Below are 56,836 nucleotides of genomic sequence, written 5' to 3'. Positions count from 1 at the left end.
CCGGGGTCAGTTCGTGGCGCCGGAGCGCCGGGACGTCCCCCAGGTGCAGCGCCTCGACCAGGGCGTACACGGACGGCAGGCCGAAGTGGGCGGGGAGGGTGCGGGACAGGGCGGTGGGGGCGCCGCGGCCGTCCTCGGCCCGGGAGGCGTGCCACAGGGCCTCCTCGGACAGGCCCCAGCCGCCGCCCCAGTCGCCCGAGATCCTGCCCAGGGCGGGGAAGCGGGCCGTGCGCCCGTCGGGGCGCATCCCCACGCAGTTGATGCCCGCGCCGCAGACGACCGCCACACCCCGGGGTTCGGTCACACCGGCCCGCAGGATGGCGAAGGTGTCGTTGCGGACCGTCACCGTCGTGCCCCAGGCGCGCTCCCGCAGGGCCTCCGCCAGCCGGTCCTCCTCCACGGGGAAGTCGGCGTTGGCCAGGCACGCCGAGACGTGCGTGACCGAGGTGAGTCCGGCGGCGGCGAGGGCCCGCGCCACCGGTTCGGCGAGGGCGTCCATCGCCGGGCCGACGCCCACGGCCGGGGGACGGAAGCCGCCCCCGCGTGCCGTGGCGAGGACGTCCCCCTCCGCCGTGACGATCGCCACGTCCGTCTTGCTGTTGCCCGCGTCGATGGCGAGGACTCGTGCGGTCAGGCCCACGCGAGGTGCTCCCGGTTGTGTGCGATCAGCCGGTCGGTGAGCGTCTCGGCGTACGCGTACTGGCCGACGAGGGGATGGGAGAGCAGGGCGCGCAAGACGCGGTCCCGGCCGCCGCGCAGGGCGGCCTGGAGGGCCAGGTCCTCGTAGGCCGTGACGGCGGCCATCAGGCCCGCGCACAGCGGGTCCACGGGCCGGACGGGGAGGGGGGACGCGCCCTTGGTCCCCACCGCCGCCTGCACCTCGATCACGGCGTCGTCGGGGAGGAAGGGGAGCGTGCCCCGGTTGTAGGTGTTCACCACCTGGTACGGCGAGCCGCCGCCGCCCAGCAGGGCCGCCGCCAGGTCCACCGCGGCCTCCGAGTAGAAGGCGCCGCCCCGCCGGGCGAGCAGCTCCGGCTTCTGGTCCAGGGCCGGATCGGCGTACATGGCCAGCAACCGCTGCTCCATCGCCGCCACTTCGGCCGCGCGGGACGGCTTGGTCCCGAGTTCCCTCACGACCTCGTCGTGCGCGTAGTAGTAGCGCAGGTAGTAGGACGGGACCATGCCCAGGGTGTCCAGCAGGGGGCGGGGCAGGCGGAGGTCGGCCGCGATCGTGTCACCGTGTTCGCCCAGCAGTTCCGGCAGGACGTCCTCGCCCTCCGGGCCGCCGAGGCGTACGGCCGTCTCCCAGGTGAGGTGGTTCAGGCCCACGTGGTCCAGGTGGATCCCGGAGGGTTCGGTGGACAGCAGGGCCGCGAACTTGCGCTGGAGACCGATCGCCACGTTGCACAGGCCCACCGCCTTGTGGCCCGCCTGGAGCAGGGCGCGGGTCACGATGCCCACCGGGTTCGTGAAGTCGATGATCCAGGCGCCCGGGTTGGCGCGGCGCACGCGGTCCGCGATGTCCAGGACGACCGGGACCGTGCGCAGGGCCTTCGCCAGGCCGCCGGCACCGGTGGTCTCCTGGCCCACGCAGCCGCACTCCAGGGGCCACGTCTCGTCCTGCTCGCGGGCCGCCTGGCCGCCGACGCGCAGTTGGAGGAGAACCGCGTCCGCGCCGTCCACGGCCGCGTCGAGGTCACCGGTCGTGACGACGCGGCCCGGGTGGTCCTGACGGGCGAGGATGCGGCGGGCCAGACCGCCCACCAGGTCCAGGCGGTCCTGGGCGGGGTCCACCAGGACCAGTTCCTCGACGGGCAGGGTGTCGCGCAGGCGGGCGAAGCCGTCGACGAGTTCGGGGGTGTAGGTCGAGCCTCCGCCGACCACGGTGAGTTTCATGTCTGTCTAACCCTTTACTCCGGTGAGCGTGACACCCTCCACGAACGCCTTCTGGGCGAAGAAGAACACGAGGATCACGGGGGCCATGACCAGCACGGTGGCGGCCATGGTGAGGTTCCAGTCGGTGTGGTGGGCGCCCTTGAACGACTCCAGGCCGTAGGAGAGCGTCCAGGCGCCCGGGTTCTCCGAGGCGTAGATCTGGGGGCCGAAGTAGTCGTTCCACGCGTAGAAGAACTGGAAGAGTGCCACCGCGGCCACGCCCGGTTTCGCCATCGGGAGCACCACCTTCAGCAGGGCGCGCAGATCGCCGCAGCCGTCCACCCTGGCCGCGTCCACGTACTCGTCGGGGATCGTCGTCAGGAACTGGCGCAGCAGGAAGATCGAGAACGCGTCGCCGAACGCCATGGGGATGATCAGGGGCCACAGCGTGCCGGACAGGTCCAGCTGCTTCGCCCAGAACAGGTACATCGGGATGACGACCACCTGCGGCGGCAGCATCATCATCGAGATCACCAGCATCAGGGCCGTCCTGCGGCCGCGGAAGCGGAACTTGGCCAGGGCGTAGGCCACGGGGATCGAGGACACGACCGTGAGGACCGTGCCCAGGCCCGCGTAGATCAGGGTGTTCCTCCACCAGGTGAGGAAGCCGGGGGTGTCGAACACCCGGGCGTAGTTGTCCCATTGCCAGGTGTGCGGGATCAGGTCGCGGCTGAGCGCCTGGCTGTCGCTCATCAGGGAGGTGAGGAAGACGAAGACGAACGGGAGCGTGAAGAAGAGGGCCGCCGCGATGCCGAGGGAGTGGACCGCGATCCATTCCAGCAGGGCCCTGCGGTGGGCCGTGCGTTGCGCCGGCGACGGGGGCGTCCTCAGCTCCCGCGGCCTGTCGAGCACCTGCGTCATCGTTCACCTGCCTGGATCAGACCGCCCTTGCGGCGCATCAGGAGGGCCGTGAAGGCCATGGAGAGGGCGAAGAGGACCAGGGCGACCACACAGGCCGAGCCGTAGTCGAAGCGCTGGAAGCCCAGGTTGTAGACGAGTTGGGGGAGGGTGAGGGTCGACTTGTCGGGGTAGCCGGGCTCGAACTGCGTGCCCGCGCCCTGGATCACGCCCGAGGCGACCTTCCCGGCGATCAGGGGCTGGGTGTAGTACTGCATCGTCTGGATCACGCCGGTGACGACCGCGAACATGACGATCGGCGAGATGTTCGGGAGCGTCACGTAGCGGAAGCGCTGCCAGGGCCTCGCCCCGTCCAGTTCGGCCGCCTCGTACTGCTCCTTCGGCACGTCGAGCAGCGCCGCCATGAAGATGACCATCAGGTCGCCGATGCCCCACAGGGCCAGCAGGGTCAGGGCAGGCTTGGACCAGGCGGGGTCGTTGAACCAGCCGGGGGCGGGCAGGCCGGCCCTCTCCAGGATCGAGTCGACCGGGCCCGTGCCGGGGTTGAGGAGGAACGCGAAGGCCATCGTGGCCGCCACCGGCGGGGCCAGGTAGGGCAGGTAGAAGAGGGTGCGGAAGACGCCCTTGGCCGTCCTGACCTTGGTGATCAGCAGGCCCACGCCCAGTCCGAAGACGACCCGGAGCGTGACCATGACGACGACCAGCCACAGGGTGTTGCGCAGGGCGGGCCAGAACAGGGGGTAGTGCTCGAAGACGTACACCCAGTTCTTCGTGCCGCTCCACACGGGCGGCCTGAAGCCGTCATAGCGCATGAAGGAGAAGTAGACGGTGGAGAGCAGGGGGTAGGCGAAGAAGACCGTGAAGCCGATCAGCCAGGGGGAGAGGAAGGCGAGGGTGCGCAAAGCCGAGCGGCGGTGTTTCGCCCGTAGCGTGGAGGTGCTCATCGTGCTCGTCGCCTACTTCGCCTGTGCGATGTCCGTGTCGATCTGCCGGGCGGTTTCCCGGAGGCCCTTCTTCAGGTCGCTCGCCTTGCCGCTCTCGTAGTCGTAGCCGAACTGCTGGATCGTCGTGAGGTAGACACCGCCGTTGACGGAGGCGGGGGCCGTGGTGGAGTCCGGGTGCGCGGCGATCTGAAGGAACGTCTTGAAGCGGGGGTCGTACGTCAGCTTCGGGGACTTCAGGGCCGCCAGCGTCGAGGGCACGTTGTGGATGGCGTTGGAGAAGTCCACCACCGCGTCCGTGTCCGTGGTCATGTACTTCACCAGCTCCCAGGCCGCGTTCTGCTTCCCGCTGGTCGCGGCGATGCCGGCGATGGTGCCGGTGATGTAGCCCATGCCGTACCGGTCGGGCTGGTCGTCGGGGACGGGCAGCGGGGCCACGCCGATGTCGAACGTCGGCTTGGCGTCCAGGGCCATGCCCAGACGCCACTCGCCGTCGAGCTGCATGGCGACCTGGCCGGTGTGGAAGGGGTGTTCGGGGCCCCACTCGTCGCCGAGCCCGGAGCGGTACCTCTCCAGCTTGCGGTAGCCGCCGAGTGCGTCGACCAGCTTCTTCTGGACCGTGAAGGCCTTGGCGAACGCCGGGTCCTTGCCGACGTTCGAGGTGCCGTCCTGGTCGAAGTACGTCGGGGAGAACTGGCCGAGGTAGTGCTCGGTGGTGGTCTCCCAGCCGTGGTAGTTCGGCATGAAGCCGAGCTGCCGGTACGTGCCGCCCCGGGGGATCGTCAGCTTCTTCGCCACCCGTTCGAACTCCGACCAGGTCTTCGGAGGGGCGGTGATGCCGGCCTTCTTGAACGCCGTCTTGTTGTAGTAGAGGCCGTAGGCGTCCCCGAGGAGGGGGACCGCGCAGCGGTTGCCCTCGAACTGGGTGTACTCGTTCATGGCCTTCGGGAAGGTCCGCCGCGGGTCGATGCCCGACTTCTCGAAGAACGGGTTCAGATCCACCAGGGCGCCCGAGGAGCAGAACTTCCCGACGCTGTTGGTGGTGAACGACGAGATCACGTCCGGGGCCTTGGCGCCGCCGGCGCGCAGGGCCTGGTTGATCTTGTCGTCCGTCATGTTGCCGACGACCTCGACGTGGAGGTTGGGGTGCGCCTTCTCGAACCCCCTGACCAGGTCCTGGACGGCCTTCACCTCCGACGGCGCGCTCCAGGCGTGCCAGAAGGTGAGGGTCGTCTCCTTGGACGCGTCGTCATGCGCGCCGGTGTCCGGCCGGCCGGTGCAGGCGGTGGCGAGGAGGGCGAGGGAGGCGCAGGAGGCGAGCGCGATGGCTGTTCTGCTGGACATTCCGGGCATGGCGGAGCTCCCTGAGGACGGGGAAGAGAGGAGAGGGGAAAGGCGAGAGGGGGGTGGGTCAGCGGGAGGTGTCGAAGACCTCGTCGCGCGTCGTCGCGAGCGCGCTCTCCAAGGCGCCGCGCAGCACGGGGTGTTCGCGCACGTCGCCCATGACCAGACGCGGACGGGAGGCGGCCAGCTCCTCCAGTTCGGCCTGGACGAGGGCGCGCAGCGGCTCACCGCCCGAGGTGAGGGACGCGCCGCTCAGCACGACGAGCTCGGGGTCGAGGACCGAGACCAGGGAGGCCAGACCGGTGGCCAGGCGGGTCGCGTAGGTCTGGAGGAGACGCCGGTGGGCGTCGTCGCCGGTCTGTGCCGCCCTGGCCATCAGCCGGGCGGCGGCCTCGGCGTACGGGCCCGGCGGGATGTCCTCGATGCCGAGTTCGCGGGCCAGGCGCGGGACGGCCTGGGAGCCGGCCAGCTCCTGGTAACCGCCGCTGTTGGCCTTGGTGACCTGGCGGACCAGGGGCGTGCCCGGCACCGGCAGGAAGCCGACCTCGCCGGCGCCACCGGTCCAGCCGCGGTGCAGCCGGCCGCCGAGGACCAGGGCGGCCCCCAGGCCCTCCTGGTTCCACAGCAGCACGAAGTCCGCGTGGCCCCGGGCCGCCCCGAGGCGCTGCTCGGCGAGCGCGACCAGGTTGACGTCGTTCTCGTACTCGAACGGCATCGGCAGCGCGGCGGCGAGCTCGTCCAGCAGCGTGGGGGAGTGCCAGCCGGGGAGGTGGGAGGCGTAGCGCAGCCGGCCGGTGGTGGGGTCGAAGGCGCCCGGGGTGCCGATGACCAGGCGGTGGATGTCGTCCCGGGCGAGACCGGCCGCCTTGACCGCGCCGTCCAGTGCGTCGGTGACCTGCTGGACGACCGGGGTGCCGGTGCGCCTGCCGGGGGTGGGCAGCTCGTGGCGGCCGACCGTGCGGCCGGTGATGTCGGCGACCGCGGCGAGGATCCGCTCGGGGGTGACGTCGAGTCCGGCGGCGTGACCGGCCGCCGGGTTGACCGCGTAGAGCTGGGCGTTCGGGCCGGGGCGGCCCTCGGTGGTGCCGGTGGCCAGGACGAGCCCCGCCGCCTCCAGACGGGCCAGGAGCTGGGAGGCGGTCGGCTTGGACAGGCCGGTGAGCTTGCCGATCCGGGTGCGGGACAGCGGTCCGTGTTCCAGCAGCAGGTCCAGGGCGGCCCGGTCGTTCATGGCGCGCAGGACGCGCGGGGTGCCCGGCGTGCCGGCGGTTCCTGCCATGCGTGTCCACACCTGCCCTTCGGCTGCTCAGCTTCTCAGTGATCAGGCGGGGAAGTCCATCGGACGGCCGTCCCGCGGCCTCGGGCGACCACTGTTAGGAAAGTTTCCTATCGGTGGGAGGAACGTAGGCCCGGGGTCGGCCGGGCGTCAAGAGGGTGCGGCCTGCCGTCGTCCGGGCATGCGAAGAGGGCGGCGCCCGGCCGGACCGGGTGCCGCCCTCTTCCTCGGTGCGCTACTTCGTGGTGCTCGTCGGGGCGGGCGGTGTGAGCGGGGAGGCCGCGGCCGACTGCGGGGACGAGGCGTTCGCGTACGCCGACGGGGCGGCCATCCCCGCCGTCGGGTCGGCGGGCTGCTCCTCGGCCGGGGCCGTGGCGCCGCCGACGATGCGGATGTCCGCGGCGTCGAAGGCCCGCTTGATGCGCCAGCGCAGCTCGCGTTCCACGGTCAGGGACTTGCCGGGCATCGTCTTGGCCGTGATGCGCACGACCATGGAGTCCAGCAGCACGCTGTCCAGGCCGAGGACCTCGATCGGGCCCCACAGCAGCTCGTTCCAGGGCTCCTCGGCGCCCATCTTCTCGGCGACCTCGTCCAGGGTGGCCTTGACCTTGTCGAGATCCTCGCCGGCGTGGACGGTGACGTCGACGTTGGCCGTGGCCCAGCCCTGCGAGAGGTTGCCGATGCGCTTGACCTCGCCGTTGCGGACGTACCAGATCTCGCCGCCGTCACCGCGCAGCTTGGTCACGCGCAGGCCCACCTCGATCACCTCGCCCGAGGCGACACCCGCGTCGATCGTGTCGCCGACGCCGTACTGGTCCTCCAGGATCATGAAGACGCCGGAGAGGAAGTCGGTGACCAGGTTGCGGGCGCCGAAACCGATCGCCACACCGGCGACACCGGCCGAGGCCAGCAGCGGGGCGAGGTTGATGTTGAACGCGGAGAGGATCATCAGGGCCGCGGTGCCCACGATCAGGAAGCTCGCGACCGAGCGCAGCACCGAGCCGATCGCCTGGGAGCGCTGACGACGGCGCTCCAGGTTGACCAGGAGACCGCCCAGGGGCGTGCCGTCCACCGTCTGCTCGGTGCGGCTCATCCGGTCTATGAGCTTGGTGATCGCCCGGCGCACCGCGACGCGCAGCACCACGGCTATCACCACGATCAGCAGGACCTGGAGACCGATCGCGAGCCACGTCGACCAGTTCTGCTCGACCCAGCCGGCGGCGTTCGTCGCGCTCTCCTGGGCGTCCTCGAGCGAAGGCACTCTCGGGGCCTCGGTCACCGAGGGGGTCGGTGACGGTGAGGGGTCGGCGGCCATCAGGACGGCGTCCGCGAGGGACAAGGACACGGCAGGTACCTCCAGGTGCAGCGGTCTGCCCCGGCGAGGTGGTTCGGGGGTCAAGGTCACGACTGGGTCACCGAAGGGGCAGAACCACCACACTAACGGGGCATTGTGTGTGGTCCCTCGGGATGTGTGAAGGAGAGACCGTGCTCACCTGGGCTTGAACAGGCCATGATCCTGGGGATGAATGGGATGTGGTCGAAAACACTCCCAGCCCGTTACGGGGACATGGTGGCGCTTCCACCAGGCATGAGGGGAAACTGACTACGAATCGTCCCGGCGCGAGCCACGCGCCGCCGGCGTCCAAGGAGGCATCCGTGCCGCATGTCCTGGTCCTCAACGCGTCGTACGAGCCACTAGGCGTCGTACCGCTCCGCCGCGCGCTCGTCCTCGTCCTCGAGAACAAGGCCGTCTGCCTCGAGGAGTCCGGCGCCTATCTGCACAGCGCGACCGTCACAGTCCCCGCACCCAGCGTGGTCCGGCTCAAGCGTTTCGTGCGGGTTCCCTACCGGGGGCCCGTTCCTCTGACCCGCCGGGCGCTGTTCGCCCGCGACGGGGGCCGGTGCATGTACTGCGGTGGCGTCGCGACCAGCGTCGACCACGTCATCCCGCGCAGCCGCGGGGGCAAGCACGTCTGGGACAACGTGGTGGCGTCCTGCCGCCGCTGCAACCACGTGAAGGCCGACCGGCACCTCTTCGAGATCGGCTGGCGGCTGCGCCACAAACCCGCCCCGCCGTCCGGCCTGGCCTGGCGCATCATCGGGACCGGTCACCGGGACCCGCGCTGGCTGCCGTACTTGCAGCCGTACGGCGCGGAGGACGCCATGGCCCGGATCGACGGCATTTCCGCCTGACGACGATCCGGGCCTTCGTGTTGCCGCGCGCGGCCCGCCGACCGGCCCGGGGAACCCCCGTTCCCCCGGGCCGGCCCGCCGTGGGGTGGGCGCCTACGCGTACCGCAGCTCCCCCGGGCGCACAGATCGGCGCAGCAGCGGCAGCGCGGTGGCCGCGGCCAGCAGGCAGGCGGCGTAGACGGCGACAGGGACCAGGACGATCCCCCAGGGGACGGGCCGGCCGGCGAGCAGGGCGTACCACGTGCCGATGGCCGTCCCGCCCAGGCCGGCGAGCAGCACCGCGGGGGCCAGCGGCAGTGCCGTCTCCAGCAGCAGGGCCCGGCCGAGCACCGTATGCGGCACCCCGGCGGCGGCCTGTGCGGCGAGGCCCCTGCGGCGGGTGGCCAGGGACTCGGCGGTGCCGACGGCGAGGCCGGACAGTGTGATCGCGAAGGCGATCGCGACGGCGGCGCCGGTGAGGTCGAGACCGGTGAGGTAGTAGTCCGCGCGCTCGGAGAACTTCCGGGTGCGCACCACGTCGCCCAGGACCTCCCGGATGCCCATGAATCCGGTCCCGACGACCGTCACCAGCAGCACCGCCGCGTGCGTGCGGGCCGCCGTCCACGGGTCGTCCCGCAGCCGCTCCGCCGCGATCAGGACCGCCGCCGACCGGGCCCGGACCGACAGCAGCCGCCCCATGCCCTTGGCCGCGGCCCCGGAGAGCCACACCGAGCCCGCGCCGACCGCGAGGGACACACCCACCATCGTCAGCGGCAGCCCGATGCGCGGCCGGTTGGAAGCGGCGGAGGACGTGCCGATTACGGCGAGCAGTGTCACCACCCCGACCAGCAGCAGCCCCGCCAGGAACAGCAGCCCCGGCCCCCGTCCGGTGCGCGGTCCCATCCGGCGGACCCAGCCGAGCGGCGAGGCCACGACCCGGCGCAGCGCCAGCGCGCCCGCCACCCCGCCCAGCAGCGGTACGCCGACCGCGACGAGGGCGATCCCCGCCCAGGCCGGGACCGTCGGACGGTCCCACAGCCGCAGCAGGAACAGCACGGAGAAGACGGTGGCGACCGCCGAGCCCAGCAGACAGGCGAGCCCGCTCTCCAGCGCGGCGATCCGCCGCACCTGCCAGGGCGCCGCCCCGGCCAGTCGCAGCCCGGCCAGCCGCCGGTCGCGGTGCACCGCCCCGATGCGGGCGCACTGGCCGAGGAACCCGAGCACGGGCACGAGCAGGAGCATCAGGCCGGCGATCACCCCCGACCGCGTGCCGGGCTGGTTCAGCAGGCCCGCGGCCACGGGCACGTTGTACTGGCCGCGCAGCGACGCCAGGGCGACGGCGGCCAGCGCGAACCCGGTGGCGAGCGCCGCTCCCGCCGCCGTGAGGCTCACCCGCCACCACTCACCGCGGTCGGAGCCCCGGGTGAGGTCCCAGGCGAGGCGCAGATCGGCCTTCAGCGACGTCACGCCGTCACCCCCAGCGCCGCCACGGCACCGTCCCGCAGCTGGACCTCGCGGTCCGCGTACGCCGCCACCTGGGCGTCGTGCGTGATCAGCAGGACGGCCGTGCCCGCGTCGCGGGCGGTGTGGACGAGGGCCGTCATGACCTGCTCGCCGGCCAGGGAGTCCAGCGCGCCCGTCGGCTCGTCGGCGAAGACCACCCTCGGGCCGGTGACCAGGGCCCGGGCCAGCGCGGCGCGCTGCGCCTGGCCGCCGCTCAGCTCGCCAGGCCGCAGATCCTCCTGACCCCGCACCCCGAACCGCTCCAGCCACTCACCCGCCCGGGCCCGGGCTTCGGCCCGGCCGGTGCCCCCCAGCAGCAGGGGCAGGGCGACGTTGTCCAGGACCGTCAGCTCGGGGATGAGCTGCCCGAACTGGAACACCACGCCGAACTCGGTGCGCCGCAGCTCGCTCAGCCGCTTCTCGGGCAGGTCCTCCAGCCGCGCGCCGTCGTACGTCACCGAGCCGGAGTCGGGGCGGACGATGCCGGCCAGGCAGTGCAGCAGCGTCGACTTGCCGCTGCCGCTCGCGCCGGTCACGGCCAGGATCTCGCCGGCGTGCAGGGTGACCGAGGCACCGCGCAGGGCGGGGGTCCGGCCGTGCGCCTTGGTGAGACCACCGGCCGTGAGAAGGGGCACGGGTCTGCTCATGCTGCGTCGACCTCCGCGGTCAAAGTGGTGAGCCGGGCCGCCGTGGTGTTCATCCAGCGGAGGTCGGCGTCGAGGTGGTTGAGGGCGTAGTCCGCCGAGAGGACGGTCGCGAGGTCCGCCCCCTGGGCGGCCTTCACCGCCGTGAGCTCCCGCATCCGCTCCATGTGCGCGGCGCGCTGGGCGTCCAGGTATCCGGCCGGGTCGCCGCCCGAGAGGATCGCGACCACGACCTTGGCGAAGATCTCGTTCGCCACGAAGGGCGCGGGCGGCGCGATCTCCCCGGCCCAGCGGGCCAGTTCGCTCGTCCCGTCGTCCGTCGCCCGGTACGTCGTGCGCTCCGGGCCGCCGTCGGAGTCGGTGCCGTCGACCTCGGCGAGGCCGTCCCGCACGAGGCGCTGGAGGGTCGTGTAGACCTGCCCGTAGGCCAGCGGGCGGGCCTGCGGGAAGCGTTCGTCGTGGCGTCGCTTGAGGTCGTAGCCATGGCTCGGACCCGAGGCGAGCAGGCCCAGCAGGATGTGGCGGGTGCTCATGGCGATCATTATGCACTGAGTACATGTACTGAGTGAATAGTGAGGTGGAACCGGTTCGCCGCCGAGCCCTCGCAGGCCTCAGTCCGTGACCGCGTACGCCTCCACCGACCACAGCGAATACCCGTACGGGGTCGCCCGCCTGTCGCCCTGCACCCGTACGAAACGCACGTCCCGCTCGTCCACGCGGACGTCCTCCCGTCCGCCCCGGCTGTCGCGGACGGCGGCCGCGGTGCGCCAGCGGCGGCCGTCCGGGGAGACCTGGACGCGGTACGCCGAGGGGTGGGCGTCCTGCCAGTGCAGCGTGACCCGGCCCAGCCGCGCCGGGCGGGCGAGCTCGACCTGCCACCAGGCGCCGTCGTCGACGGGGGAGGACCAGCGGGTGCCCGGGTCGCCGTCGTTCGCCGCCGACGCGGGGAAGCCGGGCGTCTCGTCGCCCGAGGAACGGGCGGCGCCGGTGCGGGCCAGGTCGGGCCCGCCGGTGGGCGGGACGGCGCGGACGGTGAGCGTGCGGCCCGCTCCCGCGAACCCCAGCCGGACCTCGTACGACCGCATCGGGGTGCCGCGCTCCACGGTCACCTCGACCGGGACCTCCACCGTGGTGCCGCGCCGCACGGTCAGCTCCGCCCGCGGCACCCGGACCCGGACGCCCTCGGGCGCCTCGGCGGTGAGCCTGCCGCGGGCGTCCGCGGGGCGCAGCGAGCTCAGCCGGGCCGTCAGCCGCTCCGTGCGGCCGGTCTCGACGTCCGCGCGGTCGCGGGGCAGGCCGAGGGAGGTGGCGGGGGAGTCGGTGAACCAGGGGATGAGGTGGTGGACGCGGGAGGGCGCGGGGCCGGTGACGCGCAGCGCGTCGGCGTGCGCCGAGAGCCGCACCTCGCTCGCCCCGGACCGGTCGAGCCGGCCCACGTCCCGCCAGCCGCGCCCCGGCACGTGCACCTCGATGCCGCCCTCGGTGCCCGGCTCGGTCAGGGCCGTCACGGCGGTCAGCGTCCGGGGTCCCGCGAGGCGCAGCGTGCGGCCGTCGCCGGGGTTGCGGGGCGGCTCGTGCTGGATGCCCGACCAGGCCGCGTACGACTTCTGCGCCCGTTGCAGGAAGGGGTCCAGCACCTGAGTCCCGACCTCGACCGGCGCCGACTCCAGCCGGTCCCGCAGGGTGCCGAGCCTGCGGTACGCCGTCCAGGCAGCCGCCGTGTCCCCGGCGCGCTGCGCGTCCAGCATGGCGAGCGCGGTCGTACCCGCCTCGCCGTAGGAGGCCAACTGCTGTGCCCAGGGGGCGACCTCGGAGCCGACTCCGGTGCCGGCCAGCCGCCGGGGCAGCTCGCGCAGCACGGTGAACGCCTCGCGCAGCCGCCGCGCGGCGTCCCCGCCGGCGCCGGTGCCACCGGCCGTGCGGGACCGCCAGTACGCCTCGGCCAGCGGGCGCAGATACGCCGACTCCTCCTCGCCGAGCACCGACGACGCGTCGTTCCCGGCGAGCGCCGCCAGGGCCTGCTCGCGGCCGTGGTCCCCGTCCGCCAGATCGGCGATCGCGGCGCGCCAGGACTCTCCGGGGCGGTAGGAGCGCGGGTTCCAGGCGTAGTCGGCGGCGGTGAACAACGGGATGCGGGACGCCTCCGGCTGCTGCATCGCGTTGGCGAGCAGGGCGGCCGAGCCGGTCGCGACGGCCGGCTCCCGGCCCCGGTACGGTCCGAGGAAGATGCGACCGGGGTCGTAGTCGTTGACCGGGTAGTTGTCCATGGTGACCAGCGGATGCCGCAACGCCTCGCGCGCCTCGGCCAGTTCGCCGCCCGTGATGGTGCGGGGCACCACCCCGACGCCCGTCCACGCCACCTCGACGCCCGCCGCCAGGTCGCTCGCCAGGGCCCGCCGGTAGGCGGTGGCACCGTCCTCGTAGTACTCGGTCGGCATCAGGGACAGCGCCGCGGCGCCGGGGTGCCGCCGGGCGAGATGCCGGGCCACCGCGTTCGCCACCCGGGCCTGTGCCCGCGCCGCCGCCTCGGGGCCGGAGCCGAACCGGTCGGCGTCCGCCCCGCAGTGCCACTCGCTGTAGCTGACGTCCTGGAACTGGAGCTGGAACGCCCGGAAGCCCAGCGCCCACATCGCGTCCAGCTTGCGCGTCAGCGCCCGCACGTCGGCGTCCGACGCGAAGCACATCGCCTGGCCCGGGGCCACCGCCCAGCCGAGCGTGACGTGACGGCTCCGGGCCCGTTCGGCCAGTTCCCGGAACCCGGCCCGCTGCCGCGCCGGGTAGGGCTCACGCCAGCGGGCCTGCCGGTAGAGGTCGTCGCCGGGGGCGTACAGATAGCGGTTCTGCTTGGTACGCCCCATGAAGTCGAGCTGCGCCAGCCGCTGCCGGTGTGTCCAGGCGGTGCCGTAGAAACCCTCGGTGATGCCGCGCACGGCGGTGCCGGGCCAGTCACGGACGACGGCCGCCGCGATGGTGCTGTCGGGCCGGACGAACTGCCGCAGCGTCTGCACGGCGTGGAACAGCCCGTCCTCGCCGGTGCCGGTGAGGGAGACGCCGTCGCGGCCCACGGACAGCTCGTAGCCACCGGAGGGCAGGGCGTGGCGGTCGCCGCGGCGGACCGGCTCCGTGCGGGCCCGGACGATCAGCGCCCCCGGCCCGGCCGTGTCCGTGATCCGGCGGGCTCCGGCCTTCCGCAGCAGCGCGCGCAGGGCTTCCACGGCGTACGGATCCGCCTGCGGGCCGGTGATCAGGGCCACGTCGTCCGGCACCGGCACCGGGGCGCCGTTGGCGCGCAGCGACTGCGGGCGCGGCCAGACGGAGAGATCCGGTCCGGCGGTCTCCGGAGCCGCCGTCGCACTCGGGCCCGGGGCCGGCGGGACCGCCATCGCGGCGGGCGGGGCGACCAGGCTCCCCGCGACGACGGCGACCGCCAGGGCCGCGGCCCGCTTCCCACGCCGCAGTCCCACGGGCCCCTCCACATGTGTTCGACCGGCAGGACGAGCCCACCACCCGTCCGGTGAGCGTGTCAACGAGAGTGGCCGTTGTGGTGAAAATGCCGGAATCTGGACTGTGCGGAGGGGAGCGAATTGTGAGCAGGAGCACGATGTCCGGCCCGGGGCGTCTGCCTTCGCGTCGACTGGGTAGGGCTGCGATGACCCGTTGCACGCCGTTCCCGACAAGGAGGCCCCCGTGGCTGCGATGACTTTCCTTCCGCTCCCGGCCCCGTCCAAACCCGTGGCGGACCCGTCCGCCGACCTCGACGACCCCTCTTACGACGACCCGCAGTACTGCGTTTTCAGCTCCGAGAGCACCTGCACCGAACTGCCGCTGACCAGCGAGCCCCCGCTGCCCGACGCCGAGCCCCTCACCAGTGAGCCGCCGCTCGCCGAAGCCGCCCCCCTGACCAGCGAGCCCCCTGCCTTCGTCCCGGACTGCGCGAGGTTGTAGATGACCGCACCCCGGCCGGCCGACCCTCCTTCCGAGGACCTGTCCCGCCTCGCCGCCCTGCACGGCGTCGCGACCTCCTACAGTCCGTCCCCGGACCGCACGGTCGCGGCCTCGGGTGCCGCGGTCACCCTGACCCTGGCCGCTCTCGGCGTGGACGCGAGCACGCCCGGCGCCGTCCGCGCCGCGCTCGCGGCCCACGAGCGGGAACGCGCCGAACGGCTGCTGCCGCCGACCGTGGTCGGCTGGAGCGGCAGCCCCCCGGCCGCCCTGGCCGCGCTGCCCGAGGGGACCCGGCTGCGCATCGACACCGAACAGGGCGAGCGGCGCGCCTCGGCCGACGGTCTGCCGCCCGGCGTCCACCGGCTGACCGCCACCACCCCCGACGGCCGTACCGCCACCGCCCACCTGATCGTCGCCCCCACCCGTCTGCCCACCCCCGCCGGACGCTCCCACGGGCTGCTCGTCCAGCTCTACTCGCTGCTGTCCCGCCGCTCCTGGGGCATGGGCGACCTCGGTGACCTCGCCGAACTGGCCGGCTGGGCCGGGCGCTCGCTCGGCGCCGGGTTCGTCCAGGTCAACCCGCTGCACGCGGCCGTGCCGGGCGCCCCCACCGACCCCTCCCCCTACCGCCCCTCCTCGCGCCGCTTCCCCGACCCCGTGCACCTGCGCATCGAGGACGTCCCCGAGGCCGCCCGGGTCGAGGACCCCGACCGCCTGCGCGCCCTGCTGGCGCGATCCGCCCGGCTGCGCGAAGCGGTGCTGGACGAGGGCGCCCTGATCGACCGGGACGCCGTCTGGGAGCTCAAGCGCGAGGCGCTCGAACTGCTCTGCGACGTCCCCCTCGGCCCCGGCCGGCGCGCCGCCTACTGCGACTTCCTGGCCGAGCAGGGCCAGGCCCTGGAGGACCACGCCACCTGGTGCGCGCTGGCCGAGGTGCACGGCTCCGACTGGCACCGCTGGCCGACCGGCCTGCGCGACCCGCGCTCGGCCGAGACCGTCCGGGCCCGCAACGGCCTCATGGACCGGGTCGAGTTCTGGTCCCGGCTCGCCTGGCTCACCGACACCCAGCTGACCGCCGCGCAGCGCGCCGGGCGCGAGGCCGGGATGGCCGTCGGGATCGTGCACGACCTCGCGGTCGGCGTCCACCCCGGCGGCGCCGACGCCTGGGCACAGCAGGAGTACTTCGCCGCGGGGATGTCGGTGGGCGCCCCGCCGGACGCCTTCAACGCCCGCGGCCAGGACTGGGGCCTGCCGCCCTGGCGCCCCGACCGCCTGGCCGAGTCCGGCTACGCCCCGTTCCGCGAGCTGCTGCGCGCCCTGTTCCGCTACGCGGGCGCCCTGCGCATCGACCACGTCATGGGCCTGTTCCGCCTCTGGTGGGTCCCGCAGGGCCACCCGCCCACCGAGGGCACCTACGTCCGCTACGACGCCGAGGCCATGCTCGCCGTCCTCGTGCTGGAGGCCTCCCGGGCCGGGGCGCCGGTCATCGGCGAGGACCTCGGCACCGTCGAGCCCGGCGTGCGGGAGGCGCTGCGCGAGCGCGGGGTGCTCGGCACGTCCGTGCTGTGGTTCGAGCGCGACTGGGAGGGCGACGGCCGCCCCCTGCCCCCCGACAGCTGGCGCTCCGACTGCCTGGCCACGGCCACCACCCACGACCTGCCGTCCACGGCCGCCCGCCTCACCGGCGAGCACGTCGAGCTGCGCGACGGCCTGGGCCTGCTGACCCGCCCGCTGGAGGAGGAGCGCGCCGAGGCCGCCGCCGACACGGGGGAGTGGCTGGCCCTGCTGTCCCGGCTCGGCCTGCTGCACGGCACGGGCGGTGGCGGCGACACCTCCTCGGAGGAGGCCGAGATCCAGGCCGTCCACCGCTTCCTGCTGCGCACCCCGGCCCGCATGGTCGGCGTCTGGCTCCCGGACTGCGTGGGCGACCGGCGCCCGCAGAACCTGCCCGGGACGTGGGACCAGTACCCGAACTGGCGCCTGCCGATCGCGGACGCGCAGGGGCGGCCGGTGACCCTGGAGGACCTCGCCGCCTCGCCGCGGCTGCACGCCCTGATGGACGTGCTCAGGGAGGGCGGCGCATGAGGCGAGGGCCTCTTACGGCACCCCGGGCGCGCGTGCCCGGGCGGCGTTGGATACTTTGACACCGTGGACAAGAAGAACGCCCTGCGCGCCGGCGCCCTGGCAGCCGGTACGACGCTGATGATGCTGCTCATGTCGTCCCCCGCGAGCGCGCTCACCCGCGACGACGGTGACGACCCCGGCCCGGGCCTGAGCGTCATCGAGACGCTGGGCCTCTTTGTCGTGGCCCCCATCGTGCTCTACCTGGTCATCGCCGGACTGGTGATGATCGGCGACAAGACGCACAAGAAGAAGGACCCGACGAGCTCCAACATCACCACCAAGGCCGACGCGAAGAGCGAAGTCAAGGCCTGAGCAGCGTTTCCTCGTCGAGGGCGCCGTCGCGGACCACCGCGGCGGCGCCCTCGACGTGTCAGGGCCTGTCGGCCGCCGCCAGCAGGTCCCGCAGCAGATCCGCGAGCTGCCCGGCCCGCCGTGTCCCCAGGGCGGACAGCGCCTCGGTCTGCACCGAGAGTCCCGCCCCGACCGCCTCGTCGACCAGGCTGAGTCCCTCGTCGGTGAGCGTGACGTGCAGCCCGCGCCGGTCGTGCGGGTCGGGGGAGCGGCGCAGCAGCCCCGCGCGCTCCAGCTTGTCCAGGCGTCCCGTCATGCCGCCGGTGGTGAGCATGAGCGTCGCGGAGAGCTGTCGGGGCGAGAGCGTGTAGGGCTCGCCGGAGCGGCGCAGGGTCGCCAGGACGTCGAACTCCCCGCGGGAGATGCCGAACGCCGCGTACGCCCGCCCCACCCGCTCGCCGATCGCGTGGGAGAGCCGGTTGATCCGGCCGAAGACCTCCATGGCGGCGGTGTCCAGGTCGGGCCGGACCGTCGCCCACTGGCCGATGATCGCGTCGACGGGGTCCTTGTGCTGCTGCGGGCGTTCGCTCATGCCCCGAGTATCGGCCGCCGCTCGGTCACCCGCAAGAAAGTAGCTTGACTGAAAGTTGCTTAGCGGTAAGCTACTTTCTACCGACCTACTTGAAGGGTGTCCGCCATGGCCGCCTCCCGCGCCGCTCTCATCACCCTCACCGCCCTCGCGCCCGTCTCCTGGGGCACGACGTACGCGGTCACGACCGAGTTCCTGCCGCCCGACCGGCCCCTGTTCACCGCCCTGGTGCGCGCCCTGCCCGCCGGTCTGCTGCTGCTCGCCCTCGCCCGGGTGCTCCCGCGGGGCGCCTGGTGGTGGAAGGCGGCGGTCCTCGGCGCGCTGAACATCGGCGCCTTCTTCCCGCTGCTGTTCCTCGCCGCGTACCGGCTGCCCGGGGGTCTGGCGGCGGTCGTCGGCTCGGCCGGCCCGCTGTTCGTGGCGGGTCTGTCGGTGCTGCTGCTCGGACAGCGGCCGTCGGCGCGGACGCTGGTGACCGGGGCCGTGGCCGCGTTCGGGGTCAGCCTCGTCGTCCTGCGGGCGGCCGGGGCCCTGGACCTGCTCGGCCTGCTGGCCGCCGTCGCCTCCACGGCGTCGATGTCGACCGGCACCGTGCTCACCAAGCGGTGGGGCCGTCCCGAGGGCGCCGGACCGCTGGCGCTGACCGGCTGGCAGCTGACCGCGGGCGGTCTGCTCATCACGCCGCTCGCCTTCCTGGTCGAGGGCGCCCCGCCGGCGCTGGACGGCCCGGCGGTCGGCGGCTACCTCTACCTCGCCCTCGCGAACACGGCGGTCGCGTACTGGCTGTGGTTCCGCGGCATCGGCCGCATGACCGCCACCCAGGTCACCTTCCTCGGGCCGCTCTCGCCGCTGACCGCGGCCGTCGTCGGCTGGGCGGCGCTCGGGCAGGCGCTGACGCCGCTGCAACTGGTCGGCATGGGGCTGGCGTTCGGGGCGACGGTGGCGGGGCAGTTCGTCACCCGGCCGTCGCGGACGGTCGGCATCACCGGGAGGAACGTCCACACCGGGCCGATGGACGTGCGGGGCGGGGCGCTGCGGCGGTAGGGGTGGGCCTTTGGAATGATCGGTTCATGCGCGCCGCCCGGCTCCTCTCCCTCGTTCTCCTGCTGCAGAACCGGGGCAGGCTGACCGGCGACGAGCTCGCGGAGGAGCTGGGTGTCTCGACCCGGACCGTCTACCGGGACATCGACTCACTGAGCAGCGCGGGCATTCCGGTCTACGGGGACGCCGGGCACCGTGGCGGCTACCAGTTGCTCGGCGGCTACCGGACCCGGCTCACCGGACTGCACGCCGACGAGGCCGAGGCGTTGTCCCTGGCCGGGCTGCCCGGTGCGGCGGACGACCTGGGACTGGGCGAGGTGCTCGCGGCGGCACAGCTGAAACTGGCTGCGGCGCTCCCGACCCCCCTGCGGGACCGAGCCGACCGGATCCGAGAGCGCTTCCACCTCGACGCTCTCGGCTGGTACCGGGAACAAGACTCCCCACCCGCTCTCGTAGCGCTCGCCGATGCCGTGTGGAACCAGCGGCGAATCCGGGTGCGCTACCGCCGCTGGGCCGAGCCGCAGGAGGTCGAGCGCGCACTCGACCCCTACGGCCTGGTCCTCAAGGCGGGCGTTTGGTACCTCGTCGCAGCGGTGGACGGCGCGGTGCGGACCTATCGGGTGTCGTCGATCCTCCGCCTGACCGTCGGGGAGGACGGCTTCGAGCGCCCCGAGGGCTTCGACCTGGCCGCCCACTGGCAGGACTACCTCACCGCCTACGACGCCCGCAGACTGCGGCTTCAGGCCTCCCTTCGGCTCGCTCCGGCACTGCTCACCGCACTGCCGGACCGCTTGGACGCGGCACTCGTCCGCGCCGTCGAAGCCTCGGCAGGCCCGCCGGACGGCGACGGCTGGGTGACAGCGACGGTACCGCTGGAATCGGTCGGCCTGGCGGTGCCCCTACTGCTGTCACTGGGGCCGGACATCGAGGTGCTCGCCCCCGAGGAGCTACGCCGCAAGATCGCGGAGACGGCGGCGGCCGTGCTCGACCGGTACCGACCGGCGGACACATCAGACGGGGCGGGGGCCGGCGACCTCAGCAGCAGTCCGGCGGACAGGGTCGCCGACAGCGCAAGGGCGGCAAGGACCGCAAAGCCGTAGCGCGTGTCACAGTGGTCGGTGACCATCGCGACCAGGAACATCCCCCCGGCCGTGGCCGCCAGCCCGCCGCCATTCGCCAGCCCGAAGGCCCTGCCCACCGAGGCATCGTCTGCCGAGGCCATCAGCATGGTGCGGGAGGCGATCCGGGCCTGTCCGAAGAAGAACGCACCCAGTGGCACCCCGACGAGGTATCCGGCGATCCCGAACTGGCTCTGCAGCACCAGGCAGACATCGCAGAGCAGAAAGCCCACGACGGAGATGCGAAGGTCCGTACTGCGTCTGCCGACGATCCGGTAGGCACCGGCGGCCACCAGGAAACCGAGGCACCCGAGGCCGTCCACGACGCCGAACGTCCCTGCGCTCAAATGGAGTTCACCGATCACGGCGGTGGGCAGCAGAGCGTTGAAGACCGTGACGACCACGCTCCCCTGGGCGTAGAGCAGGATGAAGCGGCGCATCCGCAGCGGCCCACGCGCAGCCGCCCGGGCCGGAGCCTGCTCCCCGGCGACGGCGGCCGTCGGCACCCGGTCCGGGCAACGCCCCACCGCAGCGACGCAGAGCGCCGAGACCATGAAAGTTCCGGCGTTGAACACCAGCAGCGGTACGGCACCGAACGCCTGGACGCACAGCCCGCCGACCGTCGCCGAGAGCAGCATCCCTGCCTGGGTCGCCATCTCGTAGCGGGCGTTGAACCGCCGCAGCCTGTCCGCCGGAACCCGTTCCTTGATCAGCGCGGAGCTGGCCGGGAAGAACAGGGCACCCACCACGGCGAGGGCCAGATTGGCGCTGTAGATTCCGGATCCCGGGGCGCCACCGCAGGCCAGCCACAGCGGTAGCCCGAGGGCCAGCGCCGCGCTGGTGACATCGCAGCCGATCCACAGGGCTCGTCGGTCGAAGCGGTCGGCGAGCCGGCCGAAGAACGGCGACAGCAGCGCCTGTGGCCCGGCGACGGCGATGAACAGCCAGCCGACAGCCATCATGGTCCGCTGCTCCCTGATCATGAGCAGCGCCCCGACGATGAGCTGGACATTGTTGCCCAGAGCGGTGGCGAAAGCAGCGGGCACGAGCAGCCGCTCGGCGCGGCGGGAGTGGTGGCTGAGGATCATGGCACCACTGTCCAGAGGTTCGCTGACATCTTGTGTCAGTGAAGTTCTCGCGCCGCAAGGTCCCGTGGGGCGACGTCATCTGCACCGTGGTGCCGAAGTGTCCCGCCTGAGCCACAGTTGTCCGGTCGTGGCTTCGGATGCCTCTCCGAAGGGGCGTCCGGTGCACGTTCGCTGCGGATGAGGACAGACGAAGGGGCGTCCGGCACACACCGGACGCCCCTGCTGTGCGGAGGAGGGCCGCCGGGTTACTCCCCGGCCGCCGCCGCGTCCGCCCGCTGGGCCCGCAGGGCGCGCTCGACGCCCGCGCGGGACTCCGAGACCAGGCGGCGCAGGGCCGCGTTCGGACCGGCGGACGCCAGCCACGCGTCCGTCTTGTCCAGGGTCTCCCGCGAGACCTGGACCGTCGGGTAGAGGCCGACGGCGATCTGCTGGGCCATCTCGTGGGAGCGGGACTCCCAGATGTCCTTGACCACCTCGAAGTACCGGTCCGCGTACGGGGCCAGCACCTCGCGCTGGTCGGTCTGCACGAAGCCGCCGATGACGGCCTCCTGCACGGCGTTCGGCAGCTTGTCGGAGTCGATGACCGACGCCCACGCCTCCGCCTTGGCCTCCGGGGTCGGACGGGCCGCCCGGGCCGTGGCCGCGTGCCGCTCACCGGCGGCGGTGCGGTCCCGCTCGTACTCGCCCGCGATCTCCGCCTCGTCGAACCGGCCGACCGCCGCGAGCCGTTGGACGAACGCCCAGCGCAGCTCCGTGTCGACGACCAGGCCCTCGATGGTCTGCGAGCCGTCCAGCAGCGCGTCCAGCACGTCCAGCTGCTCCGGTGTGCGGGCCGTGGCCGCGAACGCGCGCGCCCACGCCAGCTGGTGGTCGCTGCCCGGGGCCGCCGCCCGCAGGTGCGCCAGCGTCGCGTCGGTCCAGCGGGCCAGCAGCGTCTCCCGGGCGGCCGGGTCGGCGTACAGGTCGATCGCCAGCTTCACCTGGCGGTGCAGCGACTGCACGACACCGATGTCCGACTCCTTGCCGATGCCGGACAGCACCAGCGACAGGTAGTCGCGGGCCGCGAGTTCGGCGTCGCGGGTCATGTCCCAGGCCGACGCCCAGCACAGGGCGCGCGGCAGCGAGGACTCGAAGTCGCCGAGGTGCTCCGTGACGAAGGCCAGCGACTGCTCGTCCAGGCGGACCTTCGCGTACGACAGGTCGTCGTCGTTGAGCAGGATCACGGCCGGGCGGCGCTGTCCCACCAGCTGGGGCACGGCCGTCAGCTCGCCGTCCACGTCCAGCTCGATCCGCTCCCGGCGGACCAGCTTGCCGCTCGCCTCGTCGAGCTCGTACAGGCCGACGGCGATGCGGTGCGGGCGCAGCGTCGGCTCGCCCTTGGCACCGGCGGGCAGGGCCGGGGCCTCCTGGCGGATGGCGAAGGAGGTGACGACCCCGTCGGCGTCCGTCTCGATCTCCGGGCGCAGCACGTTGATGCCGGCCGCCTGGAGCCACTTCTCCGACCAGGTCTTCAGGTCGCGGCCGGAGGTCTCCTCCAGCGCGCCCAGCAGGTCCGAGAGCCGCGTGTTGCCGAAGGCGTGGCGCTTGAAGTACGCCTGCACGCCCCGGAAGAACTCGTCCATGCCCACGTAGGCGACGAGCTGCTTCAGGACGCTGGCGCCCTTGGCGTACGTGATGCCGTCGAAGTTGACCAGGACGTCGTCCAGGTCCCGGATCTCGGCCATGATCGGGTGGGTGGACGGCAGCTGGTCCTGCCGGTACGCCCAGGTCTTCATGGAGTTGGCGAACGTGGTCCACGCGTGCGGCCAGCGCGACCCGGGCGCGTGCGCCTGGCAGGCGATGGAGGTATACGTGGCGAACGACTCGTTCAGCCACAGGTCGTTCCACCACTCCATGGTCACGAGGTCGCCGAACCACATGTGGGCCAGCTCGTGCAGGATGGTCTCCGCGCGCACCTCGTACGCCGCGTCCGTCACCTTCGAGCGGAACACGTACTGGTCGCGGATGGTCACCGCGCCCGCGTTCTCCATCGCGCCCGCGTTGAACTCCGGCACGAACAGCTGGTCGTACTTCTCGAACGGGTACGCGTAGTCGAACTTCTCCTGGAACCACTCGAAGCCCTGCCGGGTCACCTCGAAGATCGCGTCCGAGTCGAGGTACTCGGCGAGCGAGGGACGGCAGTAGATGCCCAGCGGCACGCTCTGCCCGTCCTTCTCGTACACGCTGTGCACCGAGTGGTACGGGCCGACGATCAGCGCCGTGATGTACGACGAGATACGCGGGGTCGGCTCGAAGGCCCAGACGTTGTCCTGGGGTTCCGGCGTGGGCGAGTTGGAGATGACCGTCCAGCCCTCGGGCGCCTTCACGGTGAACCGGAAGGTCGCCTTCAGATCCGGCTGCTCGAAGCTGGCGAACACCCGGCGGGCGTCCGGCACCTCGAACTGGGTGTAGAGGTAGGCCTGGTCGTCGACCGGGTCGACGAACCGGTGCAGGCCCTCACCGGTGTTGGTGTACGCGCAGTCGGCGACGACCCGCAGGATGTTGCGGCCGTGGAGCAGGCCGGGCAGCGCGATCCGGGAATCCGCGAAGACCTCGGCCGGGTCGAGGGAGTCCCCGTTCAGAGTCACCTCGTGCACGGCCGGCGCCACCAGGTCGATGAACGACTCCGCGCCGTTCTCGGCGCTCACGTCGAAGCGCACCGTGGTCACGGACCGGTAGGTGCCGCCCTCCTGCGCGCCGGAGAGATCGAGCTCGATCTCGTACGAGTCAACGGTGAGCAGCTGCGCCCGCTGCTGCGCCTCTTCGCGGGTCAGGTTTGTGCCAGGCACGCGGTCATCTCCTCGTTATGGGTGGGTTGCGCCATCTTTCCACGGCGGCTCGGCGTCGGGCGACGCCGCGGGCGTCTCCTAGGGATACCCCTCGGGAGGCGAGGGCGCGGGCGAATGCGCGGACCCCGGCCGACTCCCCGTCCCGGTGCCGTACCAGGCCGAGCGCCGACTCCGGCACGCCCTCGACCGGCCCGAACGCCACGTCCTCGCGCCGGTGGTACGCGGCCGTGACCAGTGGCGTCCCGGCTCCTCCGCCGGCGCTCTTCGCGGGGGTCTTCGACACGGCCGTCGCGCCGGGGGTGTTCACCGGCGGCCGGACGGCGGACGCGCCGGGGCCCACGGCGGTGCCGGCGGTGGGGCGGCACCGCCGGCCGGACCGAGGGCGGGAACGCGGCGTCCGGATCCCGCCGGTGACCCGGCGCCGCGCGCGCGAGGCTGAGGAGCATGACGACGACGCACACCGCACGCGCCATCCCCCCGCACGCCCTGAAGGAGCTGCGCTCGACGGACGACGCGGGCCGTCCAGCGGCTCCCTTCACCGACACCGAGGGCGGCGCGCCCCTGCGCTGCTGTCTGCGCCGCAGCGAGCCGGGCGAGCGCATCGCCCTGGTGTCCTACGCCCCGCTGCGCCGCTGGGCCGCACAGACGCACGCGACTCCGGGCGCCTACGACGAGGTGGGCCCCGTCTTCATCCACGCGGAGCCGTGCGCGGGCCGGGCCGCGGACGGCCTGCCCTTCACCGACGCCCACCGCACGGTCCGCCGCTACTCCGCGCGGGGCCACATCCTGGGCGGGCGGCTCGTCGAGGAACCGGACTCCTTCGACAAGGCCCTCCGGGAAGCGTTCGACGACCCGGCCGTGGCACTGGTCCACGTCCGGGCCGTCGAGTACGGCTGTTTCCTCTACGAGGTGCGCAGGGGGTCCGAGCAGGGCGGGGACTAGCCCTTCAGCTCCGCCGCCACCAGCTCCGCGATCTGGACCGCGTTCAGGGCCGCGCCCTTGCGGAGGTTGTCGTTGGAGACGAAGAAGGCCAGGCCGTTGTCCACCGTCTCGTCGCGGCGGATGCGGCCGACGAAGGACGGGTCCTTGCCGGCGGCCTGGAGGGGGGTCGGGATGTCGGAGAGCTCGACGCCCGGGGCGTCCTTGAGGAGCTCCGCGGCGCGCTCCGGGGAGATCGGACGCGCGAAACGGGCGTTGACCTGGAGGGAGTGGCCGGAGAAGACCGGGACGCGCACGCAGGTGCCGGAGACCTTCAGCTCGGGGATCTCCAGGATCTTGCGGGACTCGTTGCGGAGCTTCTGCTCCTCGTCGGTTTCGTTCAGCCCGTCGTCGACGATGCTGCCCGCGAGCGGCAGCACGTTGAAGGCGATGGGGCGCTTGTAGACGCCCGGCTCGGGGAAGTCGACCGCCTCACCGTCGTGGGTGAGCTTCTCGGCGTCGGCGACGACCTTCTGCGCCTGGCCGTGCAGCTCGGCCACGCCCGCCAGGCCGGATCCGGAGACCGCCTGATACGTGGCGACGACCAGGGCCTGAAGGCCAGCCTCGTCGTGCAGCGGACGCAGGACCGGCATCGCGGCCATGGTCGTGCAGTTCGGGTTCGCGATGATGCCCTTGGGGCGGTTCTTGATCGCGTGCGGGTTGACCTCGGAGACGACCAGGGGCACCTCGGGGTGCTTGCGCCACGCGGAGGAGTTGTCGATCACGACCGCGCCCTGCGAGGCGACCTTTTCGGCCAGCGCCTTGGACGTGGCGCCGCCCGCGGAGAACAGCACGATGTCCAGGCCGGTGTAGTCGGCGGTCGCCGCGTCCTCCACCGTCACGCCGTCCAGCTGGGTGCCCGCGGAACGGGCCGAGGCGAACAGGCGCAGTTCCGTGACCGGGAAGTTCCGCTCCGTGAGGATCCTGCGCATGACCGTGCCCACCTGTCCGGTGGCTCCGACGATTCCGACCCTCACGGTGACTCCCTCTCCTGCGTCTGTTCACATGCTCGTTGCTTGGCCGAGGCTTTTCCATCATGCGGCCGACCACGGCCCGCCTGTCCACTTCTTTCCCGGGTCTGCCCGGGAAGTGGGACGGACTGTCCCGACCCATGGTTGCGGACCTGCGGTGTCGACCCCGCTGAGCTGGAGGAATTCGTCCGGCGGGGGTCGTGCGCCGCAAGCTCGCCTGCCCATGCCGGTCCCGGCCACACGGAAGTGTGATGTACGCCTCTGCCGTCCCGGCGGAAGTCTCCGCACGGGCGGGCGAACGTTCCGGGCCGTGCCGGCGTCGTAGGAGAAACGACGTGAGGGGGGTGGCTTGTGCTGTTGCGCGGAAGGCCACGGCGCGGCCGGGAGGGGCACGCCGCGACCGGCGGCGACCCGGTGGGCGAGGTCGACCCGCTGGACCCGGCGCAGGAACGCCGGGTGCGGGCGGTGCTCGCCCTCGGCGGGGTGCCGCAGTCGGACCTGCCGGACGGGGTACAGCAGGTCCGGCTGCGGTTGCTGGAGCGGGCCGCCGACGGCCGGGAGGCACCGCGGGACGTCTCGGCGTGGGCGGCGGTCGTCGCCTCCAACCTGGCGATGGACTGGCACCGGGCCAAGCGCCGCCAGGAGCGGCTAGGGGAGCGGCTGGCCGCCCTGCGTCAGCCGGCCCATCCCTCCGGCGAGGACAGCAGTGTGCTGTCCGTCGCCGTCGCCCAGGGCCTGGACGAGCTGCCCGACGCCCAGCGGCAGGTCGTCGTCCTGCGCTTCTACGCCGACCTGCCGGTCCGGTCCATCGCCGAGCAGCTCGGCGTCCCGGAGGGCACGGTCAAGAGCCGGCTGCACACGGCGGTACGCACTCTGCGCGCCCGCCTGCACGAGGACGAGGTGGTGTGACGTGACCGCCGAGCACGACAGGGACACGCACGACAGGGACACGCACGACGGGGACACGCACGACGGGGCGGCGCTGCTGGCCGCGATCACCGGCGAGACGCCCCCGGACGAGGCCCTCGCGGACGACGCCTTCCTGGCCGAGTACCGCACCGCGACCGCCGACGTGGCGCTGCTGCGCGAGCAGCTGGGCCTCATCGGGCAGGCACTCGCCGAGCCCCCGGCGGCGCCGGCGCCCGCGCCCGGCACCGGTGGCGTGGCCGCCGTGACGCCGCTGTCCACGCGCCGTACCCGCCCCGGGCCCCTGGCCGTGGCCCTGAAGGGACTCGTCGCGGCCGCCGCGGCCGGTCTCGTCCTCGGGATGGGCTGGCTCGTCGTCCACAGCGACGGCATGAGTGCGGACGACCAGGGCGGTTCGTCCGCCGCCGACAGTTCCGCAGGGCAGCCGCAGGCCGAAGCGGGGGGCAAGCTCAGTCACGCCGGGTACCTCGCCTGCGCCCGGCTCGTGGTCGAGGGCACCGTCGCCGAGGTCGAGTCCGTCCCCGGCACCGGCCTGGACCGCGTCACCCTGGACGTGGACCGGTACTACAAGCCCGCGAAGGGCCAGGACCGGATCCACTTCCCCCTGGGCGGCGATGTGGAGCCGAAGCTGCGCGCGGGCGACCACGTCCTGATCGGCATCCCGCAGGGGCAGGCCGAGCCGGACGTGTGGACGACGGGGGAGAAGGAGATCGCCCGCGAACGGGCGTGGATCACGGAGGCGCTGCCCGCCTCGCGCACCCTCCCGTGCCGGTAGGAGACACAGCGAGGGCGGGCGCCCGTACGGACGCCCGCCCTCAGTGACCGTGAACCGCTACGGCAGAACCTTCTCGATCTTCACGCTGCCCGCGCCCGCGACCGTGCCGCGCGCGTTGACCAGCTGGACCTGGCCGAAGAACTCACGCCCCTCGGGAGCGGCCGCCGCGGCGGTGACGCTTCCCGAGACCGTGGCGGAGTCGCCCGTGCCGAGCTTCACCGGAGCCGATCCGTCGACGCTGACGCTGCCGAGGGAGGGGGAGAAGAACACGTCCCGGTAGTCGTACTCGGTGGTGCCGGCCGGCACCGAGTAGCCGACGACCTCGATCGAGTACGTCCCGGCGGCCGGGGAGGGGAGGGAGACCGACTCCTCCGAGTCGCCGTCGGCGGAGCTGCCGACCTGCGTGCCGGACGCGTCGTACACGGCGAGGTCCAGGTCGGCGGCGTTGTCGGAGACACCGCCGATGGCGACGTCCAGCGACTTGGCGCCCGCGGGCACCTCGACCGTCGTGGTCTGCGTCTCGCCCTGCTTGATGGAGGGGCGGGCCACCTTGGCCGAGCCCAGCGGGCCGCCCACCAGCTTGCCGTCCAGCGCGGCGAAACCGTTCGTCACCTTCCAGGAGGCGGCGGCCGGGGTGCCGACCTTCGCCTCGGGCACGGTCACGGTCTCCGGGTCGAACGCCGCGCCGAGCACGGCGACGTCCAGCTTGTACGGGTTGTCCAGCAGCGGCGACGTACGGCGCGACTCGACCTCGATCTCCCAGACGCCCGGCTGCGGGTCGGCGTAGGAACGCACGTCGGGACGGCACGTGTTGGCCGGGTTGTTGTAGTTCGGGTAGCAGTTGACCGTCGACGACGGGTCCGACGGCACGCCGTGCGGGTGGATGGAGATGAACCGGGTCTGGCTCTTGTCCTTCAGCCCGCTCATCGCGACCTCGAGGGCCTTGGCGCCCTCGGGGACCGTGACGAAGTAGTGCTGGGTGCTGTTGCGCTGCACCGAGTCCGACGCGGAGAAGGTGTACTTCAGCGGCGCGGAGACGACGACCGTGCTGAGGACCTGCTCGTCGATGCCCTCGGTCTTCGGGTCGTCGACCTCCAGGATCGCGCTCTTGATGCCCGCGGACTTCGGCGCGGCCTGGACCTTGACGGTCACCGGCTGGTTCAGCGGCAGCTTCACCTCGTCGGAGCCGACGATGCGGAACGTGCCGCCCGCGTTGTTCTCGAAGTGCAGCTCGTGCCGGATCGCCTTGTCGGCGCCGGACGTACGGGTCAGGGTGATCTCGTACGTCTTCTTCTGGCCGGCCTTCAGGCCGCCCTCACGGTCGTACAGGCCCGTGCCGAAGCCCGGGGTCTTCAGGAACTGGTCGATCGCGGTGTCGACCGGCGCCTTCACCGCGTACGTGTGGGCGGTGGCGTCGTCGCGGATCGCGTCCCAGGCGTCGGGGATGTTCATCAGGCCCACGCCCTCCTCGTACGCCTGCACACCCTTGATGTGGTCGGCGGTCGAGGTGAGTGCCGTGCGCAGGGTCGCCGGCGTGAGGTCGATCTTCTTCTGCTTGGCGGCCGAGACCAGCAGCGCCGCGGCGCCCGTGGCCTGCGGGGAGGCCATCGAGGTGCCCTGGAGCATCGAGTAGCCGGCCGGCAGGGAGTAGCCCGCCTCGGCGACCGGGGAGCCCGGCAGCCAGGTCTGCGTGGTGTTGATCGCCGCGCCCGGGGCGACCAGGGTCGGCGTGAAGCCGCCGTCCTCACGCGGGCCGCGCGAGGAGAACGGCATCATGGCGTACTTCTTCTCCACGACCGAGCCGTAGTTGGCGGCCCAGGTCTCCTTGGAGACGGACGCGCCGACCGAGATGACCTTGTCGGCCAGGGCCGGGTCGCCGATGGTGTTGGCGCCGGGGCCGGAGTTGCCCGCGGAGATCACCAGCTGGACGCCGTAGGTGTCGATGAGGCGCGTGTACAGCTCGGCGCGCGCGTTGTTGCCGTCGTTCAGCGCCGGCAGGCCGCCGATGGACATGTTGACGATGTCGACACCGCGCTTGGTGACGAGGTCGATCATGCCTTCGGTGAGCGCGACGTTGGTGCAGCCGCCCGACCAGGTGCAGGCGCGCGAGGAGACCAGCTTGGCGCCGGGGGCGGCGCCGTTCATCTTCCCGCCGAACAGGCCGTTGGCGGCGGTGATGCCGGCGACGTGCGTGCCGTGCTCGGACTCGATGACGCCGATGTTCACGAAGTCGGACTTCTTGCCGACCCAGGAGCCGCCCAGCGGGTCCATCGGGACGTCCTTGCGGATCTCCACGACGAACGGCTGGCGCTCGGCCACGTCGGTCTTCGGGTCGTCGGTGCCGAACCACCCGATCTGGTGGCCGTCCTTGTACGGCTTCATCGGCGTGTCGTCGCCGAAGTCGTTGTTGTTGTTCAGGTCGACCCGGACCGTGCCCGCCTTGGCGTCGTAGAGCACGCCCCAGACGTCGGTGGTGTCGCCGTCGCGGTTGGCGTCACCCTTGGCGTCGCCGCCCGCGGTGTACGACTCCTTGAAGAGGCTGACGGCGTAGGAGCCCGCCGGGGCCTTGTACGACTGGCCCTGGTAGGTGAAGGCCGGGCCGGACACGGCCGAGACCATCGGGCGCCAGGTGTTGTCGTTGTCGATGATCGGGTCGGTCGCCGTCACCCAGTCGACGATCTTCCGCTCACCGGTCGTGGTCTTCTGAAGCGCCGGGTGGCCGAGGTCCACGCCGGAGTCCAGGATGCCGATGGTGACACCGCGGCCGTCCGCCTTCGGGTGGTCCTCGACGAAGTCGACCGCGCCCGTCTCGAAGGACGGGTTGTACGGGTTCTCGGCCGGGGTGTTCTTCCCCGGACCCGGGTACGTCCCCTTCGCGGCCTGGGCACCCTTGGCGGTGTCCGCGCTCGGCGTCGGGTCGTCCAGCGGGATCTCCTCGCGCAGGTCGATGCCGTGCACGGAGGAGAGCTTGGCGGCGGCGGCGATCGCCCCGTCCGCCTTGGCCGTCGGGACGGTGGCGCGGACGTAGCCCAGCTTGTCGTCGGCCCGGCCCACCGAGCCGCCCTTGACCGCGTCCAGCTGCCCGGCGACCTGCTCGGTCTTCCCGGGCGCGGTGGCGATCATCATGGTGACGGTCTTGTCGCCGTCGGCCTTGGCCTCCGCGAGCAGCTCCGCGTCGTCCGAACCGAGCTTGGCGTGCGCGGACTTGACGCCCGGGTCGGCCGCGGCGTCCGTGCCGGGACCGTCGGCCGAGAAGGCCAGGGGGATGGGCCCGGCCGCGGAGAGCGCGGCGACGAGACCGGCGGCCACGGCGATGCGGGCCACGCGTCTCGGACCCGATATCTGATCGCGCGGGGTGGGAGGGGTCATCGGCATCCCTTGTAGGTAAAGGAACGAGCGGGAAGCGACCGGGGCCGATCGGTCCTGGTCGCAGATGGTCCGAACGGCAAGCCCGGACGATCGCACAGCCTTACGCAAGGGGATGTTCTTTGGGGAGGGTTGACCGAAACGAAATGGATGTATGGGGAAAACCCGCGATGCGATTTGTGGGCATCAGTCCTGAAGGTGACGAAGAAATCGGTTAACGTCCCCAAGTGCGACAGAAGTTGAGGGTGGCGGCCTACGCCATATGCGTCCGCGACGGACAGATCCTGCTCGCCCGCTCACCCGCCCGGGACGGCACGCCCGAGTGGGTCGTGCCGGGCGGCGGCATGGAACACGGCGAGGATCCCCACGACACCGTGGTGCGGGAGGTGGAGGAGGAGACCGGGTACCGCATCGAGGTGACCGGGCTGCTCGGCGTGGACTCCTTCCACCGCGTCTTCCGCGAGGGGCTGCGGCCCCCGGTCGACCATCACGGCGTCCGGTTCGTCTACGAGGGCCGGATCGTCGGCGGGGAACTGCGCAACGAGGTGAACGGCTCCACCGACCTCGCCGCCTGGCAGGACCTGGACGCGGTGCCCCGTCTCGTCCGGGTGCCGCTGGTCGACATCGCCCTGCGGTTGTGGCGCGAGCGCCCGGCCACCGGACGGCTGGCCGACGCCTCGCAGTAGGCCCGGTACCCCGGAAGATGAACACCGCGTGACCGGTTACGGGCCGGTCCCGGAGCAGGCGACGACGCGCAGGGTAGTCCAAGATCCACGTCCGGTGATCGGCGCTGCGCGTTGCCGCCTCGTTCACGCACAGGTCATCCCCACTGCCAACGATCCAGTACGAGCGGGAAGTTCGGGTCACGAACGCCCCGCGACCACTGCCGACGCGTTCGCACTCGGGGAGAGAAGCGCATGTCGCGCACACGCTCAGTCGCCGGCTCCGGCCAGGGCATCCACCGTCGTTCCGTCCTCGCCGCCACCGGCGCGGTCGCCCTCTCCGGGGGTGTCGGCTACGCCCTGCGGCCCAGCGACAGCCAGGCCGCCACCGTCAAGGAGAGCGCGGACGCCGCCGTGGCCGCCTCGTCGCGCCGGGCCCCGGCCGCGCCCCTGGCCCCGTACACCAGGGGCACCACCGTGGCGTCCGTCGCCGCCCCGCGCGGCGGCTCCGGCTACCGGCGCCTGGGTGACGGACCCGGCTGGAAGCGGGTCGTCCGTTCCGAGCTGGCCGCGCCCAAGTCCGGCCGGGCCGCCCGCCGCACCGCGCTCGCCGCCTTCGTGCAGCTCACCGACCTGCACATCATCGACGCCCAGCACCCGCTGCGCCTGGAGTACCTGCGCTCGGCGGACGTCCACGCCTGGCGGCCGCACGAGGCACTGACCGTCCAGGGCGCGATCGCGCTCGTGGAACGGATCAACGCCCTGCGCGGCGCCCCCGTCACCGGAGCCCCGCTGCACTTCGCCATGACCACCGGCGACAACACGGACAACAACGCCAAGTCCGAGCTGGAATGGTTCCTGAAGATCATGAGCGGCGGGCGCATCACGCCCAACACGGGTGACCCGCGCCGCTACGAGGGCGTCCAGAACAGCGGCCTCAAGCAGTACTGGCAGCCGGACGCCGCCGTCCGCGACACCGACAAGCTGGCCGGCTTCCCCCGCCTCGACGGCTTCCTGGAGGCGGCCATCCGCGAGGTGCGCAGCCCCGGCCTCAACCTGCCCTGGTACTCCACGGTCGGCAACCACGACTCGCTGCCGATGGGCTGCTACGCCTCGCACGGCGACTCGTACCTCAGCGAACTCGCCGTCGGCGGCAAGAAGCTGATGAACGTCACCGCGGCCGAGGCCCGGGAGCTCCAGACGCAGATCAAGAAGGCCCGGGACCCGCGGGGCGTCGCCTACCACGACTTCCTGAAGTCCCACGCCCGCGGCATGCGTTCCGTCACCCCCGACGAACGGCGCGCGCCCTTCACCCCGGCCGAGTACCTCAAGGCGCACCTGGACCCGGCCTACCGCGGCGTCGGCCCGGCCGGGCACGGCTACTCCTCCGCCAACCTGGACACGGGCACCCAGTACTACGCCTTCCGCATCTCCGACGACGTCATCGGCATCAGCCTGGACACCACCGACTCCGGCGGCCACTACGAGGGCTCCATCGGCACGGCCCAGCTGAAGTGGCTCGACAAGACACTGCGGGACAACAAGGACTCCTACGCGGTGATCTTCAGCCACCACACCAGCAAGACGATGACCAACCTGCGCCGCGACCCGGCCCGCCCGGACGAGCGGCGCCACAACGGCCAGGAGGTGCTCGCCCTGCTCGGCAGCCACCCCAGGGTGCTCGCCTGGGTGAACGGCCACATCCACAAGAACGTCATCACACCGCACTCCGCGCCCGATGGCCGCTCCTTCTGGGAGATCTCCACCGCCTCCCACGTCGACTTCCCGCAGCTGGCCCGGGTCATCGAGCTGACCGACAACAAGGACGGCACGATCTCCCTGTTCACGACGCTGGTGGAGTCCTCCGCCCCGCACCGCACCGACTTCTCCGACCTCTCCCAGACCGGCCTCGCGGCCCTCTACCGCGAGCTGTCCCTCAACGCCCCCGGCGCGAGCACGACCCTGGGCGGCGACCCCGAGGACCGCAACACCGAGCTGGTGCTCAAGAAGGGCTGACGCGCGCTTTCTCGAGGGCGTGCGCCATGGCTCCGGCACGAGGAGGGGCCGCCGTCGTCCCGGTGGCCCCTCCTCTCCCCTCCTGGCGCTGCCCCGGTCCGTCACTACCGGGGCAGCACCACGACGTACGCGGCCGGTTCGCGGTCGGCCGAGGCCATCAGGGCCGTGCGGATCACCGTCGCCTGCTGCTCCGGGGAGTCGCGCAGCTTCCTCGGCGTGATGTGGACGACGGTGATGCCGAGCCGCTCCAGGTGCTCGCGCTTGCGGGCGTACTCCGACCACAGGGCGTCGTCGTCCTGCCGGGGCGCCCGGGTGTCGAGTTCCAGCGCGACCGCCTGGTCGGGCCAGTACGCGTCGAGGCCGCCGAGGTAGGGGCCGCCGGGCAGCCGCAGGTCGACGTTCCAGACCGGGTCGGGCAGACCGTACTCGGCGACCATCCGGTACAGACGGTTCTCGGCGATCGCCCGGCCCTCGGCGAGCAGGGAGTCCACCGCGTCCACCACGTGCGGGCGGCTCAGCAGCCGTGCCTGGTTCAGTTCCCGGACCACCGCCGCCGGGTCGCAGTGTCCGCCCCGGACCGCCTCGGTGAGCAGCCGGCGGACGATGCCGGCGTCCGCGAGTTCGGCCACCGCGTCGGCCAGCGCGCGGGCGACCGGCGCCACCGGCACCCCCGTGACCTGCTCGGGATCGGGCATGACGGGCGTGCGGACGATACGCGCGCAGCCCGTGGAGCGCAGCCGCCGCAACCGCGGCACCAGGACGTCGATGGCGTCCAGGGACGGCAGCGGGGGAGTGGAGGAGAAGCCGTGCAGCGTCAGCGCCGCCAGGCCCGTGATCATCACCTCGGGGTAGGCGGCGGCGTGCGGCCGGCCCGCGCCGGGCTGGGCGGGCACCCCGGTGCCGCGCTCCCGCGCCGCGAACATCAGCACCGCGTGCAACCGCTCCTCGCTGGTCGGCGGGCCCGGGTGGAGCAGGACGACGCCGGGGAGGAGCTGCTGCCAGGGGCCACCCGCACGGCACTGCTCGTTCGTCTCGGCCGTGGAGACGCCGTGCGCGCGCAGCTGTGCCGTCGTCATCACACGGGGGCGGCCACCGCCGGACAGGTGCAGCGGGCGGGGGGAGAGCGGGGTGTTGTGGGTCATGACCCGCAATTTCCCGCGTCCCGGCCCCCTTTGAACCGCTGTTACAGGGCCGTCGACAAATACGGACAACCCAGCACTAAAGGACGGATGTTCGGATGCCGAAAGCCCCTGGTCCGTTCGGGTGCGGGCCCGAGGTTACGGCTGACGGGGCATTCATCTCGTAACGAAGGAGGAACGCCCCGATCTCAGGCCAAAGCTACTGGTCAGCGGCCTCGTCGCACGCCTGTCCACGCAACGCCCGTGCCAGATCGTCCCGCGATTCCAGGACCAGCCGCCGCAACGCCGGAGCCGCCTGCTCGTGGGCGGCCAGCCAGGCGTCCGTGGCGTCCAGCGTCTCCTGGGACTGCTGGAGGAAGGGGAACAGGCCCTGCACCACGTGCATCCCGATCTGGATCGACCGCTCGGCCCACACCCGCTCGATCGCCGCGAAGTACTTCCCGGCGTACGGCGCGATCAGCTCGCGCTGCGAGTCCTGCGAGAAGCCCGCGATGGTCGCCTCCACCATGGCGTTGGACAGCGCGTCCGACTCCACGACCTGCGCCCACGCCTGCGCCTTGACCGCCGCGGACGGGCGGGCGGCCAGACAGCGCACGTGGTGGCGCTTGCCCGAGGCCGTGTCGTCCCGCGCCAGCTCCTCGGCCAGCACCTTCTCGTCCACGGCCCCGTGCGCGGCCAGCGGCTCCAGGAACGCCCAGCGCAGCTCCTGGTCCAGGTCGAGGCCCTCGACCGTCGCCGTGCCCGCGAGCAGGTCCCGCAGCAGCTCGAAGTCGGCCTCGGAGGTGGCCGTCCGGGCGAAGAACCGCGCCCAGGCGAGCTGGTGCTCACCGCCCGCCCCGGCCGCGTACAGCTCGCGCCGGGCGCCCTCGGCGAGCAGCCGGGCGGCGCTCTCGCGCCGGGCGGGCGCTGTGTAGTGGGTGACCGCCGACCCGGCCCACGCGTGCAGCATCTGCACCACGCCGATCTCGGACTCGCGCCCGCCGAAGCGCAGCACCAGGTCCACGAAGTCCCGCGCCGGGAGCAGCGCGTCACGCGTCATGTTCCACAGCGCCGACCAGCACAGGGCGCGCGCCAGCGGGTCGGTGACCGCTCCCAGGTGCTCGCGCAGGGTCGCCAGGGAGGTCTCGTCGAAGCGGATCTTGCAGTAGGTCAGGTCGTCGTCGTTGACCAGGACCAGGTCCGGGGCGTCGGCTCCGGCCAGGCCGGCCACGACCGTACGGGGGCCGTCGACGTCGGTCTCCACGCGCGCGTACCGCTCCAGCGCCCCGTCGCCCGTCACCCGGTACAGGCCCACCGCCACCCGGTGCGGGCGCAGTTCGGGGTGTGACTCGGCCGCCTCCTGCACCACCGCCAGCTCCTCGACGCGGCCGTCAGCGCCGAGCAGCACCTGCGGCGTCAGCGCGTTCACCCCGGCCGTCTGAAGCCAGGACCGCGACCAGGCGCTCATGTCCCGGCCGCTGGTCTCCCCCAGCACCGACAGCAGGTCCGCCAGGCGCGTGTTGCCGTACGCGTGCCGCTTGAAGTAGCGCCGGGCGCCCTCCAGGAACGCCTCCTCGCCGACGTACGCCACGAGCTGCTTCAGCACCGACGCGCCCTTGGCGTACGTGATGCCGTCGAAGTTGAGCTTGGCGTCCTGGAGGTCGCGGATGTCGGCCGTGATCGGGTGTGTCGAGGGCAGCTGGTCGGCGCGGTACGCCCAGGCCTTGCGGCGGTTGGCGAAGGTGATCCAGCCGTTCTTGAAGCGCGTCGCGCCGACGAGCGAGAACTCGCCCATGAAGTCCGCGAAGGACTCCTTCAGCCACAGGTCGTCCCACCACTCCATGGTGACCAGGTCGCCGAACCACATGTGCGCCATCTCGTGCAGGATGACGTTGGCCCGCGCCTCGTAGGACGCCTGCGTCACCTTCCCGCGGAAGATGTACTCCTCGCGGAACGTCACCAGCCCCGGGTTCTCCATCGCCCCCAGGTTGTACTCGGGCACGAACGCCTGGTCGTACTTGCCGAAGGGGTACGGGAAGTCGAAGTGGTCGTGGAAGAAGTCCAGGCCCTGCTTGGTGACCAGGAAGACGTCGTCGGCGTCGAAGTAGGGCGCGAGGGCCTTGCGGCACAGGGCGCCGAGCGGGATCCGAAGCGTCGTGCCGTCCGCGAAGGTGCGCGTGTAGGAGTCCGTCACGTGGTGGTACGGGCCCGCCACCACACAGGTGATGTACGTCGAGATCGGCTTGGTCTCGGCGAACCGCCACACCCCGTCGGTCTGCTCGCCCACCCCGTTGCTCCACACCGTCCAGCCCTCGGGGGCGCGCACCTCGAAGCGGTAGGGGGCCTTGAGGTCGGGCTGCTCGAAGTTCGCGAAGACCCGGCGGGAGTCGGCCGGCTCGTACTGGGTGTACAGGTACACCTCGCCGTCCTCGGGGTCGACGAAGCGGTGCAGGCCCTCACCGGTGCGGGAGTAGGCGCAGCGGGCGTCGACCGCCAGCTCGTTGTCCGCGGCCAGGTCCTCCAGGGCGATCCGGGAGCCGTCGAAGACCTCACCGGGGTCCAGATCACGGCCGTTGAGTGAGACGGCCGTCACACTCGGCGCGATGAGGTCGGCGAAGGTGCTCGCCCCGGGCTCGTTGCAGCGGAAGCGGATCGTCGTGACGGAGCGGAAGGTGCGGGGCCCGTCCCCCCGGTCCTCACCGACCGCGGACCGCAGGTCGAGGGACACCTCGTACCCGTCGACGCTCAGCAGGGCGGCCCTCTCCCGGGCCTCGTCGCGGGACAGATTCTCACCGGGCACGGGCGGCACTCCTCAGGTGTCGTGGGGTACGGCTGAACAGGACCGATCCTGCCACGCGCACCTGACACGGGTCAGCCGGGAATGACGGCAGCGCGTACCGGTGTTGCCCGAGAAACGGTTCCCTCACGAGGAGAGACATGTCGGACAAGACCCCCGTCGACTTCTGGTTCGACCCGCTGTGCCCGTGGGCCTGGATGACCTCCCGCTGGGTGCTGGAGGTGGAGAAGGTCAGGGACATCGAGGTGCGCTGGCATGTCATGAGCCTCGCCGTCCTCAACGAGGACAAGCTGGACGAGCTGCCCGAGGAGTACCGCGAGCTGCTGGAGACCAAGGCGTGGGGCCCCGTCCGGGTCGTCATAGCCGCGCAGCAGGAGCACGGTCCCGAGATCCTCGGCGACTTCTACACCGCGCTCGGCACCCGCATCCACAACCGGGACGAGGGCCCCGGCAAGGAGACGGTCGCCGCCGCGCTGAAGGACGTGGGCCTGCCGGAGTCCCTCCTGGAGCACTGGGACTCCACCCCGTACGAGGCGGAGCTGCGTGCCTCCCACAAGGAGGGCATCGACAAGGTCGGGCAGGACGTGGGCACCCCCGTCATCGCCGTGCCCGGCCCCGACGGCGCGCAGATCGCCTTCTTCGGCCCGGTCGTCACCCCGGCCCCGCAGGGCGAGGAGGCCGGCCGCCTGTGGGACGGCACCCTCGCCGTGGCCTCGGTCCCCGGCTTCTACGAGATCAAGCGCAGCCGCACCAAGGGCCCGGACTTCTCCAACCTGTAGACTCATCCGGCGGGGGCGGCCTGGATCTTCAGCTCCTCCGGGAGCAGGCCGTCCTCGCCGCGGTTGAGGTAGCGCTGGTACCACCGGCAGCCGACCGCGGTGCAGCGCCAGTAGTCGTCCACGAAGTGCCCGGCTCCCTTCTCCGCCCTGACCGCCGCCCGCTCGGCGGCGTTGAACATCCTGAAGTCCTGCATGGTGCCGCAGGTCCGGCACGCCCGGCTCACCGTCATCCGCTCCTCCTCGCGATCACCGCCAGGTCCGGGAAGTCGGTGACGACCGCATCGACCCCCATGCGGTAGTACAGCGCGTATTCCGCGAACGCGTCCCCGAAATCGTTCGCTCCGCTCCCGCGCCGGAACCGCTCCGGCAGGAACTGGTTCTCCGCGCGGAAGGTGTACGGCCCGATCCGCAGCCCCGCCGCGTGCGCGTCCGCGACGAGGCTCGTGCCGGCGACCGAGGACTTGTCCGGCCCGATCCAGTCCGCGTACCGCGCGATCTCCGCCAGGCCCGCCGGCGTCATCATGTCCCGGTAGGTCGTCGAAGGCAGGTCGTACGGCCCGCCCGTCGTCCCCAGCGCCTGCCACAGCGGTACGTCCAGATCCGTCATGCGCTTGAGGCTCGTCGGCTCGAAGGACTGCACGACGCACTCGCGCCGGCCGAGCCGGTTGCGGCGGATCGCGGCCTCGAGCCTCGGCTCCAGCGGCAGGCCGATCGAGCGGAAGTACGTGGGGTGCTTGGTCTCCGGGAAGACGGCGACCGTCCGGCCGTGCTCCCGCGACAGCCGCCGCGCCAGGTCCACGACCTCCTGGAAGGTCATGACCTCCGCGCGCCCGTCGAAGACGGTGTTGCGGTTGCGGACCTGCGGCAGCCGCTCCACCGCCCGCAGCGTCTTCAGCTCGGCCAGCGTGAAGTCCTCCGTGAACCAGCCGGTGACGGCCCGCCCGTCGACCGTCTTCGTCGTCCGGCGGCCCTCGAACTCCGGCCGGCGGGCCACGTCCGTCGTCTGGGAGATCTCGTTCTCGTGCCGGACCACCAGCACATGGTCCTTCGTCGGCACCAGGTCCGGCTCGATCCAGTCGGCACCGGTCTGCACGGCGTAGGTGTACGAGGCTTCCGTGTGCTCCGGGCGCCAGCCGGCCGCGCCGCGGTGACCGATGACGACCGGGCCGCCCCTCGCGGGTCCGGCCGCCGCCGGGGCGGCAGCGGCGGGTCCCGCGGCCGCCGCGAGGAGGAGGGATCTGCGTCCGAGCCGCATGCGACTCCCTTCGGTCGAGGGCAAGTTCACCGACGGGCCCGGGTCCGGGCCTCGCAGAGCCGTTCCAGGTGCTCCCCATAGCCCCGCGTGTACAAAGCGGCCCGGTCCGGATCGGGCTCGACGACCGCCGTCGGCCGGGTCCAGGCCCGCGCGTCCAGGCCGGCCCCGTACCGCTCGGCCGCCGCCAGGACCGCGCCCCGCGCGCCCACCTCGCCCTCGACGACCCGCAGCGGCCGGCCCAGCACATCGGCCAGCAGCCGCATCCAGGCGGAGCTGCGGGTGCCGCCGCCGCACACGGCCAGGCTCCCGGTCAGGCCCGCCGCCTCCAGGCAGTGCCGGGCCGCGTACCCGATGCCCTCGCAGGTGGCGCGGACCAGGTCGCCCCGGGTGGACTCCAGAGACACGCCGGTGAGCTCGGCGCGCAGCCGGGGCTCCACGAAGGGCGCGCGTTCCCCGGAGGGCGCGAAGTACGGCAGCACCCGCACGCCGTGCGCGCCCGGCGGCGTCCCGGCGAGCAGGCCGTCCACCTCCTCGTGCCGCACCCCCGTCGTCGACAGCACCCAGTCCAGCGCCGCCGTGCCGACCATGGCCGGCATGGCACGCAGCCAGTGCCCGGGCCGGTCGGTGGAGATGTACAGGCCGGCCGGTTCCCCGGTCAGGTCCAGCTCGGTCGTGGCGACCAGGCCGGCCAGACAGGTGCCGACGATCAGCAGTCCGTCCCCCGGGGACGTCACCCCGGCGCCCAGCGCACAGGCCGGCAGGTCGTACGGGCCGTTGGCGATCCGGGTCCCGGACGGCAGACCCTCGCCCAGCGCCTCGGCCGTCGCGACAGGGTCGCTGACCGGGGCGAGCAGGCCCCGGCGGTGCGCGAGCCCCAGCAGCTCCACGACCTCCTCGTCGTAGGTCCGGGTCCGCGGGTCGAGGAACGGCATCGACGCGTCCGACACGTCCGTCGCCGGACCGGCCCCGGTCAGCCGCTGGAACACCACGTCCTTGCAGTACAGGGCGGCCCGTGCGGCGTCCAGCGCCTTCGGTTCGTGCCGGTCGAGCCAGGCCAGCAACGGGCCCGGGCAGCCCGGGAACATGGCGCCGCCCGTCCGCCGGAACACCGACTCGAAGGTGCCGTCCGCCAGCCACCGGTCGACCAGTTCGTGCGCCCGTCCGTCCATCCAGGAGGCCGCCGCCCGCACCGGCCGCCCCTGCGCGTCGACCAGCCACACCCCGTCGCCCTGGCCCGTGAGCCCGGCCAGTTCGACCGGCCCCGGCACCCGTGCGGTGACCTCGTCGAGCACGGCCACGACCGCCCCGTACACCTCCTCCATGTCCTGCTCGACGACTCCGTCGTGCAGGGAGAGGTTCACCGGGCGTAAGGCCACGGCGAGTTCACGGCCCGCGGCGTCGAAGGCCGCCGCCTTGACCATGGACGTGCCCACATCGATCCCCACGTACATGCGGCTCTCCTCCCGGTCTCAGGTCAGACAGTGCGCGAGCGGCTCCCCGCGCACCCAGCGGCCCACCTCTTCCGCGGCGATCCGCGCCGCCTTCTCGGCGACGGCCCGAGAGGCCCCGCCCAGGTGCGGGGTGAGCACCACCCGGTCGGCGAGTCCCAGCAGCCGGGACTGCGAGGGGAGCGGCTCCTGCTCGTAGGTGTCGAGGGCCGCCGCGGACACCCGGCCGCTCTCCAGCGCGTCGCACAGCGCGCCCTCGTCCAGCAGCGGGCCCCGGGCCACGTTCACCACCACCGCCCCGGACGGCAGCAGGGCCAGCTCGCGGGCGCCGATCAGCCCCCGGGTCTCCGGGGTGAGCCGGGCGTGCAGGGTGATCACCCGGGAGCGGCGCAGGAGGTCGTCGAGCGACGTCACGCGCAGACCGTGGATCTCGCCGTGCACATACGGGTCGTACACCATCACCCGCGCCCCGAACGCGCACAGCACGCGCGCCACCCGGCTGCCGACGGCCCCGTACCCGACCAGTCCGATCGGCAGGTCCTCCAGCTCCAGTCCGCTGTGTTCGTACGTGTAGTACGTCGCCCCCTCCCAGCTGCCCCGCCGGACGAGCGGGTCGTGGGCCTGGGGGATGCGGCGCAGGGCGGCCAGCATCAGGCCGACGGTGAACTCGGCGGTGGCGGCGGCGTTGCGGCCCGGCGCGAAGCACACCCGCACGTCACGCTCCCTTGCCGCGTCGAGGTTGACGTTGACCGGTCCGCCCCGGCAGACCACGACCAGCCTCAGATCCGGGCAGGCGGCGAGGACCTTCTCCGTCACCGGGCCCATCTGCGTGACCAGGACCTCCGCCCCGGCCAGCGCCTCGATCATCGCGTCCTCGGCGTCACTGGCCTCCCGCACCTCGGCGACCGGCCCGAACGGCTCCAGCGGCCAGCCGAGCCGCAGCTGCCTGACGTCGGCCCGCTCCACCTCGTGCTCCACCGCCCGTGAGATCAGCGAGGGCAGGACGAAGTGATCACCGGCGGCCACGACGCGCACGCTGTTCACGTCAGTCATCGCAAGGAAACTCCCGTCTCGGCGTCGAAGACATGGGTGTGCCCGGGGTCGGCGGCGACCCGGACCCGTTCGTCGTGCGTGAGCCGCACCTCGGGGTCGGTCAGGACGACCAGATGCCGTTCGACCCCGTCGAGGGCGAGGGTCGCAAGGCCCCACTCCAGCAGCGGCTCGTGGGCCACGACCCGGGCGGGCAGGCCGCCTTCGCCGGTGAGGCGGACGTCCTCGGGGCGGACCCCGGCCACCACCTCACGGCCTCGCTCGACCGGCACGGGCAGGGCGAGGCGCACCGTGTCCGAGAGGCGGGCGTGACCGTCGCCGTCGGCGATGCCGGGCAGCAGGGTGACGGCGGGCTCGCCCACGAAGTCCGCCACGAACACGTTGGCCGGGCTGTCGTAGATCTCGTAGGGGGTGCCGAGCTGCTGGATGACGCCGTCCTTCATCACGGCGATCCGGTCGGCGAGGGAGAGGGCCTCCTCCTGGTCGTGGGTGACCAGGATGGTGGTGTGGCCCAAGTCCTTCTGGATGCGCTTCAGTTCGCGGCGCGTGGTGTCCCGCTGGGCCGCGTCCAGGTGGGAGAGCGGCTCGTCGAGGAGCAGCACGTCCGGCTCGCGGATCAGGGCCCGGGCCAGCGACACGCGCTGCTTCTGGCCGCTGGAGAGGCCGGCCGGGCGGGCGTCGAGGAGGCCGGTAAGACCGACCCGCTCGGCGATCTCCTTCACCCTGCGGTCGACGTCCCGGCGGTCGGCCCTCCTGCGGGCCTTCAGACCGAACGCCAGGTTCTCCGCGACCGACAGCGGCGGGTACAGGGCGTAGTTCTCGAACGCGACGCCCATGTTCCGCTGCCGCGCGGGCCGTTCGACGACCGAGGAGCCACCGACCAGGATGTCCCCGCCGGTGACGGACTCCAGACCGGCGATCATCCGTAACGTGGTCGACTTGCCGCAGCCGGACGGCCCGAGCAGCCCGAGCAGCTCCCCGGAGCGCAGGTTCAGGTCGATGCCGCGCACGGCGTCCACGGAGGGCCGCCCGCGCACCCGGTAGGTCTTGCGCAGCTCACGTAGCTCCAGTCCCGTTCCGCTCGCCATGGCCGCCGCCCTTCGTCGCGCAAACCTCGTAACGGACCTTGTGCTCGTCCAGATCCCGCAGTGCCTCCGGTGCCGCCCCGTCGTCCACGAGGACCGTGTCGAAGCGGGACAGCGGGACGACCCGGTGCAGGGCGACCCGGCCGAGCTTGGTGTGGTCGATCAGCAGGACGTTGCGTGCCGCCGCGTCGAGCATCGCCCGCTTCACGGACACGATGTGCTGCTCCTGGTGGTACGCGTATCCCCCGTGCACGGCCGACGTCGACGCGAAGCACACATCCACCCGGAGCTGCTCGACCGCCTCCACGCACGACACCCCGAGGAACGAGGAGTGCAGCGGGTCGTAGTCGCCGCCGAGCGCCATCAGGTGGATGCCCCGCTGGTCGGAGAGGAGGTTGATGGCCTCCAGGAAGTTGGTCACCACCGTCAGCGGTGTCACCTCGGCGGTGCGCAGCGCTCTGGCTATCTCCAGGGCGGACGTGGAGTCGTCCAGCAGGATCGCCATCCCGGGCTCCACCATCCGCAGCGCGTGCTCGGCGACGGCCGCCTTCTCGGCCCGCATGGTCTTCAGCCGGTACTGCACGTTCGACTCGAAGACCCCCGACGGCTGCGCGGTCACCCCGCCCCGGAACTTGCGTACGATGCCCTGCCGTTCGAGCTCGTCGAGGTCCCGGTGGATCGTCATCAGGCTCACCCCGAACCGCTCGGCGAGCTCCGCCGCCGTCGCCGAGCCGTCGGCCAGCACCTGCTCGGCCATGGCCGCCTGGCGTGCCGCGGGCCCCTGCGCTCCACCACTGCTGTTGCCGCTCATGGCTGTGTCTCTATCCGTCGTCCCGGTCGCTCCGGCCGGTCGGCCTCGAACAGCAGCAGGTTCTCAGGCCGGACCACCAGCCGTACCGGATCGTCCGGACGAAGGCGTGCCGCGTCCGACCTGGGCGCCACCAGCGACACCCGCCGCTGTCCGGTCCCGAGCCGGACGGTGACCTCGACGGACCGTCCGAGCACCTCGGTGACGTACACGGTCCCGCTCAGCTCGTGGCCCTGGCCGCCGTGCAGGGCGAGGTCCCGGGGCCGGATGCCGACCAGCACCTGCGTGCCGGGGGCGGCCCGTGCGCGGACCGGCAGCCCGATCCCGCCGTCCGACCGCACCCCGCTCTCCGTCACCACGCCCGGCAGCAGATTGATCCGGGGCCGGCCGAAGGCCCGCGCGACCTCGGTGTCCCACGGCCGGTACCAGATCTCCTCCCGGGTGCCGGTCTGCACGATCCTGCCCTCCCGGATGACCCCGATCCGGTCGCCGAGGGCGAGCGCCTCGACCGAGTCGTGGGTGACGTACAGGGTGGTGGTGTGCTGCACGGCCCCGATGGCCTTCAGCTCGGCCCGCATCTGCTGGCGGAGTTTGGCGTCGAGGTGGGAGAGCGGCTCGTCGAGCAGGAAGGCCCGGGCGGGGCGGACCAGGACCCGGCCGAGGGCGACGCGCTGCCGCTGGCCGTTGGACAACCGGCCCACGGGCCGGTCCAGCAGCCCCGAGATGCCGAGCAGTTCGGCGATGGCGCCGATCCGCTGCCGGGCCTCGGCGGCGGGCAGCCGGTGCCGGGGCGAGCGCAGCGGTGAGGCGAGGTTGTCGTAGGCCGAGCGGTGCGGGTAGAGGGCGTAGCTCTCGAAGCACATGGCCACGCCCCGGTCGTAGGGCTCGACGTCCCGCACGTCCCTGCCGTCGAGCAGGACGGTCCCGGAGTCGGGCGGCTCGAGCCCGGCGATCGTCTTGAGCGTGGTCGTCTTGCCGGCCCCGGACGGGCCCAGCAGGCAGAAGAACTCGCCCTCCGCCACCTCCAGTTCGAGCCCGTCGAGTGCGACGGTCCTCCCGTACGCCTTCCGAATCCCGCTCAGCCGGATCACGACTTCACCGCCCCGAACGACAGGCCCCGCACCAGGTACCGCTGGATGGTCAGGGCCAGCAGCAGCGGCGGTACGACGGAGACGAGCGCGGCGGCGGCCGTCAGGTTGTACTTGGGCCGGTCACCGCCGAGGAACGACAGGGCGCCCACGGTCACCGTCTGGGCCTCGTTGGAGGTGAGGATCAGCGGGAAGACGAAGTTGTTCCAGGCGAAGATGAACGCCAGCAGCGACACGGCCGCGATGCCCGGTTTGACCAGCGGCAGCGCCACCTTGAAGAACGCCTGCTTGCGGGTGTAGCCGTCCAGCAGGGCGGCCTGCTCCAGCTCCGGCGTCAGGTCGGCGAAGTACGACCGCATGATCCACACCACCAGCGGCAGCGTGACCAGTTGCAGCACCCACACCATGCCGACGTACGTGTCGAAGAGACCGAGCTTCTGGTACAGCACGAACAGCGGGATGATCACGGTCAGTTCGGGTGCGAAGCGGAACGACAGCAGGGTGAACATCAGGTTCTCGGAGCCCTTGAACCGCCACCGCGCCGACGCGTACGCGGCCGGCAGCCCCACCACCAGCGACAGTGCGACCGCCCCGACCGACACCACCAGGCTGTTGACGAAGAACCGCACGAACGGGATGCCCTCGCTGTCGCCGAGGACCGTCCGGTAGCCGTCTAGGGTCGGGGAGAAGGAGAAGTAGGTCGAGAAGAGCTGGTCCGCCGGTTTCAGCGACAGGATCACCATCCAGGCGATCGGGAACAGCGCGAAGACGAAGTAGAGGACCAGGGCGGCGTCGCCCAGCCATCCCAGGACGCGTTTGTTCATGTGGTGACCTCCGCGGCCTTCCGCTGGATCTTCCCCAGGTGCTTCACCAGCACCATCGCGGCCAGGTACACCACGGCCCACAGCACGACCGTGTAGGAGATCCCGAAGGAGTAGCGCTGGAAGCGGATGGCCTCCAGGTACGCCCGGATCTGGAGCACGACGGTCGAGTCACCCGGCCCGCCCTCGGTCAGGGCGTAGATGATGTCGAAGACCTTCAGCGAGTCCATGAACCGGAAGATCACCGCGACCAGGACGTACGGCCACAGCATCGGCAGGGTCAGCCGGCGGAAGGTGTACCACCACCCCGCGCCGTCCACGGCCGCCGCCTCGAACGGGGAGGCGGGCAGCGACCGCAGACCGGCCAGGGCGAGGATCGCCACGAACGGCGTGTAGACCCACACGTCCACGGCGATCGACGACAGCAGCGCGCCCGTCGGGGTGTCGGTCCACTGCACCCCGCCCAGCCCGAAGGGCTTAAGCAGGTGGTTGACCACCCCGACCGACGGCTGGAGCATCAGCTTCCAGATGATCGCCGCGATCACCGGAGCGATCATCAGGGGCAGGATCAGGATCTTCTCCAGCACCCGGCCGATCAGGGTGGACCGGTGCAGCAGCAGGGCGACGGCCACGCCGAGCACCGTCTCCGCCAGGGCCGCCCCGACCGCGTACAGCACCGTCACCCAGGCCGAGTTCCAGAACGCCTCCTGGGTGAAGACGGTGGTGTAGTTCTCGAACCGCACCATGTCCGGCTGCGGTTTGCTCGCCGAGAAGTCGAAGAGCGTGTAGTACAGCCCCAGCCCGAAGGGGTAGAGGATCCCGCAGGTCAGCAGCAGGGCCGGGACGATCAGGAGGTACGGCCGCAGCGCGAGCCGCACGGCTAGCCCACCTTGCCGGCGAGGTCGTCCGCCAGCCCGTCCAGGACGGACTTCGCGCCCTGGCCGCCGTAGATCTCCTGGAGGGCCGCGGCCCAGCTCGTCGTCGCGTCGAAGAACTGCGCCTGCGGGGTGAACTGGATCTTCGTCTGGTCGACGACCGTCTCGAAGGTCTCCAGGAAGCCCGGCAGGTGCCGCATCTTGTCCTTGTAGGCGGCGTCCTCGGCGACCGACCTGCGCACCGGGTCGATGTGGTTGTGCCTGATGGCGCTCCTGCGCAGGTGCTCCTTGCCGGTCGCCCACTGAAGGAACAGCCAACTGGCGCTCTTCTTCCTGCTCCTGGCGTTCATGCCGAGCGACCAGATCCACATGTTGGTGGCGAGCGAGCCGTCCGGCCCCTTCGGCCCCGGGTGGAAGGCGATCTTCCCGGAGGCGGGGCTCGCGCCCTTCACCGCCTGGAAGTAGGCGGCCGTGTCGGCGTCGAACAGCATCCCGGCCTTCTTCGCGCCCAGGTCGCTGGAGCACTGGTACCAGGTGTAGGAGGTCCACGAGGGCGGCCCGCCCTGCTTCACCATCCGCGCCCAGTCCTCGGTGAAGGCCACGGCCTCGGGGCTGTTCATGGCGGGCGTGAGCTTCCCGCCGTCGACGGTGAAGTCCTTCAGCCCGTTGCGGGCGTACATCGTCATGAAGCCGGGGTGGATGGTGGCCCAGCTCCGCGACCCGCGCACGGCGATCCCGTACATCCCGTCGAACCCGGCGCCCGGCGCCTTGCGCTTGATGGTGCCGGCGAGTTCGGCCAGCTCGTCGAAGGTGTCGGCCGGTTTCACGCCGAGCTTGCGGAACACCTCGGTGTTGTAGGCGACGACGTTGGTCTCCCAGCCCCACGGCAGCGCGTACTGCCCGCCCTGCCCCAGCGGCGCGCCCGCCTTCAGTGACCACTGGTCGGCCTGGAGGAGGTTGGGGAAGAAGTCCGCCTGGTCCCATTCGGCGCCCGTGGCCGAGGAGTTGCGCATCCAGGGCCCGAGGTCCTCCAGCCAGCCCGGCGGCCCGTACTGCCACACCATGTACGCGCCGAGCATGAAGACGTCGTAGGAGGCACGGCCGCTGGACAGGTCCACGGTGAGCTTGTCGAAGTAATTGTCCTCGGGGAAGACGTCGTACTCGACCTCGATGCCGGTCCGCGCGGTGAACGACTTCAGGTCGGCGATGAGGGCGTCGGTGTACGGGTGCTTGTTGAGCAGGGCTTTGACGGTGGTGCCCTTCTCCCGCTTCCAGTCGAAGGAACCGGTGACGTCGTCCGCCGCCGAGCCGTCGCCCTTGTCCTCGTTCCCGCCGAAACCGGCGCCGCAGGCCGTCAGCAGCGGGGCCGCGGCCGCCCCGGCGGCGAGGGCGAGGAAGCGCCGGCGGTCGTGCAGGTGCGTGTCCATCCGTACCTCCGCGTGGAGCCTGGTCAACACGTCGAGTCGTGACTCGTCAACAGAGCGTGGAACGGCTGAAGTTGGGCGTCAATCCCTCGCGCACGGGAAAATATCGGGGCACAGTGAGAAGTTCACAGATCCGGCTGCGACGGCACGGGAGGTTCCGGATGGTGGACGAGGGTGCGGGCTGGCTGGGTGTGGACCTGGGCACGCAGAGCGTCCGCGTGCTGCTCGTCACCGCCGACGGCACGGTTCTCGGCAGCGGATCGGCCCCGCTGACCGGGCGGCGGGAGGGGGTGCGGCACGAGCAGGACCCGCTGCGCTGGTGGGCGGCGCTGTGCACGGCGTCCCGGACGGCCCTCGGCTCCGCGCCCCCGGGCCTGGAGGTCGCCGGACTCGCGGTGTGCGGCACCTCCGGCACGGTGCTGCTCACGGACCGTTCGGGCCGCCCCGTGAGCCCCGCCCTGATGTACGACGACGGACGGGCGAAGGCACAGGCCGCGCGGGCCCGCGAGGCGGGACTCGCCGTCCAGGACACCTGGGCCCTGCCGAAAGCGCTGTGGCTGCTCGGGGAGTATGGCGGCACCTCGGTGCGCCTGGCCCACCAGCCCGACCTGATCGTCTCCCGGCTCACGGGCGAACCGCCCCCGGCCGATGCCAGCCATGCCCTGAAGACGGGCTACGACGTGGAGGGCGATCGCTGGCCCGAGGCGGCCCTGTCCGAACTGGGCGTGCCGGACGACCTGTTGCCCGGTGTCGTCCGCCCGGGGACGCGCCTGGGCGAGGTCTGCCCGGCCGCGGCCGACGCCACCGGCATCCCCGCCGGCACGCCGGTGTTCGCCGGGATGACCGACGGCTGCGCGGCCCAGATCGCCTCGGGCGCGCTGCGGCCCGGCTCATGGAACTCCGTGCTCGGCACCACGCTCGTGCTCAAGGGCGCCGCCCGCGACCCGGTGCGCGACCCCACCGCGGTGGTCTACAACCACCGTGCCCCGGACGGCACCTGGCTGCCCGGCGGGGCGTCGAGCGTCGGAGCCGGAGCACTCGCCGCCCGCTTCCCGCACGCCGACCCCGCCGCCATGGACGCAGCGGCCAGGGCGTTCGAACCGTCGAGTGCGATCGCCTACCCCCTGGTCTCGCCGGGCGAGCGGTTCCCGTTCCGGGCACCCGAGGCGACCGCGTTCGTCCTCGGAGACCCGGCGGGCGACGCCGACCTGTGGGCCGCGCTGCTCCAGGGCGTGGGCTTCGCCGAACGCCTGTGCCTGGACTACCTCCACCACCTCGGCGCCCCTGTCGACGGCCCGCTCACCTTCACGGGCGGCGGCGCCCGCAGCCCGTACTGGAACCAGCTGCGCGCCGACATCCTGGGCCGCCCGGCCCGGGTGCCCGAGCAGACGGAACCGGCCCTCGGCATGGCGGTCCTGGCCGCGTACGGGGCGTCCCGGGCCGGTGCGCTCGCGGACGTCGCCGAGCGCATGGTCCGCGTCCGGGCCGTCCTGGAACCCCGCCCGGGCCGCACGGCGGTCTTCGCCGAGCCGTACGCGCGGCTCGTCGGCGCCCTGCGGGAACGCGGCTGGCTGCCCGGCCCGGTCGCCGCGCACGCCCTCGGCCCGCTGAGCCGGGATACTTCCGGGTCATGAGTACGACCCTTCTGCTGGTCCGGCACGGACAGACCGTCTGGCACGCCGAGAACCGCTACGCCGGCATCAGCGACATCGACCTCACCGACACCGGCCGCGCCCAGGCCGAGGCCCTGGGCCGGTGGGCCGCCGCCCACCCGGTCGACGCGATCTGGACGTCCCCGCTGTCCCGGGCCGTCGCCACCGCCGAGCCCGCCTGCCGCGCCCTCGGCCTCACCTCACAGAGCGAACCCCACCTGCGGGAATGCGACTTCGGTGTGCTGGAGGGCCGTACGCTCGCCGAGTTCGAGACCGAGGACCCGGAGTGGGCCGCGGCCTACCGCGCCGACCCGGTGGCGCACTCCTTCCCCGGCGCCGAGGACCCGCCGGCGGCGGCGGCCCGCGGGGTGCGCGCCCTGCGGGACATCGCGGCCGCCCACCCGGGCCGGCGCGTCCTGGTCGTCGCCCACAACACCCTGCTGCGGCTGGTGCTGTGCACGCTGCTGTCGATCCCCCTGAGCGAGTACCGCAGGCTGCTCCCGCGGCTGCGCAACGCGGCGATCAGCGAACTGCGCATGCACCCCGACGGCTCCGCCGCGCTCCTGTCGCTCAACGTGCCGTGCGAGGCGGATGTGCCGTAGCGCCGAGGGGAAACCCCCGCGAGTCACGTCCTCGCGGGGGTTTCCTTCCTTCCGCCTGCCGTGCGTGAAAGGTGAGAAGACGATCACGAGGCAGGACGCTTCACGCGGCCCTCGTCACGGCGCCGGCAGCAGCACGTCCGCCCGGGACTTGGCCGCCTCGTAACGCCGGGCCACGTCCTGCCAGTTGACGACCTGCCACATCGCCTCGACGAAGTCGGCCTTCTGGTTCTTGTACTGGAGGTAGAAGGCGTGCTCCCAGGCGTCGAAGACGAGGATCGGGGTGGCGCCCTGGCCGACGTTGCCCTGGTGGTCGTAGACCTGCTCCACGATCAGCCGCCCGCTCAGCGGCTCGTGGGCGAGCACGCCCCAGCCCGAACCCTGCGTGGTGGCCGACGCCTTGGACAGCTGTGCCTTGAAGCGCGCGAAGGACCCGAAGGACTCGGTGATCGCGTCCGCGAGCTCCCCCGCCCCGTCCTGCGCCAGCGGCTCGCCGCCCCCGTCCTTCGGGCCGGTCATGTTCTGCCAGTAGATGCTGTGCAGGATGTGCCCGGACAGGTGGAAGGCCAGGTTCTTCTCCAGCCCGTTGACCGACCCCCACGTCTCCTTGTCCCGCGCCTCGGCCAGCTGCTCCAGCGCGTCGTTGGCGCCCTTCACATAGGCGGCGTGGTGCTTGTCGTGATGCAGCTCGATGATCTCGGGGCTGATCACGGGGGCGAGCGCGGAGTAGTCGTAGGGCAGTTCGGGCAGCGTGTAGACGGGCATGGGCGGGATCCCCTCCGGACCTCTTATTGCAACTTACTTGCAACTGCACGCTAGCAGCAAGAGATGGTCGAGGCGGGCCGGGCACGCGAAAGGCCCCCGCGTGTGTCGCGGGGGCCTTCGAGGGTGAGGTGTCTACTGCCGGGCGCGGGCCTTCTGCCAGGCGTACCCGACGGCCGCCAGAACCAGGATCATCCCGCCCGTCGAGTACAGCTGCACCCGCGTGTCCGGCTCCCGGGCCATCAGGACGAAGACCGCGGCCATGCCGGCCAGTGCCACCCACGTCAGCCACGGGAACGCCCACATGCGCACGGCCAGCTTCTCCGGCGCCTCGCGCTCCAGCCGGCGGCGCAGCCGCAGCTGGGAGACGGCGATGAAGATCCAGACGGCCAGGATGACCGCGCCGATCATGTTCAGCAGCCAGGCGAAGACGTCGTTCGGCCGCCAGTAGCTCAGCACCACGCACAGGAAGCCGAACACGGACGACGCCAGCACGGCGATCCGCGGCACCCCGCCCGAGACCCGGCCCAGCCCCTTCGGGCCCTGGCCGCGCTCCACCAGCGAGTAGGCGATGCGCGAGGCGCCGTAGATGTTGGCGTTCATCGCCGACAGCAGGGCGACCAGGACGACCACGTTCATCAGCTGGCCGGCGCCCGGGATGCCGAGCTCGTCGAGGGCGGCGACGTACGGGCCCTTCTCCACGACCGCCTCGGAGTCCCAGGGGACCAGGGTGACGATGACGGCCATCGAGCCGATGTAGAACAGCGCGATGCGCCACATCGCCGTGCGGACCGCGCTCGCGACGCCCTTGACGGGGTTCTCCGACTCGGCCGCCGCGATGGTGACCGTCTCCAGGCCGCCGTAGGCGAAGACCGACGCGAGCAGGCCGATGACCAGGCCCTCACCGCCGTTCGGGAGGAAGTTTGTCAGGTGGCTCGCGCCGGGGGAGTCGGTGCCGGGCAGGACACCGGCGATCGCCAGGACGCCGAGCACCAGGAACAGGCTGATCGCCCCGACCTTCAGGGCCGCGAACCAGAACTCGAACTCGCCGAAGTTCTTCACGGCCGCGAGGTTCGTGCCGCAGAAGACGACCATGAACAGCGCCACCCACGCCCACTCCGGCGTGCCCGGCAGCCAGCCGCTGACGATCTTCGCGGCGCCGATGCCCTCCAGGCCGACGGCCGTGCACAGCAGCACCCAGAAGGACCATCCGGCGGTGAACCCGGCCCAGGGGCCGATCGCCCGCTCGGCGTGCGCCGAGAACGACCCCGACGACGGGTACGCCGCCGACATCTCGCCGAGCATCCGCATCACCAGCATCACGAGGACACCGGAGAGGGCGTAGGCGACCACGATCGACGGACCGGCCGCGGCGATACCGGCACCGGAGCCGACGAACAGACCGGCTCCGATCACCCCGCCGAGGGCGATCATCGACAGGTGGCGCTGCTTCAGGCCATGGGAGAGAGAGGCGTCGTCCGTGCTGGTCGGCGTCCCCTGGGTGGTGCTGCTGGGCATGGGCGCGGCTCGTCCTGTGGGTGAGAGGCGTACGAGGGCAAAAACGCCGCCAGTCTCGGATGCCTCTCCACCGGCACGGAGAGGCATCCCACCATCCGGACAGTCGCGTCGCTCTGTGTGGCTAGGCGGCTACCGGCGTGTAGTGCGAGGCGTCGCCCTCGATGACGTAGCTCTCCTTGCCCTCGGTGCCGACCGGGACGTCCCCGGCGACGGTCACCCGGTGCAGGCGGCGCGGCAGGCCGTCGTAGTTGTCGACGGCGTAGTGCTGGGTGATGCGGTTGTCGAACAGGACGAGCTGGTTCGGCGACCAGCGGTGGCGCAGGATGTTCTCCGGCCGCGTGACGTATGCCTGGAGCAGGTCGAGGATCTTGCGGGACTCGCCCGGTGAGAGGCCCACGATCCGCTGGGCGAAGCCGCCGATGAACAGCCCGCGCTCGCCGGTCAGCGGGTGGACGCGGACGACCGGGTGGACGGTGCGGTACTTGATCGAGGTGAACTGGGCGCGCCGGGCCGCCTGCTCCTCGTCGACGTCCTCCTCGGGCACCGCGTAGTCGTAGTCGTTGGTGTGCTCGGCCCAGAGGGTGTCGGCGAGAGCGCGCAGCGACGCGGGCAGGTCGCGGTAGGCGGCGGCGGAGCTGGCGATCAGCGTCTCGCCGCCGTAGGGCGGGACCGTGACACTGCGCAGGCTGGTGGCCTGCGGCGGGTTCAGGACGAAGGTGACGTCGGTGTGCCAGTGGTTGGCGGCCCGGCCGCCCTCGCTGTCGACGGGCAGCACGTTCGGGGCGCCGTCGACGGCGGCCACCGTCGGATGGGCGGTGGTGATGTCGCCGAAGTGCCGGACGAAGGCCTGCTGGCCCGCGTCGTCCAGGCCCTCCGCGTCGAAGACCAGCGCCTTGTGGGTGTTGAGCGCCTCGCGCAGGGCGGTGGAGGTCTCCGCGTCGAGGGGCCGGGTGAGGTCGACGCCCTCGACACGGGCGCCGATGTGCGCGGTGACCTTGTGGATCTCGATGCTCATGGCGAAGTTCCTCTCGGGTGGGTCAGACGAGTGCCGGGGCGATGACGTGCTGGTTGGCGGGCCGGGGGAGGCCGTAGCGCTCCCGCAGGGTGCTGCGGCCGCCGTACTCGGCGCGCAGCAGCCCGCGGGCGCGCAGGATCGGGACGACGTGCTCGACGAACGCCTCCAGACCGGACGGCAGCACCGCGGGCATGATGTTGAAGCCGTCCGCGGCGCCCGAGCCGAACCAGAGCTCGATGGTGTCGGCGACCTGCTCGGGGGTCCCCGCGAAGGTGAGGTGCCCGCGCCCGCCGCCGAGCCGCCCGATCAGCTGCCGCACGGTGAGCCGCTCGCGCCGGGCCAGTTCCACGACGAGCGTGTAGCGGCTCTTGGCGCCCTCGATGGCGCTCTCCGGCGGCAGGCCGGAGGGGAGCGGACCGTCCAGCTCCAGGGTGTCCGGGTCCAGGTGCAGCAGCCGCTCCAGGTGCCGCACGCCGTGCGCGTGCACGATGTGGTCCTCCAGGACCCGTTCGCTCGCCCGCGCCTCGGCCTCCGTCGAGCCGATCACCGGCACGATGCCCGGCAGCACCTTGATGTGGCCGGCGTCCCGGCCGGCCGCGACCGTCCGGGCCTTGAGGTCGGCGTAGAAGGCCCGCGCGTCCTCGATGGTCTGCTGCGCGGTGAACACCGCCTCCGCGTACCGGGCCGCGAACCGCCTGCCGTCCTGGGAGGAGCCGGCCTGCACGAGCAGCGGGTAACCCTGGGGTGAGCGGGGCACGTTGAGGGCGCCCTCGACGCTGAAGAAGCGCCCCCGGTGCCGCGGCGGATGGATCTTCGTGTCGTCGCCCCACACGCCCGCCGCCTTGTCGGCGACGATCGTGTCGTCCTCCCAGCTGTCCCACAGCTTCAGCGCCACGTCGAGGAACTCCGCGGCCCGGGCGTACCGTTCGGCGTGCGCCGGCTCCGCTTCCAGACCGAAGTTGCGGGCGGCCTCGGCCCCGGCGGTCGTGACGATGTTCCAGCCCGCCCGGCCGCCGCTGAGGTGGTCCAGCGTGGCGAGCTTGCGGGCCAGGTTGTAGGGCGAGTTGTACGAGGTGGAGGCGGTGGCGATCAGGCCGATGTGCTCGGTCGCCGTCGCCAGCGCGGTCAGCAACGTGATCGGCTCCAGCGCTCCGGCGGGCCGCTGTCCCACGCTGCTCCACAGCTGCGGGCCGTCGGCGAGGAACAGCGAGTCGAAGGTGCCGCGTTCGGCGATGCGGGCGAGCCGCACGTAGTGGGCCAGGTCGACACTCGCGTACGGGTCGCTCTCCGGCAGCCGCCAGGACGCCTCGTGGTGACCGGTGTTCATCAGGAACGCGTTGAGGTGGAGCTGTCCGCGGGTCATCGGTGGTCCTCCGTGACACCGAGCGCGGCCAGCAGCCGTTCCCGGTACTCGCCGAGCAGGGGGTCGCGGTACGACCGCGGGTGCGCGCGGTCGATGGTGAGGTCGAGGCCGATCCGGCCCTCGTCCAGGACGAGCACCCGGTCGGCGAGCACGATCGCCTCGTCCACGTCGTGGGTGACCAGCAGCACCGAGGGCCGGTGCCGCTCCCACAGCTCCCTGAGCAGCCCGTGCATCCGGATCCGGGTCAGCGCGTCCAGTGCCCCGAACGGCTCGTCGGCCAGCAGCAGTTCCGGCTCGCGCACCAGGGACCGGGCCAGGGCGGCACGCTGTGCCTCGCCGCCGGACAGCTCGCCCGGCCAGGCCCGCTCGCGGCCCTTCAGTCCCACTTCCTCCAGGGCCGCCCGGCCCCTGCGGCCGGCGTCCTTGCCCTCCGCGCCGAGCAGCACGTTGTCGAGGACCCGCAGCCAGGGCAGCAGCCGGGAGTCCTGGAAGACCACCGACACCCGCTCGGGCGCGGTGAGCTGCCCGGAGCCCGTGACGCCGTGGTCGAGTCCGGCGATCGCCCGCAGCAGGGTGCTCTTGCCGGAGCCGCTGTGCCCCAGCAGGGCCGTCAGCTGGCCGGCGGGCAGATCGAGGTCGATGCCGTCGAGGACCGTGCGCCCCTCGAACGACCTGGTCAGGCCGCGCAGTTGGACGGCGGGCCGGGTCAGCTGCTCAGTGTGCGGCGCCATGACAGCACCCTCCGTTCGATGAGACGGACCGCGCTGTCGGAGATGAGGCCGAAGATGCCGTAGACGACCAGGCCGACGAGGATGACGTCCGTCTGGCCGTAGTTCTGCGCCTGGAACATCATGTAGCCGAGTCCGCTGGTGGCGTTGATCTGCTCCAGCACCACCAGGCCCAGCCAGGAGCCGGTGACCCCGAGCCGCAGCCCGACGAAGAAGCCGGGCAGGGCGCCGGGGACGACCACCTGCCGGATGAACCGGCGCTTGGACAGGCCCTGCACCTCGGCGAGTTCGACGTAGCGGCTGTCGATGCCGGACAGCGCGGCGTGCGTGTTGAGGTAGACGGGGATGTAGACGACGATCGCGATGATGGCGATCTTGAAGGTCTCGCCGATGCCCAGCCAGAGGATGAACAGCGGGATCAGACCGAGGGTCGGGATCGCCCGGTTGAGGTTGACCGTCCCGTCGATCAGGGCCTCGCCGATCCGGGTCAGCCCGGACGCCAGCGCGAGCAGGATCCCCACGACCAGGCCGATCGCGAACCCGGTGGCCGCGCGCTGCAACGAGGTGACGATGTCGTCCGGCAGCGTGCCCGCCGTCCACAGCCGGCTGCCCGTCTCCAGCACCGTCCAGGGCGCCGGGATCGCGCCCGGGTCCAGAAGCCCGGCGGCGGAGGCGACGCTCCACAGCGCGAGGACGGCCGCCGGCCCGACGAGCCGGGTGGCGGGCAGCCGCTTGCCGGGAGCCAGCCGCCGGCGCCTGCGCACCTGGTGCGCCTCCTCGACCGGGGCGAGCGGCGGGGCGGCGGCCGTACTGGTCGACGTCCGCGTCGACGTCTGCGTCGTCGTGTGGGTGGTCGTGGTCACGGCGGTCACCTCCGGTACTCCGCGGGCACGGCCTGGGCCGCGAGGGACTCGAAGCGGTGGTCGAACAGCTCGGAGACGTCGAACTTCTTCACGAAGCCGCCCTCCGCGAGCAGATCGGCGGTCTCCTGCTCCCACTTGACGGCCTCGTCCCAGCGGGGCGGGAAGAGCGGTTTGTTGGCCAGGGCGGTGACCGCCTTGGCCTGGGCGAGGGTCAGGTTCTGCGTCCCGACGTAGAACCGCTCGTTCCACTCGTCGGGGTGCTCGTACGTCCACACCTGGCCCTTCGCCCAGTACGGGACGTACGCGGCGACCGCGGCGGCCTTCGCCCGGTCGTTGAGCACCGAGACCGGCGCCCACAGCAGATTCAGCAGGTCCACCACGTCGGTGGTGATGGTG

48 protein-coding genes and 1 pseudogene (2 of these 49 cut by a window edge) are annotated in these 56,836 nt (G+C 72.3%); 14 read left to right on the top strand and 35 right to left on the bottom strand.

The window, feature by feature from the left end; all coding sequences use genetic code 11:
* The 7 genes from AB0I06_RS13305 to AB0I06_RS13275 all read right to left on the bottom strand — a co-directional run.
* Positions 1 to 640, bottom strand: partial view of a BadF/BadG/BcrA/BcrD ATPase family protein gene (locus tag AB0I06_RS13305; RefSeq protein ID WP_363118863.1) — the 5' portion only. 332 nt of this gene lie to the left of the window's left edge; the window shows 640 of its 972 coding nt (coding positions 1-640); the start codon lies at positions 638 to 640; its stop codon lies off the left edge, out of view.
* Positions 631 to 1,896 (bottom strand): 6-phospho-beta-glucosidase, encoded by a 1,266-nt coding sequence (locus AB0I06_RS13300; protein WP_363118862.1) that lies wholly within the window; start codon positions 1,894 to 1,896, stop codon positions 631 to 633. Before AB0I06_RS13300 ends, AB0I06_RS13305 begins: the two co-directional genes overlap by 10 nt.
* Before the next feature lie 6 nt (positions 1,897 to 1,902).
* On the bottom strand, positions 1,903 to 2,796 hold the full coding sequence (locus AB0I06_RS13295; protein ID WP_363118861.1) for a carbohydrate ABC transporter permease: 894 nt from the start codon (positions 2,794 to 2,796) through the stop codon (positions 1,903 to 1,905).
* Positions 2,793 to 3,737, bottom strand: coding sequence for a sugar ABC transporter permease (locus AB0I06_RS13290; protein ID WP_363118860.1), 945 nt, complete (start codon positions 3,735 to 3,737; stop codon positions 2,793 to 2,795). The genes AB0I06_RS13295 and AB0I06_RS13290 overlap by 4 nt, the downstream gene beginning before the upstream one ends.
* Positions 3,738 to 3,749: 12 nt before the next feature.
* A complete protein-coding gene (locus AB0I06_RS13285) occupies positions 3,750 to 5,087 on the bottom strand; it encodes an ABC transporter substrate-binding protein (protein ID WP_363118859.1) in 1,338 nt (445 codons plus the stop codon).
* 58 nt (positions 5,088 to 5,145) lie between these two features.
* Positions 5,146 to 6,357: an ROK family transcriptional regulator gene (locus AB0I06_RS13280; RefSeq protein WP_363118858.1), complete on the bottom strand. Its 1,212-nt coding sequence runs from the start codon at positions 6,355 to 6,357 to the stop codon at positions 5,146 to 5,148.
* Positions 6,358 to 6,589: 232 nt separating this feature from the next.
* Complete coding sequence (locus AB0I06_RS13275; RefSeq protein ID WP_363118925.1) at positions 6,590 to 7,693, bottom strand: mechanosensitive ion channel family protein; 1,104 nt, start codon at positions 7,691 to 7,693, stop codon at positions 6,590 to 6,592.
* Between the two features lie 317 nt (positions 7,694 to 8,010).
* On the opposite strand from AB0I06_RS13275, the gene AB0I06_RS13270 reads away from it, so the two are divergent.
* Positions 8,011 to 8,547, top strand: a complete 537-nt coding sequence (locus tag AB0I06_RS13270; RefSeq protein ID WP_033314199.1) for an HNH endonuclease — start codon at positions 8,011 to 8,013, stop codon at positions 8,545 to 8,547.
* A 93-nt stretch (positions 8,548 to 8,640) separates the two neighbouring features.
* Here AB0I06_RS13270 and AB0I06_RS13265 read toward each other — a convergent pair whose 3' ends face one another.
* The 4 genes from AB0I06_RS13265 to AB0I06_RS13250 all read right to left on the bottom strand — a co-directional run bounded on the left by AB0I06_RS13265 (position 8,641) and on the right by AB0I06_RS13250 (position 14,137).
* A complete protein-coding gene (locus AB0I06_RS13265; protein WP_363118857.1) occupies positions 8,641 to 9,993 on the bottom strand; it encodes an ABC transporter permease in 1,353 nt (450 codons plus the stop codon).
* A complete protein-coding gene (locus tag AB0I06_RS13260; RefSeq protein ID WP_363118856.1) occupies positions 9,990 to 10,676 on the bottom strand; it encodes an ABC transporter ATP-binding protein in 687 nt (228 codons plus the stop codon). The genes AB0I06_RS13265 and AB0I06_RS13260 overlap by 4 nt, the downstream gene beginning before the upstream one ends.
* Positions 10,673 to 11,206 (bottom strand): PadR family transcriptional regulator, encoded by a 534-nt coding sequence (locus tag AB0I06_RS13255; RefSeq protein ID WP_363118855.1) that lies wholly within the window; start codon positions 11,204 to 11,206, stop codon positions 10,673 to 10,675. Before AB0I06_RS13255 ends, AB0I06_RS13260 begins: the two co-directional genes overlap by 4 nt.
* Positions 11,207 to 11,284: 78 nt before the next feature.
* A complete protein-coding gene (locus AB0I06_RS13250; protein ID WP_363118854.1) occupies positions 11,285 to 14,137 on the bottom strand; it encodes a beta-N-acetylglucosaminidase domain-containing protein in 2,853 nt (950 codons plus the stop codon).
* 223 nt (positions 14,138 to 14,360) lie between these two features.
* Between AB0I06_RS13250 and AB0I06_RS13245 the strand changes: the two genes are divergently transcribed.
* The 3 genes from AB0I06_RS13245 to AB0I06_RS13235 all read left to right on the top strand — a co-directional run bounded on the left by AB0I06_RS13245 (position 14,361) and on the right by AB0I06_RS13235 (position 17,054).
* The gene (locus AB0I06_RS13245; RefSeq protein WP_363118853.1) at positions 14,361 to 14,618 is read left to right on the top strand and encodes a hypothetical protein; all 258 of its coding nucleotides are present in this window, start codon (positions 14,361 to 14,363) and stop codon (positions 14,616 to 14,618) included.
* Positions 14,619 to 16,703, top strand: a complete 2,085-nt coding sequence (gene malQ, locus AB0I06_RS13240) for a 4-alpha-glucanotransferase (protein WP_363118852.1) — start codon at positions 14,619 to 14,621, stop codon at positions 16,701 to 16,703.
* A gap of 63 nt (positions 16,704 to 16,766) precedes the next feature.
* Positions 16,767 to 17,054: a hypothetical protein gene (locus AB0I06_RS13235; protein ID WP_363118851.1), complete on the top strand. Its 288-nt coding sequence runs from the start codon at positions 16,767 to 16,769 to the stop codon at positions 17,052 to 17,054.
* A gap of 58 nt (positions 17,055 to 17,112) precedes the next feature.
* Here the strand turns inward: AB0I06_RS13235 and AB0I06_RS13230 are convergent, their stop codons facing one another.
* The gene (locus AB0I06_RS13230; protein ID WP_363118850.1) at positions 17,113 to 17,625 is read right to left on the bottom strand and encodes a MarR family transcriptional regulator; all 513 of its coding nucleotides are present in this window, start codon (positions 17,623 to 17,625) and stop codon (positions 17,113 to 17,115) included.
* 105 nt (positions 17,626 to 17,730) lie between these two features.
* Here AB0I06_RS13230 and AB0I06_RS13225 point away from each other — a divergent pair, with 105 nt between their 5' ends.
* Positions 17,731 to 18,666 carry an EamA family transporter gene (locus AB0I06_RS13225; RefSeq protein ID WP_363118849.1) on the top strand — a complete coding sequence of 312 codons (936 nt, stop codon included), beginning with the start codon at positions 17,731 to 17,733 and terminating at the stop codon, positions 18,664 to 18,666.
* 26 nt (positions 18,667 to 18,692) lie between these two features.
* A complete protein-coding gene (locus tag AB0I06_RS13220; protein ID WP_363118848.1) occupies positions 18,693 to 19,763 on the top strand; it encodes a WYL domain-containing protein in 1,071 nt (356 codons plus the stop codon).
* A gap of 308 nt (positions 19,764 to 20,071) precedes the next feature.
* On the opposite strand, the pseudogene AB0I06_RS13215 reads toward AB0I06_RS13220, so the two are convergent.
* Positions 20,072 to 20,869: pseudogene (locus AB0I06_RS13215) on the bottom strand (MFS transporter); the annotation flags it as partial.
* 245 nt (positions 20,870 to 21,114) lie between these two features.
* Positions 21,115 to 23,697 (bottom strand): aminopeptidase N, encoded by a 2,583-nt coding sequence (gene pepN, locus AB0I06_RS13210; protein WP_363118847.1) that lies wholly within the window; start codon positions 23,695 to 23,697, stop codon positions 21,115 to 21,117.
* Between the two features lie 444 nt (positions 23,698 to 24,141).
* On the opposite strand from pepN (AB0I06_RS13210), the gene AB0I06_RS13205 reads away from it, so the two are divergent.
* Complete coding sequence (locus AB0I06_RS13205) at positions 24,142 to 24,639, top strand: DUF1203 domain-containing protein (RefSeq protein ID WP_363118846.1); 498 nt, start codon at positions 24,142 to 24,144, stop codon at positions 24,637 to 24,639.
* Here the strand turns inward: AB0I06_RS13205 and AB0I06_RS13200 are convergent.
* Complete coding sequence (locus AB0I06_RS13200; protein ID WP_363118845.1) at positions 24,636 to 25,652, bottom strand: aspartate-semialdehyde dehydrogenase; 1,017 nt, start codon at positions 25,650 to 25,652, stop codon at positions 24,636 to 24,638. The genes AB0I06_RS13205 and AB0I06_RS13200 overlap by 4 nt on opposite strands.
* 348 nt (positions 25,653 to 26,000) lie before the next feature.
* On the opposite strand from AB0I06_RS13200, the gene AB0I06_RS13195 reads away from it, so the two are divergent.
* A complete protein-coding gene (locus AB0I06_RS13195; RefSeq protein ID WP_363118924.1) occupies positions 26,001 to 26,555 on the top strand; it encodes a sigma-70 family RNA polymerase sigma factor in 555 nt (184 codons plus the stop codon).
* A 1-nt stretch (position 26,556) separates the two neighbouring features.
* A complete protein-coding gene (locus AB0I06_RS13190; RefSeq protein ID WP_363118844.1) occupies positions 26,557 to 27,348 on the top strand; it encodes a hypothetical protein in 792 nt (263 codons plus the stop codon).
* Between the two features lie 57 nt (positions 27,349 to 27,405).
* On the opposite strand, the gene AB0I06_RS13185 is transcribed toward AB0I06_RS13190, so the two are convergent.
* Entirely contained in the window at positions 27,406 to 30,717 is a 3,312-nt protein-coding gene (locus AB0I06_RS13185; protein WP_363118843.1) for a S8 family serine peptidase, read from the bottom strand.
* A 224-nt stretch (positions 30,718 to 30,941) separates the two neighbouring features.
* Here AB0I06_RS13185 and AB0I06_RS13180 point away from each other — a divergent pair, with 224 nt between their 5' ends.
* Both AB0I06_RS13180 and AB0I06_RS13175 read left to right on the top strand, forming a co-directional pair.
* Positions 30,942 to 31,400, top strand: coding sequence for an NUDIX hydrolase (locus AB0I06_RS13180; protein ID WP_363118842.1), 459 nt, complete (start codon positions 30,942 to 30,944; stop codon positions 31,398 to 31,400).
* Positions 31,401 to 31,631: 231 nt separating this feature from the next.
* On the top strand, positions 31,632 to 33,392 hold the full coding sequence (locus AB0I06_RS13175; protein ID WP_363118841.1) for a TIGR03767 family metallophosphoesterase: 1,761 nt from the start codon (positions 31,632 to 31,634) through the stop codon (positions 33,390 to 33,392).
* Between the two features lie 104 nt (positions 33,393 to 33,496).
* Here AB0I06_RS13175 and AB0I06_RS13170 read toward each other — a convergent pair whose 3' ends face one another.
* Positions 33,497 to 34,534, bottom strand: a complete 1,038-nt coding sequence (locus AB0I06_RS13170; RefSeq protein WP_363118840.1) for a hypothetical protein — start codon at positions 34,532 to 34,534, stop codon at positions 33,497 to 33,499.
* 196 nt (positions 34,535 to 34,730) lie between these two features.
* Positions 34,731 to 37,310: an aminopeptidase N gene (gene pepN, locus AB0I06_RS13165; protein WP_363118839.1), complete on the bottom strand. Its 2,580-nt coding sequence runs from the start codon at positions 37,308 to 37,310 to the stop codon at positions 34,731 to 34,733.
* Positions 37,311 to 37,447: 137 nt separating this feature from the next.
* Here pepN (AB0I06_RS13165) and AB0I06_RS13160 point away from each other — a divergent pair, with 137 nt between their 5' ends.
* Positions 37,448 to 38,086, top strand: a complete 639-nt coding sequence (locus AB0I06_RS13160; RefSeq protein WP_363118838.1) for a DsbA family protein — start codon at positions 37,448 to 37,450, stop codon at positions 38,084 to 38,086.
* Between the two features lie 2 nt (positions 38,087 to 38,088).
* Here AB0I06_RS13160 and AB0I06_RS13155 read toward each other — a convergent pair whose 3' ends face one another.
* The 10 genes from AB0I06_RS13155 to AB0I06_RS13110 are packed head-to-tail and all read right to left on the bottom strand — an operon-like array spanning position 38,089 to position 47,943.
* A complete protein-coding gene (locus AB0I06_RS13155) occupies positions 38,089 to 38,316 on the bottom strand; it encodes a hypothetical protein (protein WP_363118837.1) in 228 nt (75 codons plus the stop codon).
* Positions 38,313 to 39,341, bottom strand: coding sequence for a glycerophosphodiester phosphodiesterase family protein (locus AB0I06_RS13150; protein ID WP_363118836.1), 1,029 nt, complete (start codon positions 39,339 to 39,341; stop codon positions 38,313 to 38,315). The genes AB0I06_RS13155 and AB0I06_RS13150 overlap by 4 nt, the downstream gene beginning before the upstream one ends.
* Before the next feature lie 26 nt (positions 39,342 to 39,367).
* Complete coding sequence (locus AB0I06_RS13145) at positions 39,368 to 40,792, bottom strand: FGGY-family carbohydrate kinase (protein ID WP_363118835.1); 1,425 nt, start codon at positions 40,790 to 40,792, stop codon at positions 39,368 to 39,370.
* A gap of 18 nt (positions 40,793 to 40,810) precedes the next feature.
* The gene (locus tag AB0I06_RS13140; RefSeq protein WP_363118834.1) at positions 40,811 to 41,842 is read right to left on the bottom strand and encodes a 2-hydroxyacid dehydrogenase; all 1,032 of its coding nucleotides are present in this window, start codon (positions 41,840 to 41,842) and stop codon (positions 40,811 to 40,813) included.
* Entirely contained in the window at positions 41,839 to 42,927 is a 1,089-nt protein-coding gene (locus tag AB0I06_RS13135; protein ID WP_363118833.1) for an ABC transporter ATP-binding protein, read from the bottom strand. Before AB0I06_RS13135 ends, AB0I06_RS13140 begins: the two co-directional genes overlap by 4 nt.
* A complete protein-coding gene (locus AB0I06_RS13130) occupies positions 42,896 to 43,735 on the bottom strand; it encodes a DeoR/GlpR family DNA-binding transcription regulator (RefSeq protein ID WP_363118832.1) in 840 nt (279 codons plus the stop codon). Before AB0I06_RS13130 ends, AB0I06_RS13135 begins: the two co-directional genes overlap by 32 nt.
* Positions 43,732 to 44,823 (bottom strand): ABC transporter ATP-binding protein, encoded by a 1,092-nt coding sequence (locus tag AB0I06_RS13125; protein WP_363118831.1) that lies wholly within the window; start codon positions 44,821 to 44,823, stop codon positions 43,732 to 43,734. Before AB0I06_RS13125 ends, AB0I06_RS13130 begins: the two co-directional genes overlap by 4 nt.
* Positions 44,820 to 45,644, bottom strand: a complete 825-nt coding sequence (locus AB0I06_RS13120; RefSeq protein ID WP_363118830.1) for a carbohydrate ABC transporter permease — start codon at positions 45,642 to 45,644, stop codon at positions 44,820 to 44,822. The genes AB0I06_RS13125 and AB0I06_RS13120 overlap by 4 nt, the downstream gene beginning before the upstream one ends.
* Complete coding sequence (locus AB0I06_RS13115; protein WP_363118829.1) at positions 45,641 to 46,519, bottom strand: sugar ABC transporter permease; 879 nt, start codon at positions 46,517 to 46,519, stop codon at positions 45,641 to 45,643. The genes AB0I06_RS13120 and AB0I06_RS13115 overlap by 4 nt, the downstream gene beginning before the upstream one ends.
* A 2-nt stretch (positions 46,520 to 46,521) precedes the next feature.
* Positions 46,522 to 47,943 (bottom strand): sugar ABC transporter substrate-binding protein, encoded by a 1,422-nt coding sequence (locus tag AB0I06_RS13110; protein WP_363118828.1) that lies wholly within the window; start codon positions 47,941 to 47,943, stop codon positions 46,522 to 46,524.
* A gap of 158 nt (positions 47,944 to 48,101) precedes the next feature.
* On the opposite strand from AB0I06_RS13110, the gene AB0I06_RS13105 reads away from it, so the two are divergent.
* Together AB0I06_RS13105 and AB0I06_RS13100 are read left to right on the top strand one after the other, a co-directional pair.
* Entirely contained in the window at positions 48,102 to 49,574 is a 1,473-nt protein-coding gene (locus AB0I06_RS13105) for an FGGY-family carbohydrate kinase (RefSeq protein ID WP_363118827.1), read from the top strand.
* On the top strand, positions 49,571 to 50,194 hold the full coding sequence (locus AB0I06_RS13100) for a histidine phosphatase family protein (protein ID WP_363118826.1): 624 nt from the start codon (positions 49,571 to 49,573) through the stop codon (positions 50,192 to 50,194). Before AB0I06_RS13105 ends, AB0I06_RS13100 begins: the two co-directional genes overlap by 4 nt.
* Positions 50,195 to 50,308: 114 nt before the next feature.
* On the opposite strand, the gene AB0I06_RS13095 is transcribed toward AB0I06_RS13100, so the two are convergent.
* From AB0I06_RS13095 to AB0I06_RS13065, 7 genes are all read right to left on the bottom strand, one after another.
* A complete protein-coding gene (locus AB0I06_RS13095; protein ID WP_363118825.1) occupies positions 50,309 to 50,956 on the bottom strand; it encodes a superoxide dismutase in 648 nt (215 codons plus the stop codon).
* Between the two features lie 132 nt (positions 50,957 to 51,088).
* Positions 51,089 to 52,471 carry an amino acid permease gene (locus tag AB0I06_RS13090; protein WP_363118824.1) on the bottom strand — a complete coding sequence of 461 codons (1,383 nt, stop codon included), beginning with the start codon at positions 52,469 to 52,471 and terminating at the stop codon, positions 51,089 to 51,091.
* Positions 52,472 to 52,592: 121 nt separating this feature from the next.
* Positions 52,593 to 53,486, bottom strand: coding sequence for a TauD/TfdA family dioxygenase (locus tag AB0I06_RS13085; protein WP_363118823.1), 894 nt, complete (start codon positions 53,484 to 53,486; stop codon positions 52,593 to 52,595).
* Positions 53,487 to 53,508: 22 nt separating this feature from the next.
* The gene (locus AB0I06_RS13080; RefSeq protein WP_363118822.1) at positions 53,509 to 54,849 is read right to left on the bottom strand and encodes an LLM class flavin-dependent oxidoreductase; all 1,341 of its coding nucleotides are present in this window, start codon (positions 54,847 to 54,849) and stop codon (positions 53,509 to 53,511) included.
* Positions 54,846 to 55,580: an ABC transporter ATP-binding protein gene (locus AB0I06_RS13075; RefSeq protein ID WP_363118821.1), complete on the bottom strand. Its 735-nt coding sequence runs from the start codon at positions 55,578 to 55,580 to the stop codon at positions 54,846 to 54,848. Before AB0I06_RS13075 ends, AB0I06_RS13080 begins: the two co-directional genes overlap by 4 nt.
* Positions 55,556 to 56,449, bottom strand: a complete 894-nt coding sequence (locus tag AB0I06_RS13070) for an ABC transporter permease (protein WP_363118820.1) — start codon at positions 56,447 to 56,449, stop codon at positions 55,556 to 55,558. Before AB0I06_RS13070 ends, AB0I06_RS13075 begins: the two co-directional genes overlap by 25 nt.
* A protein-coding gene (locus tag AB0I06_RS13065) for an ABC transporter substrate-binding protein (RefSeq protein ID WP_363118819.1) crosses the window boundary here: on the bottom strand, positions 56,446 to 56,836 show its end. 665 nt of this gene lie beyond the right edge of the window; 391 of the gene's 1,056 nt are visible here — the last part of the coding sequence; its start codon lies off the right edge, out of view; it ends in the stop codon at positions 56,446 to 56,448. The genes AB0I06_RS13070 and AB0I06_RS13065 overlap by 4 nt, the downstream gene beginning before the upstream one ends.

Origin of the sequence: Streptomyces sp. NPDC050674, assembly GCF_040654575.1 — a bacterium.
GTDB lineage: Bacteria > Actinomycetota > Actinomycetes > Streptomycetales > Streptomycetaceae > Streptomyces.
Note: the sequence above shows the minus strand (reverse complement) of the source record. Positions and strands in the feature narration are given on the sequence as shown.

Excerpts from the sequence above, each read along its gene's own strand:
- AB0I06_RS13130 (WP_363118832.1), bottom strand. The coding sequence starts at position 43,735 with ATGAGCGGCAACAGCAGTGGTGGAGCGCAGGGGCCCGCGGCACGCCAG.
- AB0I06_RS13095 (WP_363118825.1), bottom strand. The coding sequence starts at position 50,956 with ATGCCCGTCTACACGCTGCCCGAACTGCCCTACGACTACTCCGCGCTC.
- AB0I06_RS13290 (WP_363118860.1), bottom strand. The coding sequence starts at position 3,737 with ATGAGCACCTCCACGCTACGGGCGAAACACCGCCGCTCGGCTTTGCGC.
- AB0I06_RS13105 (WP_363118827.1), top strand. The coding sequence starts at position 48,102 with ATGGTGGACGAGGGTGCGGGCTGGCTGGGTGTGGACCTGGGCACGCAG.
- AB0I06_RS13080 (WP_363118822.1), bottom strand. The coding sequence starts at position 54,849 with ATGACCCGCGGACAGCTCCACCTCAACGCGTTCCTGATGAACACCGGT.
- AB0I06_RS13135 (WP_363118833.1), bottom strand. The coding sequence starts at position 42,927 with ATGGCGAGCGGAACGGGACTGGAGCTACGTGAGCTGCGCAAGACCTAC.
- AB0I06_RS13075 (WP_363118821.1), bottom strand. The coding sequence starts at position 55,580 with ATGGCGCCGCACACTGAGCAGCTGACCCGGCCCGCCGTCCAACTGCGC.
- AB0I06_RS13160 (WP_363118838.1), top strand. The coding sequence starts at position 37,448 with ATGTCGGACAAGACCCCCGTCGACTTCTGGTTCGACCCGCTGTGCCCG.
- AB0I06_RS13295 (WP_363118861.1), bottom strand. The coding sequence starts at position 2,796 with ATGACGCAGGTGCTCGACAGGCCGCGGGAGCTGAGGACGCCCCCGTCG.
- AB0I06_RS13090 (WP_363118824.1), bottom strand. The coding sequence starts at position 52,471 with ATGCCCAGCAGCACCACCCAGGGGACGCCGACCAGCACGGACGACGCC.
- AB0I06_RS13205 (WP_363118846.1), top strand. The coding sequence starts at position 24,142 with ATGACGACGACGCACACCGCACGCGCCATCCCCCCGCACGCCCTGAAG.
- AB0I06_RS13175 (WP_363118841.1), top strand. The coding sequence starts at position 31,632 with ATGTCGCGCACACGCTCAGTCGCCGGCTCCGGCCAGGGCATCCACCGT.
- AB0I06_RS13255 (WP_363118855.1), bottom strand. The coding sequence starts at position 11,206 with ATGAGCACCCGCCACATCCTGCTGGGCCTGCTCGCCTCGGGTCCGAGC.
- AB0I06_RS13120 (WP_363118830.1), bottom strand. The coding sequence starts at position 45,644 with ATGAACAAACGCGTCCTGGGATGGCTGGGCGACGCCGCCCTGGTCCTC.
- AB0I06_RS13225 (WP_363118849.1), top strand. The coding sequence starts at position 17,731 with ATGGCCGCCTCCCGCGCCGCTCTCATCACCCTCACCGCCCTCGCGCCC.
- AB0I06_RS13170 (WP_363118840.1), bottom strand. The coding sequence starts at position 34,534 with ATGACCCACAACACCCCGCTCTCCCCCCGCCCGCTGCACCTGTCCGGC.
- AB0I06_RS13285 (WP_363118859.1), bottom strand. The coding sequence starts at position 5,087 with ATGCCCGGAATGTCCAGCAGAACAGCCATCGCGCTCGCCTCCTGCGCC.
- AB0I06_RS13100 (WP_363118826.1), top strand. The coding sequence starts at position 49,571 with ATGAGTACGACCCTTCTGCTGGTCCGGCACGGACAGACCGTCTGGCAC.
- AB0I06_RS13155 (WP_363118837.1), bottom strand. The coding sequence starts at position 38,316 with ATGACGGTGAGCCGGGCGTGCCGGACCTGCGGCACCATGCAGGACTTC.
- AB0I06_RS13300 (WP_363118862.1), bottom strand. The coding sequence starts at position 1,896 with ATGAAACTCACCGTGGTCGGCGGAGGCTCGACCTACACCCCCGAACTC.
- AB0I06_RS13280 (WP_363118858.1), bottom strand. The coding sequence starts at position 6,357 with ATGGCAGGAACCGCCGGCACGCCGGGCACCCCGCGCGTCCTGCGCGCC.
- AB0I06_RS13150 (WP_363118836.1), bottom strand. The coding sequence starts at position 39,341 with ATGCGGCTCGGACGCAGATCCCTCCTCCTCGCGGCGGCCGCGGGACCC.
- AB0I06_RS13085 (WP_363118823.1), bottom strand. The coding sequence starts at position 53,486 with ATGAGCATCGAGATCCACAAGGTCACCGCGCACATCGGCGCCCGTGTC.
- AB0I06_RS13145 (WP_363118835.1), bottom strand. The coding sequence starts at position 40,792 with ATGTACGTGGGGATCGATGTGGGCACGTCCATGGTCAAGGCGGCGGCC.
- AB0I06_RS13110 (WP_363118828.1), bottom strand. The coding sequence starts at position 47,943 with ATGGACACGCACCTGCACGACCGCCGGCGCTTCCTCGCCCTCGCCGCC.
- AB0I06_RS13185 (WP_363118843.1), bottom strand. The coding sequence starts at position 30,717 with ATGACCCCTCCCACCCCGCGCGATCAGATATCGGGTCCGAGACGCGTG.
- AB0I06_RS13220 (WP_363118848.1), top strand. The coding sequence starts at position 18,693 with ATGCGCGCCGCCCGGCTCCTCTCCCTCGTTCTCCTGCTGCAGAACCGG.
- AB0I06_RS13140 (WP_363118834.1), bottom strand. The coding sequence starts at position 41,842 with ATGACTGACGTGAACAGCGTGCGCGTCGTGGCCGCCGGTGATCACTTC.
- AB0I06_RS13260 (WP_363118856.1), bottom strand. The coding sequence starts at position 10,676 with ATGAGCAGACCCGTGCCCCTTCTCACGGCCGGTGGTCTCACCAAGGCG.
- AB0I06_RS13230 (WP_363118850.1), bottom strand. The coding sequence starts at position 17,625 with ATGAGCGAACGCCCGCAGCAGCACAAGGACCCCGTCGACGCGATCATC.
- malQ (WP_363118852.1), top strand. The coding sequence starts at position 14,619 with ATGACCGCACCCCGGCCGGCCGACCCTCCTTCCGAGGACCTGTCCCGC.